The 57,671-nt window shown below is 38.1% G+C and carries 53 protein-coding genes and 2 pseudogenes (1 of these 55 running past the window's edge); 24 read left to right on the plus strand and 31 right to left on the minus strand.

The features are described 5' to 3' along the window. Window positions 1-231 precede the first annotated feature (231 nt). Window positions 232-543: an ankyrin repeat domain-containing protein gene (locus AC07WY_RS15145; protein ID WP_262087397.1), complete on the plus strand. Its 312-nt coding sequence runs from the start codon at window positions 232-234 to the stop codon at window positions 541-543. Window positions 544-808: 265 nt separating this feature from the next. Here the strand turns inward: AC07WY_RS15145 and AC07WY_RS15150 are convergent, their stop codons facing one another. From AC07WY_RS15150 to tssH, 6 genes are read right to left on the minus strand one after another with little or no spacing between them, the layout of a single operon-like run. Further along, entirely contained in the window at window positions 809-1,792 is a 984-nt protein-coding gene (locus AC07WY_RS15150) for a M15 family metallopeptidase (RefSeq protein WP_004723569.1), read from the minus strand. Next, entirely contained in the window at window positions 1,789-2,385 is a 597-nt protein-coding gene (locus AC07WY_RS15155) for a hypothetical protein (RefSeq protein WP_494736634.1), read from the minus strand. Before AC07WY_RS15155 ends, AC07WY_RS15150 begins: the two co-directional genes overlap by 4 nt. A gap of 11 nt (window positions 2,386-2,396) precedes the next feature. Continuing rightward, a complete protein-coding gene (icmH, locus tag AC07WY_RS15160) occupies window positions 2,397-3,197 on the minus strand; it encodes a type IVB secretion system protein IcmH/DotU (protein WP_004723567.1) in 801 nt (266 codons plus the stop codon). A 14-nt stretch (window positions 3,198-3,211) separates the two neighbouring features. After that, window positions 3,212-4,576: a type VI secretion system baseplate subunit TssK gene (gene tssK, locus AC07WY_RS15165; RefSeq protein WP_004823587.1), complete on the minus strand. Its 1,365-nt coding sequence runs from the start codon at window positions 4,574-4,576 to the stop codon at window positions 3,212-3,214. Between the two features lie 6 nt (window positions 4,577-4,582). Further along, window positions 4,583-5,686, minus strand: coding sequence for a type VI secretion system protein TssA (gene tssA, locus AC07WY_RS15170; RefSeq protein WP_494736635.1), 1,104 nt, complete (start codon window positions 5,684-5,686; stop codon window positions 4,583-4,585). Window positions 5,687-5,705: 19 nt separating this feature from the next. After that, a complete protein-coding gene (gene tssH / locus AC07WY_RS15175) occupies window positions 5,706-8,378 on the minus strand; it encodes a type VI secretion system ATPase TssH (RefSeq protein WP_494736636.1) in 2,673 nt (890 codons plus the stop codon). A 365-nt stretch (window positions 8,379-8,743) separates the two neighbouring features. Between tssH and AC07WY_RS15180 the strand changes: the two genes are divergently transcribed. The 13 genes and pseudogenes from AC07WY_RS15180 (at window position 8,744) to AC07WY_RS15240 (ending at window position 22,671) form a co-directional block, all read left to right on the plus strand. After that, window positions 8,744-9,388 carry a hypothetical protein gene (locus AC07WY_RS15180; RefSeq protein ID WP_494736637.1) on the plus strand — a complete coding sequence of 215 codons (645 nt, stop codon included), beginning with the start codon at window positions 8,744-8,746 and terminating at the stop codon, window positions 9,386-9,388. A gap of 29 nt (window positions 9,389-9,417) precedes the next feature. Continuing rightward, window positions 9,418-9,927, plus strand: coding sequence for a type VI secretion system contractile sheath small subunit (gene tssB / locus AC07WY_RS15185; protein WP_004723560.1), 510 nt, complete (start codon window positions 9,418-9,420; stop codon window positions 9,925-9,927). Continuing rightward, window positions 9,920-11,401: a type VI secretion system contractile sheath large subunit gene (tssC, locus tag AC07WY_RS15190; protein ID WP_004823591.1), complete on the plus strand. Its 1,482-nt coding sequence runs from the start codon at window positions 9,920-9,922 to the stop codon at window positions 11,399-11,401. The genes tssB and tssC overlap by 8 nt, the downstream gene beginning before the upstream one ends. A gap of 46 nt (window positions 11,402-11,447) precedes the next feature. Then, window positions 11,448-11,951 carry an Hcp family type VI secretion system effector gene (locus AC07WY_RS15195; RefSeq protein WP_004723558.1) on the plus strand — a complete coding sequence of 168 codons (504 nt, stop codon included), beginning with the start codon at window positions 11,448-11,450 and terminating at the stop codon, window positions 11,949-11,951. Window positions 11,952-12,014: 63 nt separating this feature from the next. Beyond that, the gene (tssE, locus tag AC07WY_RS15200; protein ID WP_004723556.1) at window positions 12,015-12,488 is read left to right on the plus strand and encodes a type VI secretion system baseplate subunit TssE; all 474 of its coding nucleotides are present in this window, start codon (window positions 12,015-12,017) and stop codon (window positions 12,486-12,488) included. 17 nt (window positions 12,489-12,505) lie between these two features. After that, a complete protein-coding gene (gene tssF, locus AC07WY_RS15205) occupies window positions 12,506-14,314 on the plus strand; it encodes a type VI secretion system baseplate subunit TssF (protein WP_004823592.1) in 1,809 nt (602 codons plus the stop codon). Continuing rightward, window positions 14,278-15,270 carry a type VI secretion system baseplate subunit TssG gene (tssG, locus tag AC07WY_RS15210; RefSeq protein ID WP_494736638.1) on the plus strand — a complete coding sequence of 331 codons (993 nt, stop codon included), beginning with the start codon at window positions 14,278-14,280 and terminating at the stop codon, window positions 15,268-15,270. Before tssF ends, tssG begins: the two co-directional genes overlap by 37 nt. Further along, on the plus strand, window positions 15,271-16,662 hold the full coding sequence (locus AC07WY_RS15215) for a hypothetical protein (protein ID WP_494736639.1): 1,392 nt from the start codon (window positions 15,271-15,273) through the stop codon (window positions 16,660-16,662). A 34-nt stretch (window positions 16,663-16,696) separates the two neighbouring features. Beyond that, window positions 16,697-20,602: a type VI secretion system membrane subunit TssM gene (gene tssM, locus AC07WY_RS15220; protein WP_494736640.1), complete on the plus strand. Its 3,906-nt coding sequence runs from the start codon at window positions 16,697-16,699 to the stop codon at window positions 20,600-20,602. Window positions 20,603-20,636: 34 nt separating this feature from the next. Further along, window positions 20,637-21,033: pseudogene (tagF, locus tag AC07WY_RS15225) on the plus strand (type VI secretion system-associated protein TagF); the annotation flags it as partial. Between the two features lie 71 nt (window positions 21,034-21,104). Continuing rightward, window positions 21,105-21,596, plus strand: a pseudogene (locus AC07WY_RS15230) (type VI secretion system-associated protein TagF); the annotation flags it as partial. A gap of 118 nt (window positions 21,597-21,714) precedes the next feature. Then, on the plus strand, window positions 21,715-22,365 hold the full coding sequence (locus AC07WY_RS15235; protein ID WP_434279581.1) for an OmpA family protein: 651 nt from the start codon (window positions 21,715-21,717) through the stop codon (window positions 22,363-22,365). 39 nt (window positions 22,366-22,404) lie between these two features. Next, the gene (locus tag AC07WY_RS15240; RefSeq protein ID WP_004723549.1) at window positions 22,405-22,671 is read left to right on the plus strand and encodes a PAAR domain-containing protein; all 267 of its coding nucleotides are present in this window, start codon (window positions 22,405-22,407) and stop codon (window positions 22,669-22,671) included. A gap of 226 nt (window positions 22,672-22,897) precedes the next feature. Here AC07WY_RS15240 and AC07WY_RS15245 read toward each other — a convergent pair whose 3' ends face one another. Beyond that, window positions 22,898-23,440: an NADPH-dependent FMN reductase gene (locus tag AC07WY_RS15245; protein ID WP_004723548.1), complete on the minus strand. Its 543-nt coding sequence runs from the start codon at window positions 23,438-23,440 to the stop codon at window positions 22,898-22,900. Window positions 23,441-23,599: 159 nt separating this feature from the next. Between AC07WY_RS15245 and AC07WY_RS15250 the strand changes: the two genes are divergently transcribed. After that, a complete protein-coding gene (locus AC07WY_RS15250) occupies window positions 23,600-24,166 on the plus strand; it encodes a 5'-methylthioadenosine/S-adenosylhomocysteine nucleosidase family protein (protein ID WP_494736641.1) in 567 nt (188 codons plus the stop codon). Window positions 24,167-24,269: 103 nt separating this feature from the next. Here the strand turns inward: AC07WY_RS15250 and AC07WY_RS15255 are convergent, their stop codons facing one another. The 14 genes from AC07WY_RS15255 to ubiG all read right to left on the minus strand — a co-directional run bounded on the left by AC07WY_RS15255 (window position 24,270) and on the right by ubiG (window position 37,439). Then, window positions 24,270-24,884, minus strand: a complete 615-nt coding sequence (locus tag AC07WY_RS15255) for a TetR/AcrR family transcriptional regulator (RefSeq protein WP_016539535.1) — start codon at window positions 24,882-24,884, stop codon at window positions 24,270-24,272. A gap of 859 nt (window positions 24,885-25,743) precedes the next feature. Then, window positions 25,744-26,541, minus strand: a complete 798-nt coding sequence (locus AC07WY_RS15260; RefSeq protein ID WP_262087387.1) for an ATP-binding cassette domain-containing protein — start codon at window positions 26,539-26,541, stop codon at window positions 25,744-25,746. Window positions 26,542-26,550: 9 nt separating this feature from the next. Beyond that, window positions 26,551-27,372 carry an aliphatic sulfonate ABC transporter permease SsuC gene (ssuC, locus tag AC07WY_RS15265; protein ID WP_494736642.1) on the minus strand — a complete coding sequence of 274 codons (822 nt, stop codon included), beginning with the start codon at window positions 27,370-27,372 and terminating at the stop codon, window positions 26,551-26,553. After that, complete coding sequence (gene ssuD / locus AC07WY_RS15270) at window positions 27,369-28,538, minus strand: FMNH2-dependent alkanesulfonate monooxygenase (protein ID WP_004723543.1); 1,170 nt, start codon at window positions 28,536-28,538, stop codon at window positions 27,369-27,371. The genes ssuC and ssuD overlap by 4 nt, the downstream gene beginning before the upstream one ends. Window positions 28,539-28,560: 22 nt before the next feature. After that, a complete protein-coding gene (locus tag AC07WY_RS15275) occupies window positions 28,561-29,493 on the minus strand; it encodes a sulfonate ABC transporter substrate-binding protein (RefSeq protein ID WP_085942780.1) in 933 nt (310 codons plus the stop codon). A gap of 94 nt (window positions 29,494-29,587) precedes the next feature. Further along, complete coding sequence (locus AC07WY_RS15280) at window positions 29,588-30,547, minus strand: sulfonate ABC transporter substrate-binding protein (protein ID WP_105714170.1); 960 nt, start codon at window positions 30,545-30,547, stop codon at window positions 29,588-29,590. A 335-nt stretch (window positions 30,548-30,882) separates the two neighbouring features. Then, complete coding sequence (argA, locus tag AC07WY_RS15285) at window positions 30,883-32,238, minus strand: amino-acid N-acetyltransferase (protein WP_056518239.1); 1,356 nt, start codon at window positions 32,236-32,238, stop codon at window positions 30,883-30,885. Window positions 32,239-32,922: 684 nt separating this feature from the next. Continuing rightward, window positions 32,923-33,285, minus strand: a complete 363-nt coding sequence (locus AC07WY_RS15290; RefSeq protein ID WP_419309819.1) for an RcnB family protein — start codon at window positions 33,283-33,285, stop codon at window positions 32,923-32,925. 193 nt (window positions 33,286-33,478) lie between these two features. Beyond that, a complete protein-coding gene (locus AC07WY_RS15295; RefSeq protein WP_494736643.1) occupies window positions 33,479-33,775 on the minus strand; it encodes an RcnB family protein in 297 nt (98 codons plus the stop codon). 206 nt (window positions 33,776-33,981) lie between these two features. Beyond that, window positions 33,982-34,383, minus strand: coding sequence for an RcnB family protein (locus AC07WY_RS15300; protein ID WP_004723537.1), 402 nt, complete (start codon window positions 34,381-34,383; stop codon window positions 33,982-33,984). Window positions 34,384-34,664: 281 nt separating this feature from the next. Further along, on the minus strand, window positions 34,665-34,820 hold the full coding sequence (locus AC07WY_RS15305; protein WP_262087380.1) for a hypothetical protein: 156 nt from the start codon (window positions 34,818-34,820) through the stop codon (window positions 34,665-34,667). 226 nt (window positions 34,821-35,046) lie between these two features. Further along, window positions 35,047-35,793: a YciK family oxidoreductase gene (locus AC07WY_RS15310; RefSeq protein ID WP_004723535.1), complete on the minus strand. Its 747-nt coding sequence runs from the start codon at window positions 35,791-35,793 to the stop codon at window positions 35,047-35,049. 261 nt (window positions 35,794-36,054) lie between these two features. Next, window positions 36,055-36,729 carry an HAD family hydrolase gene (locus AC07WY_RS15315; protein WP_262087379.1) on the minus strand — a complete coding sequence of 225 codons (675 nt, stop codon included), beginning with the start codon at window positions 36,727-36,729 and terminating at the stop codon, window positions 36,055-36,057. Next, window positions 36,726-37,439 carry a bifunctional 2-polyprenyl-6-hydroxyphenol methylase/3-demethylubiquinol 3-O-methyltransferase UbiG gene (gene ubiG / locus AC07WY_RS15320; RefSeq protein WP_004723533.1) on the minus strand — a complete coding sequence of 238 codons (714 nt, stop codon included), beginning with the start codon at window positions 37,437-37,439 and terminating at the stop codon, window positions 36,726-36,728. Before ubiG ends, AC07WY_RS15315 begins: the two co-directional genes overlap by 4 nt. Before the next feature lie 229 nt (window positions 37,440-37,668). Between ubiG and AC07WY_RS15325 the strand changes: the two genes are divergently transcribed. Next, window positions 37,669-38,286: a thiol:disulfide interchange protein DsbA/DsbL gene (locus AC07WY_RS15325; protein WP_004723532.1), complete on the plus strand. Its 618-nt coding sequence runs from the start codon at window positions 37,669-37,671 to the stop codon at window positions 38,284-38,286. 81 nt (window positions 38,287-38,367) lie between these two features. On the opposite strand, the gene AC07WY_RS15330 is transcribed toward AC07WY_RS15325, so the two are convergent. Continuing rightward, window positions 38,368-39,012: a TetR family transcriptional regulator gene (locus AC07WY_RS15330; RefSeq protein ID WP_209828850.1), complete on the minus strand. Its 645-nt coding sequence runs from the start codon at window positions 39,010-39,012 to the stop codon at window positions 38,368-38,370. A 174-nt stretch (window positions 39,013-39,186) separates the two neighbouring features. Between AC07WY_RS15330 and AC07WY_RS15335 the strand changes: the two genes are divergently transcribed. Both AC07WY_RS15335 and AC07WY_RS15340 read left to right on the plus strand, forming a co-directional pair. Then, window positions 39,187-40,209, plus strand: coding sequence for a ferredoxin reductase (locus AC07WY_RS15335; RefSeq protein ID WP_262087377.1), 1,023 nt, complete (start codon window positions 39,187-39,189; stop codon window positions 40,207-40,209). A gap of 119 nt (window positions 40,210-40,328) precedes the next feature. After that, on the plus strand, window positions 40,329-41,468 hold the full coding sequence (locus AC07WY_RS15340) for a fatty acid desaturase family protein (RefSeq protein ID WP_494736644.1): 1,140 nt from the start codon (window positions 40,329-40,331) through the stop codon (window positions 41,466-41,468). 330 nt (window positions 41,469-41,798) lie between these two features. Here the strand turns inward: AC07WY_RS15340 and AC07WY_RS15345 are convergent, their stop codons facing one another. Further along, complete coding sequence (locus AC07WY_RS15345; RefSeq protein ID WP_146113220.1) at window positions 41,799-42,359, minus strand: immunity 26/phosphotriesterase HocA family protein; 561 nt, start codon at window positions 42,357-42,359, stop codon at window positions 41,799-41,801. Between the two features lie 157 nt (window positions 42,360-42,516). Between AC07WY_RS15345 and rph the strand changes: the two genes are divergently transcribed. From rph to AC07WY_RS15365, 4 genes are all read left to right on the plus strand, one after another. Beyond that, complete coding sequence (rph, locus tag AC07WY_RS15350) at window positions 42,517-43,233, plus strand: ribonuclease PH (protein ID WP_004723527.1); 717 nt, start codon at window positions 42,517-42,519, stop codon at window positions 43,231-43,233. Window positions 43,234-43,452: 219 nt separating this feature from the next. After that, window positions 43,453-43,581, plus strand: a complete 129-nt coding sequence (locus AC07WY_RS15355) for a hypothetical protein (protein WP_262087376.1) — start codon at window positions 43,453-43,455, stop codon at window positions 43,579-43,581. A 20-nt stretch (window positions 43,582-43,601) separates the two neighbouring features. Next, window positions 43,602-45,782, plus strand: a complete 2,181-nt coding sequence (locus tag AC07WY_RS15360; protein WP_494736645.1) for a phosphocholine-specific phospholipase C — start codon at window positions 43,602-43,604, stop codon at window positions 45,780-45,782. Window positions 45,783-46,013: 231 nt separating this feature from the next. Beyond that, on the plus strand, window positions 46,014-46,178 hold the full coding sequence (locus AC07WY_RS15365; RefSeq protein ID WP_262087374.1) for an ABZJ_00068 family colistin stress protein: 165 nt from the start codon (window positions 46,014-46,016) through the stop codon (window positions 46,176-46,178). Between the two features lie 14 nt (window positions 46,179-46,192). On the opposite strand, the gene AC07WY_RS15370 is transcribed toward AC07WY_RS15365, so the two are convergent. The 3 genes from AC07WY_RS15370 to nadC all read right to left on the minus strand — a co-directional run bounded on the left by AC07WY_RS15370 (window position 46,193) and on the right by nadC (window position 50,402). After that, window positions 46,193-48,070, minus strand: a complete 1,878-nt coding sequence (locus AC07WY_RS15370) for an LTA synthase family protein (protein ID WP_494736646.1) — start codon at window positions 48,068-48,070, stop codon at window positions 46,193-46,195. Window positions 48,071-48,241: 171 nt separating this feature from the next. Continuing rightward, window positions 48,242-49,405, minus strand: a complete 1,164-nt coding sequence (locus tag AC07WY_RS15375; protein WP_494736647.1) for a DUF2135 domain-containing protein — start codon at window positions 49,403-49,405, stop codon at window positions 48,242-48,244. A 151-nt stretch (window positions 49,406-49,556) separates the two neighbouring features. Further along, window positions 49,557-50,402, minus strand: a complete 846-nt coding sequence (nadC, locus tag AC07WY_RS15380; protein WP_004823617.1) for a carboxylating nicotinate-nucleotide diphosphorylase — start codon at window positions 50,400-50,402, stop codon at window positions 49,557-49,559. Window positions 50,403-50,890: 488 nt separating this feature from the next. Between nadC and ampD the strand changes: the two genes are divergently transcribed. Together ampD and murJ are read left to right on the plus strand one after the other, a co-directional pair. Next, entirely contained in the window at window positions 50,891-51,478 is a 588-nt protein-coding gene (gene ampD, locus AC07WY_RS15385; RefSeq protein WP_034614773.1) for a 1,6-anhydro-N-acetylmuramyl-L-alanine amidase AmpD, read from the plus strand. Between the two features lie 74 nt (window positions 51,479-51,552). Further along, window positions 51,553-53,103, plus strand: a complete 1,551-nt coding sequence (murJ, locus tag AC07WY_RS15390; protein WP_262087367.1) for a murein biosynthesis integral membrane protein MurJ — start codon at window positions 51,553-51,555, stop codon at window positions 53,101-53,103. A gap of 262 nt (window positions 53,104-53,365) precedes the next feature. On the opposite strand, the gene bamJ (AC07WY_RS15395) is transcribed toward murJ, so the two are convergent. The 5 genes from bamJ (AC07WY_RS15395) to AC07WY_RS15415 form a co-directional block, all read right to left on the minus strand. Beyond that, window positions 53,366-54,055 (minus strand): BamJ family beta-barrel-assembly machinery protein, encoded by a 690-nt coding sequence (gene bamJ, locus AC07WY_RS15395; protein ID WP_494736648.1) that lies wholly within the window; start codon window positions 54,053-54,055, stop codon window positions 53,366-53,368. A 46-nt stretch (window positions 54,056-54,101) separates the two neighbouring features. Continuing rightward, window positions 54,102-54,809, minus strand: coding sequence for a BamJ family beta-barrel-assembly machinery protein (gene bamJ / locus AC07WY_RS15400; protein WP_419339067.1), 708 nt, complete (start codon window positions 54,807-54,809; stop codon window positions 54,102-54,104). A 191-nt stretch (window positions 54,810-55,000) separates the two neighbouring features. Beyond that, on the minus strand, window positions 55,001-57,196 hold the full coding sequence (locus AC07WY_RS15405) for a polysaccharide biosynthesis tyrosine autokinase (RefSeq protein ID WP_494736649.1): 2,196 nt from the start codon (window positions 57,194-57,196) through the stop codon (window positions 55,001-55,003). A 21-nt stretch (window positions 57,197-57,217) separates the two neighbouring features. Beyond that, complete coding sequence (locus tag AC07WY_RS15410) at window positions 57,218-57,646, minus strand: low molecular weight protein-tyrosine-phosphatase (protein ID WP_262782431.1); 429 nt, start codon at window positions 57,644-57,646, stop codon at window positions 57,218-57,220. After that, window positions 57,646-57,671 carry the final stretch of a polysaccharide biosynthesis/export family protein gene (locus AC07WY_RS15415; RefSeq protein WP_494736650.1) on the minus strand. The gene runs 1,084 nt beyond the window's last position, so only the last 26 of its 1,110 coding nucleotides appear in the window; its start codon lies beyond the right edge, outside the window — the gene reads right to left on this strand; it ends in the stop codon at window positions 57,646-57,648. The genes AC07WY_RS15410 and AC07WY_RS15415 overlap by 1 nt, the downstream gene beginning before the upstream one ends.

A 57,671-nucleotide genomic window follows, 5' to 3' on the forward strand; every position in this document is an offset into this window, starting at 1 on the left:
GCTGATGGTAGTGTGGGGTTACCCATGTGAGAGTAAGTCATCGCCAGCTTTTAAATCTAAAACACCCCGATCTCTAGAGAGCGGGGTGTTTTTTTATGCACGGTGTTTATAGCGAAATGAAACAGATCTCGTTATATTAAGCTAATTGATGACTGAATTCATTAAATAATGAACTGTTGACCTTTAAAATTTTTAGCTAAATAATAATTGAACAAAAAATTGGTATTTCTTATGAAACTTAACTCATTCTCACCGCTTCCTAATAATGATGAAGAATTACATCTTCCTGAACTAGTGTATGCTGCATCTTTAGGAGAGTTTGAACAGGTCGAACAACTATTATCACAAGGTGTTGATGTCAATCAAACTGATGATGAGGGCTATAGTGCGCTACAAGCTGCGGCGGAGAATGATCATTTAGATATTGTTAAATTATTGATTTCTAAAGGTGCAAACAAAGACTATAAAAGCCAATTTACCGCATTAGAGCTTGCAGAAATGGCTGAAAATCAACTGATTATTACGTATTTAAATAGCTTATAGGTTCTCAAACAATGTGATGTGAATCAGATATCCTATAGATATAAAAGAAAACCCCATCATCCTGATGGGGTTTTCTTCGTATTGGTGTGTTAGATCTGACTCCTGTCGAATCTCACGTTCCTGATGCTCAGACGCTTTATTGTTGTTTTATGTCTGGGAAACTTCCTGTTCCCTATAACTATAGAATATAAGACTAGGCTTTGATCGTATAGATGACAATCGCTGTGATTACTGTAAGCATTTTCTTACAAAGACAACATGGCAATTAATTTACATCAATATTATTTGCCATAAGTCCTTTGCCTTGTGCTTCAGCAATCAAGCGTTCAGCAGATTCACGGTTTTTACGCAGTCCTGGCATACGGAACTCAGTATGACCATAGTCGTGAATGCGTGTCCAACGTCCACCCCATGTTAAACCTACAGATTCAGCAACAACCCCATACAATTGATAACCTTTCCATGCCCAAGGATCTCGTTCAGAAATAACAACTTTACCATCTCGTTTAAAGGCAACATCGGCTGCTAAACCAAATTGATGATAACTTTGATAGGCTTTGGCTAAAGTCGTGGCTGTATTGCCAGATAAACGAGTTTGACGTTCTGGACTACGATAACCTTCTAAAAGCACCATTTCATAACCATGGCGCTCTTTCATAATTTTAAAGACCATGAGTAAACGCTGCTTATAACTTGGATGCATTTTGTCCCATTTGCGGTCAACCATTGCTGTATCGAAGCTGCTACGTTGATCTCCAACCCCTTCATTATCAATAGCTGATGGATTTACACTCGGGAATTGATGATTTGGAACAGGGTTGTCTCTTTCCAATATTTGTGCTTGAACAATCGCAGCATCAATTAAGCTTTCATCCACTGCTGGAGGAGGGGTTAAAACTTCACCATTTAATAGTGCATAAATTTGAGGGTCAGTTTTCCTTAAATATTCTGCTTCAACCTTTGTCGGATCAATTGGTCGTGTAAATGCAAAAACAAGAATGCTGGAAAGTAAAAAGAAACCCGCAATCAAAATCCACCATTGCTGTAAATGCCAATGGGTTTGGGTTTGATTGGCTGAGGCTGCTTGATTCATTTGTTCTGCAAAGTGCTTTGCAGAAGCCAGCTTTCTCTTACCTTGCGGTAAAAGTGCTTTAAGATAGTCTAAGGTTTTATGTCTAATTTCATAAGACATCAGAAAAGTTAGACCAAGCACCAAAAAGATAAAGCAAATGACAACAAACAAAATCATGGTTTGTTTTCTATGACTTTACGGTCTATCGTCACTTTCACTGTACCTTCAGGGGAAGCTTCTTGCGCTTCCTCTTTTTTAGGTGCGGCTTCTTTTTCAGTAGGTTTAGCCGCAGTTTCTGCTTTTGCTTCTACTTTCGCTTTTGGTACTGGTTTTGCGGTTATTGCAGCTTGTGGTCTGGTTGCAGCTGGCGGTGACACTGCTGGTTTCGCCTCTGGTTTTAGCATTTGTTCAAACGGAGAGGCATTCGGATTTGGATTTTTCTGAGCAGCAACCTTATTTTCATGTTTAAAAATCTGATTGAAATCTTTTTCATTGATATGCTGCTTATATGCACCAGCATTTTCATCGTGATGATTGGTTGCTGTTTCTTCAGCATGCACATCGCGTAGTTCAGGTTCTTGTGTTGCAACCGAATCCGTATTGGTACTGTTATTTTCTGTTGGGTTGATATTGATAAAAACAAAAAAGAAAATAGCAGAGATAACCATCCCAGCAATTAAACCAAGTAGAAAAACAGATGATTTCCCCAATGTTTTTTTAGCGGGTTTACTTTGTAATATACGAATAGATGTTTGTTTTTCTTGTGTCATAATTCAACCTGTCAAGGCAATTGAATAGTGATATGTGCTTGTTCAGCAGGTGCAGAAATCACATTATTAAATTTCGCAATAGAAGCATTTTCCGTCTTATTCAACATGAATTTTAGACCAGCGAAAGCCAGTACAGCAAATAACAACAGAAAAATTAAAATCCAAACAAAGGGTAATTCTTTATGAATAATATTTTTGATTTGATCTGGTAAAGCTGCAAAAGGAGAAAAGGCCGTCTTTTTGCCTTTTAAATAATCGATTTCATCACCGACTCGTGCCACAAGATGATTTAAACTTTCAATTGATTCAATACGATATTTACCTTGGAAACCAAGCAATAAGCAATAATGAAAAACTTCGAGTGAAGCCAATCTTTCTTTACCACGAGCACGAATCAGTTCGAGAAACTCAAAGAATCGATAACCTGCAAGTTGTGAACCAAATAAAGTTAATTGAAGTGGACTGATTAACCAATGATTTTGCAGGTTAAAGAATGATGGATCTTGTTGAGTAACAATGGTTTCATCAATTAAGGCACAATATGCATATTTTGCATCATGAATATCTTCAGGAGAAAACTGCAGTTTTTTTGCTTGATGTTCAAAACGATTCAACAAGTCTAAAATTTTGTCTTTAAAGCCGTTTGCATTTTCTGGAACATACTGATTTTTCAATAAGAAAACAATATAAAATCCGTCATGTAGAAGGTCGACTAAATTGGTTGCTTGTGTGATTTTGGATTGTTGAGGTAAAGAACCTCCACCGATTTGTCCATCATCAAACAGTGAGGGGGCAATATTATTCTGGCTCATGACATACTCCTCGCTTAACCATTCATCACTGCAATTAATTCAATACTGATATCTTGGAAACCTGCAGGGACATAAATACAGATGGTTTCAGAATCAAGCATACGTTGATACATTTCATGATGTGGTTCAATTTCAAAATAATTCACACCAGAACGCACCGGGATAGCAGTTGGAATTTGGACTAAATGATGAATTGGGATTGCAGGAAGTGCCGCAACAACACGTTGTTCAACATCGACAGTATTCCCGACTTTGAAACGCAGTGGGACAATTTGAATCAGTTCATGGGTTTGCATCATGCTACTTGAAACAGCGATATAAAGTCTTGATTCTTTAGTAATTTTGTCTGTTTCTAAGCTTCCCACCCAATAAGATGGGCGAATTTCTTTTAGCGCAATACTGATATAACGACTTGAAATAATTGTATCGAGCAATTCGCGTAAAATTTTATCAAGCTGGCTAAAGCTATCTTGCAAGTTATGATGTTGATATTGTGGTAAATGTTCAACTTCATATGCGGTCGAGAATGTCAGCAATGAACCCGTTAAACGCAGAAGTTCAAAAAATAATTTTTCAGGGTGAATCTGCGGATTTTGTAACAGATGATTCAAGGTCGCATGAGCAGTATTCAGTGCATTGACCAACCAGAATGAAACAATATCACCCGATCTAAACTCAATGAGCTTTTGTTCATTTTCACGGTTATTGGTTTGAATCATTTTAATTTTGGCACGAACAACGTTCAACGTTCGCTTCAAATTTGCCAATAAGGTTTCATTTGACTGAATATGTAAAATTGGTGGGATATATTTTGAATCAATCTCAAAATTCCCTGAACTATGACGTCGAATTTTTCCGATAGCAAGATATAAAAAACCATCTAAATCTTGATTTGGATCTGCTTGAACATCAAAAAGTTTAAATTCAGTTCGGCGTCGAAGAAATGTAATTTCAGCAGGGGATGCATCAGTAAAAAGATCGTGAGTTTCATTCAAATATGAATGGTAGCGAGCAGGTTGTTTATCCTGTTCATCAGAGATGTTCTTCTTATTTGGTTGTAAAATAGGCAATGCTAAGTAGATTAACATTTCCCCACGCAAGTTCAGTTCATCCAATAAAATCGGTTGTGGTAACAGATCTTTGGCCGGCGCTTGGTAAATTTCACCATCCTGCCAAATCATATCAATTTGCTCTAAAGCAAGCACATGTGTGCCCAGCTGTGTTTCGTCAAATCGAAGATTTTTAATTCCATAAGGATAAGGAATCGTTGAACGAATGGTGTGGTTAAGTCGTTGTTCTTGATACGTATCTTGTAATTGGAAGTGTTGTGGTCTTAAAAATAAACCTTCACCCCAAAGAACTTTTTCTGCTTTAAACATAGATGATTACCATTCAGAAGATTCATTATTTTGGTTTACGCCCAATAATTCTTGAATAGAATCAAGGGGATTATCATTTTTAATGACTTGAGTTAACCATTCATGTAAAGGCATTTGGCTCCATTTAATTGTTTTTTGCAGCATATAACTCACAGGACTATGCGGCTCATTGGTTTGAAAGTAATCGGCAATCTCTTGTAAAACCCGCATTGCCTGTTCACGGTTTTGTAAATGGCTTTGTGGTTGAGGCTGAAATGTTTGCGCTTGTGGAATTGGAGCTGAATGCGCTGTTTCTGTTACTGGCATTGTCATTTGAGCAGGGATATCTTCAACTGCAGCTGTATTGGTGTTGTTTCCAAATGAGTCCGCTTTATAGATTTTTTTCAGATTCATTTGAATATTTTCAAACTGTGAATCGATACTCGCAAAGCTCGGTGCTTCCAGCTCCATCAGCGCATCTAATGTTTGTTTGATAATATTCCAATGCTGCAAAATTTCTTGAAATTGCTGATAATTTTGATATTGAAAAGTCCGTGAGGTGTTGAATAGCGCCTGATTAAATTGATCTAATTCTAAGGACGCTTCTACGCTGTCAGAATCTTCAGCTTGCTTACGACGATTATTCTGTAAATGTAAGAATTTTTCGTATTGGGCAAGTGAATAAAACGGTTGAATGTTGATAAGCGGAACATTCTTTACCAAGCTCGGTAATTGGGTGGTAAAACCTTGTAGTAAGCCTAGGCGTTGATCTAAGTCGTCATCTTCAATTTCAGGATGAATCTTTAACCAGAACTGTTCTAAAACACGGTGACTTAGTTCCAGTCCTTTGATTAGCCCTTCAAAGCCATAGAGGTTTGTCCAAGCTTCAGTAAGCCAGGTTAATAAACGAATATCTTTGGTTTTTTGCGTGAGTAATTGGATTGATTTTTCTGCAACAAATGACCAGTCGGCTTGCTTTGGCTCAGAAATCCAATCACCTTGGTCTAATAAAGGATCATCATGGGTACGTGCTTTTTTAATTTCGTGAAACTCATTGGAAAAAGATAAATCTTCTCCACACGGATGAGCATCAGAAATAGGCTCTAATAAGACGTCTAAATTTATATCCATTTTCTATACTCGTATATATTTAAGCTTCCACAACTTTTGACTTTTTGCTCGACTTTTTCTTTGCTGGCTTCGCTTGTGGATCTAATAGGTAAATGATTTCATCATCTTTCGTATCAATATGAATGACTTTTGGTATTTTTTGTTCAGCCAAAGCCACCAATATTTCAGTGGCCAAAGCAGGTAACACTGAGGCATTTAAAATGTTATCAACATTACGAGCGCCACTATCAACTTCAGTACAACGACTTAGAATTAATTCGATTAAATCATCGCTATATGTCACTTTGGTTTCATACTGTTTTTCGAGTCGTGCTGTAATTTTTCCTAGTTTATGCTCAATAATTCTGACTAATAGATCATCATGTAATGGGAAGTAAGGGACAATTCGCATACGACCTAAGAATGCCGGTTTAAATTGTTTGTATAAGCTTGGTTTGAGTTGCTCAGTCAGCTCTTCAGCACTTGGCCATTCTTCGACAGGTTGATTTAGGCATGCCTGCATGATGGCATTTGACCCCGTATTTGAAGTCAGTAATATCGTGGTGTTTTTAAAATCAATCACACGACCTTCACCATCTTCGAGTGTACCTTTGTCAAAAACTTGATAGAACAGTTCTTGGACATCGCTGTGTGCTTTTTCAATCTCGTCTAATAAAACAACGCTATACGGATTACGTCGAACGGCTTCAGTCAAAACACCGCCTTGACCATACCCGACATATCCTGGAGGGGCGCCTTTAAGTGAAGAAACCGTATGCGCCTCTTGGTATTCAGACATATTGATGGTGATTAAATGTGACTCACCACCATAAAGTTCATTGGCAAGCGCTAAGGCAGTTTCTGTTTTACCTACACCACTTGGACCAACAAGCATGAAAACACCCTGTGGTTTATTTGGGTCTTCTAAACGTGCTTTCGATGTTTTAATACCTTGAACCAACTGATGTAGGGCATAATCCTGTCCCATCACACGTTTTTCAAGTTTTTCTTCCAGACTGAGAATTTGCTTAATTTCATCATTGACCATTTTGCCAACAGGAATACCCGTCCAGTCTGAAATAATTTCATTAATAATTTGAGCATTTACACGTTCAAAGACCAGTGGTTGCTGACCTTGTAGCTCAGAGAGCTGCGTACGTGTACTGAGAATCTCATCTTTGTTGGAATCAACCTGCTCAGCAGTTTCTAATGCTTGGATTTTTTGAATCAGTGCCAATTCAGCTTGCCATTGTTGTTCTGTTTGCTGAATTTCTTGATCAAGCAATTCCAATGATGATGTTAACTGAGCTAAACGTTCTTCATGAATTGGCTGGTGGCGGTGTTCATTTTCAATAATATTGAATTCGAGATTTAAATTATGTTGTTGTGCTTTAAGTTGATCGAGTTTGACTGGTTGAGCATTTTGGGTTAGCGCAACACGAGCCGCAGCGGTGTCAAGCACACTAATGGCTTTATCCGGGAGTTGGCGGCCACTAATATAACGATGTGAAGAATGAACAGCGGTGATAATCGCTTCATCATCAATGCGTAAATTAAAGTGACTGGCCATCACTGGAATCATGGCGCGTAGCATATCGATCGCGACTTCTTCAGTTGGTTCTTCTACTTTGACCACTTGGAAACGACGACTTAAAGCAGCATCTTTTTCAAAATACTGTTTATATTCAGCCCAAGTTGTTGCTGCAATTGTGCGTAATTCACCGCGCGCAAGTGCAGGTTTTAATAAGTTCGCAGCATCATTTTGCCCAGCTTGGCCGCCAGCACCAATCATGGTGTGAGCTTCATCAATAAACAAAATAATTGGATGAGAAGACTGTTGTACTTCTTGAATCACTTGTTTTAAGCGATTTTCAAACTCACCTTTAACACTTGCACCCGCTTGTAACAGGCCCATATCCAAAGAGTGCAATTGGACATTTTTTAAGGCATCGGGCACTTGGTTTTGTGAAATTTTTAATGCCAGACCTTCCACAACTGCGGTTTTACCCACACCAGGCTCACCCGTTAAAATAGGGTTGTTTTGACGACGACGCATCAAGATATCAAGCATTAAACGGATCTCATATTCACGACCAATGACTGGATCAATCCCACCTTTTTGGGCTTTTTCCGTCAAATTAATGGTGAACTGATCTAATGCAGGTGTCTTTTTGCTTGAAGCAGAATGGTCTGTTGGCTGATTCTTAAGTTCAGCTTGTTGTTCTTGAGCGTTTGTTGGAATATTTTCGGCGCTGTTTACACAAATTTCCAAAAATTTATGCTTCATCGTATCGATTGGAAACAGATCAAATAAACTCGATGCTCGAATGGCAATTTGATAAAGATCAGAAGCTGTTAAAAGCGCAATCAATAAATGACCGCTTCGGATCACTGGGTCTGGTTCAGCCGAAGCAAGTAACCAGGCTTGCTCAAGAAGTCTAACAATTGATTTGGAAAAAATAGGTGTACGGGTATTTCCTTTAGGAAGTTGAGAAATACACTCTAATAAATCCGTTAAAAGTGCATCTTTTGAAATTTTGTATTTATTAAGTAGAAGTTCAAGATCATTGGATTGTTGTTCTAATAATTTGACAAAAAAATGTTCGATTTCGATTTCAAAATTTTGATGGTTTACACATAAGTTGGCGGATTGTTCTAAAGATGTACGTGAAGATGCTGATAACTTTTTAATCAAAACTTTTAGATCTGTCATTTTCTGTCTCTCTCAAAAAACTTTATTTCTAGGCAAATAAATTCTAAATTTTCTAGCCTATAAATTTGGCATTAAAATTAGTATATTGAAATCAAATATTTAATAATTTTTTAAAAATCACTGGAAATATTTTACATAAAAAAAAACTTTTGTGAAGATAGGATATTATGTATATTATACAACCAATTAAAAAAGTCATTTTTATCAAATGGTTAAAATATTGATACGAAATTTAACTTGACGAGAGCACGTTTTTTTAGTCTTATTTTTAAGTCTTTAACGAAATTGCTTAATTATACATATTTATAAAACATCAAAAGTAAATCTATTGAATAACTGAATCAAGTAAATATTGAGGTTGGATTTTGAAGAATTTTATTCCATATATTTTAGTTCTTGGAGCATCATTGGCGACTACATTGGTCTACGCGGATGATGAAATCAAACTAAAAAGATCCTGTATAAAAGATTACCCAATGGTCGAGGGAGAAACCAATCCTGAGTTGTTGGCGGTCTATTCACAATTGTGTGATAAGAAAAATAAAGACAATAAAAACAAACTGTTGGTCTCAGCGGCAGAAAAGTTTCAGCAAATTGGAAAAAATGATAAAGCTATCCAAATTGTCAATTATTTAGAAACGCAAAACATACAAAGCAATGAATTAACGGATGTCAAATTCCTTGCAGGAATTGGCTTAGCTTCTGACGCATTGAATAAAATGCGTACGCGTGAAATGAGATATTTGACTGAGGATAAAACCTATCCTGTTGCGAAAAGTTTTACTGACGCAGTTAGACACGCAATGCCAGCAGCAGTTTTGGTTGAAAAAAATCAGGAAAGTGCCCCAGTTGTAGAGCGTGCTCGTCCTCAGAAGGTAAGTCGTCCTCAGAAGAGCCGTACTACACCAACACGCTCAACGCCTGCTGCAAAACCAGCGACAAAGCCTACTGCGACGCCAGCGAAACCGAAGTCTACGTCATCAGCACCAAGACCGAACTTCCCAACATAATTTATTGCCCAAATTAATGGATAACAAAAATGTCAAAACGTGAAAGTGTACAGAAGAAATTACAGCGAATCCGACCACCACGTGTTCAACTGACTTATGATGTTGAAGTCGGTGATGGTAAAGAAATTAAAGAGTTACCTTTTGTTGTAGGTGTTTTAGGTGACTTTTCTGCTGCTTCTGAGTTAGAAAAAACCAAATTAAAAGATAAAAAATTCATCAATGTCGATTTGGAAAATATTGATGAAGTGATGGAGTCGTTGTCTCCACGTGCCGCATATCAAGTTGAAAATACGCTGACTGAAGAGGGTGGGCGTATGTCGGTCGACTTAACCTTTAAATCGATGGAAGATTTCAGACCAGAACAAGTGGTACAACAAGTAGAACCATTGAGAAAATTAGTTGAAGCTCGTGAACGTTTAACGGATTTGAGAAACAAGATTTCAAATAGTGAGCGTTTAGAAGATTTACTTGATGAAGTCTTACAAAATACTGATCAGATTCGTAAATTAAGCGCTGAGGCGGGTCCTGAAAATGAGTAATTTACAAACCAATACTGTGCAAGATGCAGCCGTAGAAGAAGTAAGTTTACTTGATTCTATCGTGGAGCGTAGCCGCATTGCACGTAATGACGAAGAGCATGACCGTGCGAAAAGCTTGATTGGTGAATTAGCCAAAGAAGTGATGGCAGGAACAATCACTGTTTCAGAAAATATGTCTTTATCGATTGATAAGCGTATTGCTGAAATAGATGCGCTGATTTCAAAGCAGCTCAGTAAAATCATGCACAATGAGCAGTTTCAGAAAATTGAATCGACTTGGCGTGGTTTGTATTACTTCTGCCAGGAGTCACCTTCAAACCCATTGATCAAAATTCGTATGTTAAATACAACGAAAAAAGAATTGGTTAAAGATTTCCAAGGCGCGACAGATTTCGATCAAAGTACCTTGTTTAAAAAAGTTTATGAAGAAGAATACGGCTCATTCGGTGGCGCACCTTATGCGACATTGATCGGTGACTTCGAGTTTGACCGTACCCCTTCAGACATGTATCTGTTAGAACAGATTTCACATGTTGCAGCAGCGGCACATGCTCCGTTTATTTCAGCAGCAAGCAGTAATATGTTAGGCCTTGAATCATTTACAGATATTGATCGTCCTCGTGACGTTTCAAAAGTATTTGAAACAGCAGAATATGTACAGTGGCGTTCTTTCCGTGAAAGTGATGACGCGCGTTATGTTGCGTTGACAATGCCACGCGTTTTAGGCCGTTTGCCTTATGATCCAAAAGAAGGTTGGGCGACTGAAGGCTTTAACTTTGTGGAAGAAGTTTCAGGGCAAAACCATGATGAATATTTGTGGATGAATGCTGCGTATGCGTTCGGTACTCGTTTGACCAATGCATTTGACCTCCATGGTTGGTGTGCTGCGATTCGTGGTGTTGAAGGTGGTGGTATGGTCGAAGGCTTACCAGTACACACTTTCAAAACCAATGACGGTGAAGTTGTATTTAAGTGTCCAACTGAAATTGCGATCACTGACCGTCGTGAGAAAGAGTTGAGTGACTTAGGTTTTATTCCACTTGTTCATTGTAAAAATACAGATTACGCAGCATTTTTTGGCGCACAGTCTACGCAAAAACCGAAGAAGTATGACAGTGATACCGCAAATGCGAACTCGTCATTATCTAGCCAGATCCAATACATCATGGCTGTTTCTCGAATTGCACATTACTTAAAAGCAATGATGCGAGATAAAGTCGGAAGCTTTGCTTCAGCAGGTAATGTAGAAGCATTTTTAAATGAATGGCTATCACAATATGTATTGCTTGATGATGGTGCTTCACAAGAAGCAAAAGCGCAGTATCCATTGCGTGAAGCTTCTGTAAAAGTTGTAGAGAATCCTGCAGAGCCAGGGCACTACAAGTCTGTGGTCTTCTTAAGACCGCATTTCCAGCTAGATGAGTTGTCGGTTTCTTTGCGACTTGTCACTGAGTTACCTCAGTCCTCGAATTAAAATAGAGCGTGGCTAAATAATAACTTTAAAAAATAAGGGTAATCCAATGAAAGATATATACGTTCAATTCCAAGGTAAGTACAAGGTTGATGGCGAGTCACGTGATTCTGAGCACAAAAATTGGCTAGAAGTTAATTCTTGGTCTCATAATATTCGTCAGCCGAAATCTGCGACTTCTTCAAGCGTTGGTGGTCATACTGCTGAACGTGTAGAACACTCAGATATGCTTTTTGTTAAAGATTTGGATGCAACTAGTCCAAAACTTTGGGAAGCTTGTTCTGCGGGTTATACATTTGATGAAGTTCAAATTGACTTCTATCGTGCAAATGGTGACAAACGTATTAAGTACCTTCAAATCAAACTTAAGCATGTACTTGTTTCAAGTGTAACGCCTACGGTAAATGAAGAAGGTGTTCCAACTGAAGCATTTGGTCTTAAATATGCTGCGGTTGAGTGGACTTATAATCAACAAGATATTAACGGTTCTGCTAAAGGTGCCGTTACTAAGAAATGGTCTCTTTCTAACAATACTGCATCTTACGCTGCTTAATTGTTTGTTGGAGCAGATAGGGACTCGGGTCCCTATCTGTTTCATATTATTAGAATATACATTATGAATTTAGATCAACTATACCCATATGGATTTCGATCTACACTATTTGATCGTTTAATTGTTGAAGATGATTATATCAAAGGGCTTTCGATTCATGAGCTAAGAGAGTCTGTTGCTCATGATTTAGAAGACTTATTAAATACACGCATTGCCAAGCTAGATTTGGAAATCGATGATTTCCCTTTAGTAAAAAAGTCTATCGTACAATTTGGCATTATTGATTTTGTTGGGCTTTCAACAGCGAATCCAACCGATCGAGATACCATCTGCCAGTCCATAGAACAATCGATTGCTGCACATGAACCACGCTTAAAACAAATTAAAGTAGAAATGCAGTTAGATGACCAAAATGTTGGTTCGTTATGCCTAAGCATTCAAGCTTATTTAAATATCCACCCACTTTATGAACCTGTAATTTTTGATGCCTTACTTAAGCCAACAACACAGCAATATGTGATTTCTGCCAGATCTTAAAATAAAGTAGGTATGTCGTGATAGAAGAACTTTTACCGTATTATGAAAAGCAATTACAAGAATTTGGACAACAGTCGCGTGCCTTTGCAGATAAATACCCAAAAATTGCACAACGATTATCTTTAAATCAAGAACAAATTGATGATCCACATATTGAACGCCTGATACAGGCCTTTTCTTTAATTGCCGCACGTATTGATAAAAAGTTAGCGGATAGTTACGACATTTTTACACGTTCTTTATTTGAGGTGATGTTTCCTCAATATTTACGCCATTTTCCGGCGTGTTCAGTTGTGAGTTTTGAAGACTTAAACAAGCAAAAACAGTTGACAGATGTTCATATTATTCCCAAAGGCACCACTTTAAAATCGAGAAGTTTCAAAGGTGTTCAATGTGAGTTTAATACCAGTGCTGAAGTTAAATTACTGCCGATTCAACTGGAAAGCCTGAGTTTCCAAACCAATCCTAGTGCACATATTCATTTAAACCAAAATGCGACATTAAATTTAAAATTTGAGTTATTAAACCCTGCTAAAAATTGGTTGAAAAATGAAAAGCTGCCCATTTATTTGGATGCGATTTCAAACTTTCCTTTGCAAGTTCTAGATCATATCTTTCATAAAGAGACCAGTTTTAGTCTTCGTATCAATCATAAAGTTGTGGCGATAAAAAATCCGTTTGAAGTGATGGGTTTTGATGAAAATGAAAGTTTATTGCCAGTTGATCAACATACCCATCATGCTTACCGACTATTAATCGAATATTTCTGTTTTCCTGAAAAGTTTAGTTATTTAAATTTGAATTTAGATTTTTTAAAATTATTAAAAGAAGAGAATCTAAGCTTTGAAGTGCAGATCCATTTAAAACTGAATTTAAATGACCAAGCCATTATTCGCAATTATTCAGAATTGAATGTGGCAAATTTTAAGTTATTTACCAGCCCTGTCGTCAATTTGTTTGAGAAACAAGCTGAGCCACAAAAAATCAATCATAAAAACTTAGAATATCCTTTGATGACGGATGCACATCATCCTGAGTTTTATCAAGTGTATTCAATCGTTGAAATGAATTTGATCCGTGAAAAAAGCAACCAAGATCAAGTGGTTTATCCTATTTTACCTTTCTTTGCCATGAGTCATTATCACGGTGATGATATTCAGTTTTTTTATGCATTAAATCCAACCGTTTTACAAAATCAATATGTCGAAACGGGCTATTCGATTATTTCTAAACAATTAGAACCGCACAGTATTAAGTCTGATTTTGTCAGTTGTAAATTGTTATGTTCCAATCGTGAATTACCACACGAAGCTTTGGGTCAGTCAAACAATGTCTTGAATTTGAATGACAGTACCGTTGCTCGTCGTGCATTGGTGTTAAAAAGACCTACTGCGCCGTTCCAATTTGAAAAAAATAAGAATGAACAATGGCGTATTATTTCGCATCTTTCATTAAATACTTTAGCGTTAATGAAGGGTGATGCTGTCAGCCATATTAAAGAATTATTAGAGCTTTATAACTTACCAAAATCTAAAGAAAATCATTTAATTATTGATGCAATAAAAAAAATTGAGTTTGAAATCACCAATAAACTGGTTGAAGCCAAACCCTTTCCAATGTTTGTCCGTGGGGTCAAGGTTTTAATGGATGTGGATGTCCAAGTCTTTAGAGGGCATAGCTTATATATTTTCAGCGAATTGATCAGTCATATCTTTAACTTAAAAGTACAGATGAACAGTTTTGTTGACGTTTTTGTTCGAGATTTAAATACAAAACAGGAGTTATACCAATGCGTACAGAACGTTGGTGGCAAGAAGCTTCTGTAATTGATGAGCTTTTTAAAACCCCTACAGCTTTTGAATTTATCCAAACCACACGATTATTTAGACATGCGCCGAATACTGCTGTTTTAAAGAATTGGTCTGACGATTTTCTTTTTGAAAGTTCATTAAATTTGAACTTCCCAAAACATGAAATTGAATTACTCGAACAACAAGATGAAAAAATTCATCTTACCAATTTGATTGTCGGTTTAACCGGTATGCAAGGCGCAATGCCGTATACCTATACCAATAAAGTGAAACAAGCACCGCGTAAACAGCGTGTTGAAGTTCAAAAGTTTTTAGGCTTATTTAATCATAAGCTTACAGCTCAATTTGTTGAAGCCAGTTTAAGTTATAACCTGCCTGTACGTTATGAAGTTGAAAAAGAAAATAATTACTTAGAAATCCTGCATGCATTAAATGGTTATATTCGGACACAACATCAACAGAGTGATTTAGACGATTATTTTGCTGAATTTTCTGGGCTGATGCAGGGGCAAAACAATACCGCCCATGCACTCAAGACAATGCTGACCTGCGTATTCAATCAACACGTTGAAGTCAAAGAATATATTACCGAAAAGTTTAAACTCGACGATGACCAGAAAACCACTTTGGGAGGCAAGCAACCCTTTTTGTTAGGTGTAAATACTTTTTGTGGAGAAACGATTCGACAAATTGATGGAAAAATTGAGATTCAAATTGGACCATTGAGCCATGCACAGTATTTAGAATTTTTACCCAAGAAAAAATTGAGTAAGAAGTTAAAGAAAATTCTGCAAAGTTGGTGTAGTCCCACCTTACTTGTCGATCTACGTTTAGTCTTGGCAAAAGAGGAAGTCCAGCCTTTACAACTGAGCTCAACAACACAAATCGGTTTGGCACAAGGTGCTTTTGTGATGCCAAAAACTCAAAGTGACAATGATGAAACCTGTTATGCACTGATTGGAGTGTCATAAGTGATCAAAATAATTTTAGGAACTTTAGTCAGCACAATATTACTGGTTTCGGTAATCGTGGTGTTTTATTGGCGTGATATTAAATATGACCCAAATGGGCAAGATTTTCTGATTTTCTTTGGGGTGATTCCAGTAGCGATTACTTTGTTAATCCTAAGCCCGATGTTGATCAAAAAGATTTATCAAAGCCGCCAAGAGAAGAAAGAACAACAAAGAATTGAGGCAGAACAACGTTCAGAACAACAACAAACCACTGAAGCTAAAGTTGAAGAAAAAATTGAATGGGTAGACTTGAAAGTTTATTCAGCGACAAGTTTAAGTGCCTTAGGCGAAAATGAAGCACAGCTTGATCAGCTTCAAGACGTGGCAAGTCCTGAGCTTGATGCGCAATTGGTCAATGGTTATGGCTTACCGATTCTTTCATTTCGTGTTCAAGAGATTGAAGAACCGTTAGAGGATGAGGCATCTAGTCTTTCCAGTCGTCAAAAGCGTATAAGTGCATTAATTCAGCAGCAATTAGAACAGAATACTGAAACGTTATATCAAATTGCAGAGCATCTAAAAAACTCAGCGCTCTTTTATGATGCCAAACTTGCACATGAATATCGTATGCATCCTGCTTGGATTGATCCTCATCGTGACTATGAGGATGAGCCGATAGAACAACAGGTCGCAGAAGCAGTACCGCGACTTAATCGTTTGAATATCCATATTATTTTGCCAGAAAACTTATTCCATAGCTGGGATGAAAGTTCAGCTTCAGAGTTGGTTCATCACTATCTTACTGAGCTGGGCATTCTCGATCAGCAATTTGGCACTGAATATCATTATTGGGGTGAGACAACCGCATATAAAGATTGGATTAAGTTGCTGAAAAGAACCCAACTTCTGGATTCTGAGGCATCACTGTTTATTGCAGTAGATTCAGAAATTGATCAAGAAACCATAGATGATCGGACGTGGATGACTGAAAAATATATTCCATCTGAGTATATCAGTACCTGTTGTATGACAAATACCCAGGTCGAATTGCAAAATTTACAAGCAATAAAGTATATTCGAATTGCTTTAAATTCTGATCAGGCATCTAAAACATTAAAAGAGTTGAATTTAGACCAAGCAGAACAGTTTGATCAAGAACAGCCCTTTGTCTTGGTCTTAGACGACCCAGCAGAGATCAAGCTGTTAAAGAAACTTGAACAAAACTTTGCCGAAACAGCGATTGAAGCGCATCATTATCTTTACAGTAAAAATAGCCTAGGCCATACCCAACCCTTAGCCAAAGTTTTTGGTTTTATGTTGAGTTTGCACTTTAAAGATGAGTTGTACGGTTATGTTTATAGTGCTGAACATCAGCAAACCCAAGTGCTTGTTGGGACTGAGTTTGCATAGAACTTACAGATAAATTTAGAAAGAAATAGAGAAAATGATACAAACAATTTTAAGCTATGCATGGCAGTACATCACAAATCCGAAACTGGTGATTGCGCTTTCGATTCTGGTTGCGCTCGTTTCTTCATATAGTGTAGTGCCGCGTCAGTACTTCTTTATGATGGTTGCAGCTTACATTCTTGGATTGGTGATTTACGGCATCTACTGGTTGATCCAGCGCCGTAAACATGCAGAACAAGGTGAAGCATTGGCTGAAGCGATTCAACAAGACACCACTGCTGAATATGGAAAACAAAAAGATAAAGAAGAATTAAATCTGATCAATCAGCAGATGAAAGATTCGATCCAATTGATTCGTAAGTCTAAATTGGGTGATAAAAGTGGTAACGCAGCACTCTATGAATTGCCTTGGTATATGGTGATTGGTAACCCTGCTGCGGGAAAAAGCTCGGCAATTTACCATTCTGGACTAAAATTTCCCTTTGAAGAGACCCATCAAAAAGTGGTGTCTTCAGGACTTAGTGGTACCCGAAACTGCGATTGGTTTTTCTCAACAGAAGGGGTCTTGCTGGATACAGCTGGTCGATACTCTGTATATTCTGAAGACCATTCAGAATGGTTAGGCTTTTTAAATATTCTGAAAAAGAACCGTTCTAAAGCACCGATCAATGGCTTAATTGTGATTGTTAGTGTGGCTGAGTTGGTTAGTCAAAGCCCTGAAAAATCAATCAAATTGGCGAAAAGTTTAAGAGCACGTATTCAAGATTTAACTGAACGTTTAGAAATTTTTGCACCAGTTTATTTGGTCTTTTCTAAAATGGATTTGATTGCAGGATTCACTGAATTTTTTGAATGTTATGAATCTGCTGAGTTTGATCAAGTGTGGGGCGCGACCTTACCCTATGACTCTGAATCATCACAGAATGCCGTAGAACATTTCGAGAAGCACTACAATATTTTATATGATGGATTAAAAGGGGTCAGTACCACCCATTTAAGTCGCCGTCATGCGCAAAATATTTCGCCAAGTGTGATGACTTTCCCTCTTGAATTTAAGACCTTAAAACCTGTATTAAAAACGTTTATTGGTACTTTATTTGAAGAAAATCCGTATCAATTTAAACCGGTCTTCCGTGGCTTTTACTTTACCAGTGCTTTACAAGAGGGCGTGATAGAAAGCCCAATGACTGAACAGATTGTTGATGATTTTCAGCTGACGAAAATCCCCAATAGTGAACATGGTATTCCACAAAATTCAATTTCTCAGAATCATGGCTATTTCTTAAAAGGGCTATTCTCAGAAGTCATTCTCAAAGATAAAAACTTAGTTAAACAACATATTAACCCGACCACAAAACGTAAACGTTATTTGGCGTTTATTGCATCATTATTGGGTGTTTCCATCATTTTAGGTCTATGGGTATGGTCTTATCGTAATAACCAACAATTGATTGCAGATGTTCAGGCCGATTTAAATAAAGTTGTGCAAATGGAACAAACTTCGGGTCAAGAGCTTTCAACTCAGATCGATGCTTTACTGATTTTGCAACAACGTTTAGAGCAATTGGATGATTTTGATCAGCATCGCCCATTGAAGTTTTCGTTTGGTCTATATCAAGGCAATGACTTAAAAGAAAAATTAAAAGCTGAATATTTAAAAGGTGTGAAACAGATTGTTTTAGCGCCGAGTCAGCAAAACATTGCGCAATATTTACAACGTGTAAAAGGCAATGAGCAGACGCTTAAGCAAAATCATGTCAATGTAGAAATTAAACAAGCGTCTTCGACACAGATTGCATCAGAACCTTCTGATACCAATCCACAAGATGCCTACAATGCGTTAAAAGCCTATTTGATGATGAGCAATCCACAATATATGGATGCGAGTCATTTAAGTGACCAAGTCACTCGCTTCTGGCGTTCGTGGTTAGACACCAATCGTGGGCAAATGCCACGTGGCGAAATGATTCAAAAAGCTGAAAAAATATTGAGCTACTCAATGACTTTAGCCAATGACAAGAAGTTTCCAGTGTTAGAGTCTGATGCACAATTGGTCGATCAAACTCGTCAAGTGTTGCTCTCTGTTGTACGTGGAATGCCTGCTCGAGATCGCGTTTATAATGAAATTAAAATGCGTGCGGCTGTTCGATTCCCTGCGGTGACGGTAGCGCAAATTATCGGTGAAACCAATCGTAATGTTATGCTCGGTGGTTATGCATTGCCTGGTATATTTACCCAAAAAGCATGGGATGAATATGTCGATAAAGCGATTGAAGAAGCTGCGAATAAGCCAACAGATACCAAAGATTGGGTGCTGAATAGTACCCAGTCAGATGATTTAACTTTTAGTGGTAGTCCTGACCAAATTCGTAAACAGTTGACCCAGTTGTATAAGCAAGAATATATTGCTGAATGGAAGAAGTTTATTAATGCTACCCACTATGCAAAAGGCGCTGATTTTGTTCAGCAAGCCAAGGTCATGGATGTGTTGGGTGAGCCACAAAACTCTCCAATCCGTACCTATATTGACCGTGTTGCAAAAGAAACCAGTTGGGATAATCCAGTCGTTCAAGCTGAACTTGCTGCACCACAAACTGGCTTTATTGCTTGGTTTAAGCGTAAAGTTTTAGGTCAAGGTAAAACGGATGATATCCAACGTGCATCTAATCAAGCACAAGGGCAGATTTCTCAACAATTCCAAGTATTCTACCAATTGGTCCGTAAACGTGATGATTTACAGGACAAATCACTGCTGGATGATTATTTACAGAATATGGCGCAAGTCAGAAGTAAGCTGAATGATCTACGCAGTGCAGGTGACTTTGGTCCAAGTGCTTTGGCCTTAGCGAAACTGACCATTAATGATCAAAGTTCAGTTTTCAACACCACTCAAAAAGTCGTCGATGAAAAATTGACAGTTGGTTTGGGTGAGTTAGATCAGCAAATGGTTCAAAAATTGTTGGTGAGTCCATTAACGCAATCTTTCGACAGTTTGTTGACCCCAGCACAGGACGAAATTAATAAACTTTGGACCTTGCAGGCTTTCCAACCATTTAGCCAAACACTTTCGCAAAAAGTTCCATTTAACTCTTCTGGAACGATTCAAGCGACCAGTAGTGAAATTAGCCAAATTTTTGGTGATAACGGCAGCATTTCTAAATTTGTAAAAGAAACCCTTGATCCATTTGTTATTCGTCGTGGTTATACATTGTCCTCGAAGACTTGGAAAAACATGGGTATAGGTTTAAATCCTGAATTCGTGATGAATTTTGAGCAGTATACTACCCCAATTAATGGTGCTTCTGCGGGAGCAACAGGTGGTGCTCCAGTTGCAGCCAATCAGTCAAATTTCCAATTCTATCCAATCCCTAACAATAAATTATTGTCCTATACCATTGATATTGATGGGCAGCGTTTGGTTTATGAAAATGGCATCCAACAATGGGTTAACTTCATGTGGCCAAATCCTGGTGCAATACCGGGAGCACGCATTACTGCAATCGATTTAGATGGTCAAACCCATACTATATTTGATGAGCCGGGTGAATATGGGATCAATAAATTAATTGATAGTGCACAACGCAAGTCATTAAATGGAAGCTTTGAAATGACATGGGCAAGCAAACAAAACAGTGATTTGTTTGTGAAACTTCAATTCCGTTTAATTAGTGGTAATGCTTCAAATCCAATTGGTTCTAATCGTGGCTATGTTGGATTAAAACTGGTTGATCGAGTTACAAGTCCTAAAGCACCATTGGTTGTTGCAGCACAGGCAGCACCTGTTACCGTAAGTGCAAACTCACCAGCGGCTTCACCATTTGGCGGTACGACTGCACCAACAGCAGCTGCACCTAAGCCTCAGACAACCGCACCAGCAAGCCCAACAGCGGCACCTGCTGGCAATGCGGCAAATGCTGCTGGAAAAGGAGTGGCTCAATGATTCAAGGGAACGATTTGACGCGAGGGATTAAAGTATGCAAACGATAAAGTCTACACCGTTGTATTATGGAAAATGTCCCGCACGTGGTGATTTTCTGAAAACAAAAGGGCAATATTCATTGATTCAAGTGATTGATCAATGGATTACGGAAGCTTTAGAGCTTGCAATGCGAGAAGAAAATTTTAATCAAGCTTATGAATCATTAGCACCTTTAGACTTCTTTATCGCAAACCCTAAGGAAAGAATGTTTCTTGCGGCAAATATGGTGACCAGTGAAGACAGTTCTGGTCGTCAATTTCCAATGGTTTTAAGCCAGTTATTAGAAGTTGACCACCCTTTTCAAAACTTACTCTATGCGCCGTTTAAATATAAACCGGTATTGATTGATTTATTTCAAAAAAATAGAAGCATCCGAACCATTCGTGATCCTGAAGTATTGATCAATAAGCTGGGTGAAATTGATCATGAAATACAGGTCTTGCCTGAATTAAAAACGCAGGATTTTTTTGAAAATCATACCATGCATTCATTTGCACAAATGATGAAGATCACACCTTATGAATTGGCGCAGAGTATGCTGGGTTTGGGCTTATTGTTACAGCCTGTGCTTAAACACGGTACCAGTAAGTTATCTAAGGTGCTTATTTTACCGATTAATAATCATAATTATTGCTATGAAATTGCCGCATTCTGGGTCAACTTAATCGGACGCTTTTTAGAAAAAAGTAATACAGAGATCTTGATTGGTATTCTTCACCAAGAGTCTCCAATTTTATTATTTGGATTCCAAGGGGCAGATATCACGGCTTTAAGTAATATTTTCACTCAAAATATGCAAAATGATCATTGGGTATCTTTGGTCAAACCATTATGGATTGATGCCTATTTGGAACAGAATGCAGGTCTAGCAGCACTTGAACAGTCTTTATGCGAACGTCAATTGAGTCTGGTTCAAGGCATGAAAATTTTTAGACAAACATTTATAGATGAATAATGATATGAAAAATAAACAAGTCAAAATATTGAAAAAATTTGCGCTTATTTCTAGCTTATTTTGTTCATTCAATGTGTTTGCTGCACCGATTGTGGTTGAAGGTGCTGTGCCGAATGACATGACCAAACAAGCAATCTTGGCGAAATTAAAAGCGGTTTATGGTGATGATCAAGTTGTTGATAAAATCCAAATTCGAGCCGTATCCGCACCAAATGGCTGGAGTGATTCGGTTACACGTGTGATTACCCCAGATTTAAAGAAGATTAGCCAAGGTAAGCTTTCTGTACGAGGTACGCAAGTTGAGTTGGTTGGGAAAATGGGTGTGCAAACTGATATTCAGCCAACCACCAGTTTATTCCAATCCTTAGTTCAGCCACCTTATCGATTTAATTCTCAAATTTCAGTGAATGCTGCTGAGCAATCTGTGATTGATAATGCCCTAAAAAATCGAATTATTGAGTTTGAATCTGGCAAAGCTGTACTTACCCCAACAGGTACACAAATCTTAGACGAGATGGTGGTTGCATTAAATAAAGTCCAAGGTAAAAATGTTAAAATTGTGGGGCATACTGACAGCCAAGGTAATCCACAAAAGAATCAGGATTTGAGTTTGCAACGTGCTGAAGCGGTGAAGCAGTATTTAACGACGAAAGGCATTGCACCGACTCGTTTAAGCACAGCTGGTCTAGGTTCAACCAAACCGGTTGCTGATAATGCAACTGAAGATGGGCGTAAAAAGAACCGCCGTATTGAGTTCGATGTTTTATAAATTTTTTATTCCATAACAAAACAATAAAAGGTAGGCACTATGGCACTTCCATATATCACGTTAGGGTCACCCACGACAGGTGGTGGAAAAATTATTTCTGCACAGTCTTCTTTTCTGATTGATGGTAAAGCGATTGCGTGTGTAGGCGATAAGGCGACTTGTCCCAAGCATAAATGTGTCGCCAGCATTGTTGCAGGTGATAATCATATGTTGGTGATGGGAAAGCCTGCTGCTCAGCATAATTCACCTTTATCTTGCGGATGCAAATGTATTGGTGATCAGTCATTAACCGTCGGGCAAAATTAAATAGTTCAGCGTATAAAAAAAGCCCCATCATCCTGACGGGGCTTTTTCGTATTGGTTCGCTAGGTAAACTCCTGTTCTACCTCACTTCCTGATGTACAGACCGATTATTATTGTTTTATGTCTGGGAAACTTCCTGTTCCCTATGGCTATAGAATAGGGGATTTGCTTCAACTTCCCTAGCCGTCAATGCATGCAAGTGATGTAAGCTAAAGCGTACAATGTGATTTTAGACATTGGCATATTGGATGAGTTTGTTTACCACAGACTTGACTGCTTTATTATCAAACTCATTTCCCTCAAAGGTTTCACTCTTACCACGTTGCCCAATATCTCGCAGTTCAATGACTGCATTAGAGTCAATCATGCCAATAAAAGCACAGACTTGTTTGATTTGATCAATTGAACGTGAACCGTTGGTACCGCCATAACTGACAAAAGCCGAAGGTTTGCTTTGCCATTCTTTATAAACGAAGTCGATGGCATTTTTCAGTACAGGACTATAGCCGTGATTGTATTCTGGGGTAATGAAAATAAACGCATCTCCAGAAGCAACTTTTTTCGCCCATTCTTGCTGTTTGGGCTGATCATAGATTCCTGAGGCGGGTGAATTTTTCCCGGCAAAGAAAGGCAAATCCCATTCTTTTAAATCTACAATTTCAACATTGAGGGTACTAAAGTCGAGTTTTTGGATTTCTTTAAGCAACCATTCTGCGACTTTAATGGCAACACGACCTTCTCGAATACTGCCCACGATGATTTGGATATTCATTTATTTTCATCTCTATTTTTTCTATTAAAACATTATGCGCAATCAAGGTCATAGGTACAGTAGTGATTTGTATATGATTTTAAAATTTTGAGTTAACAATAAGATTGATCAGGATTTGAATTTCCATTCTAATAAGTAAAATTTTAATTCTGAATCGATATGAAAGACGACATTGCACTGATTATGGCTTTACCCAATGAATCTAAAGGGTTATTTGAACAAGCAGGTATCACTGTCCACTATAGCGGGATTGGCAAGATTAATGCAGCCTATACGGCATTCGATGTTATTCAAAAAACCGGCTGTAAAACCATACTGAATTTAGGTAGTGCAGGAAGTTCTTTCTTTGATGCCCATGAGTTGATTGAGGTAAAAACCTTTGTGCAACGTGATATGGATGTTTCCCCACTCGGTTTTGATGTGGGCGTTACGCCAATGGATGAGCATTTTCCAGGCGAAATTCATTTAGAATCGTATTTTCCACATTTAGCGCAGGGTATTTGTGGTACAGGGGATAGTTTTGAAACAGGACAACCCAAAGTGAGCTGTAACTTGGTCGATATGGAAGGCTATGCACTGGCTAAAGTCTGTAAAAAATTAGATGTGCGTTTAGTTTCGATTAAATACATTACAGATGGTGCAAATGACACCGCACATTTAGATTGGGAAGATAATTTATTATTGGGTGCACAAAAGTTGTTAAAACTATATCAGTCTATTTATTAAAGACTTAGTTTGTTTGAGTATTATATAAAGTTTAAAATTGAGTCTTGGCGACCATAGAACTCTATGGCCGTTTGCCAAAATAACCAATAAGTATATTGGATGATTAATTGCGCGGTAACACACCATATAAAGTCATATGGATTGTATGTTCAATTGCGCGTTGACACATACTTTTATTACGCAAAGTTTTACCAGTCACCATTTCGATTTGAGTACTAAAGTCTGCATAATTTTGAGTCAATGCCCAAATATTAATAATCAGCAATTCAGCATCGATTTGATCTGATATTTTACCTTGCGCCTGCCAGTTTAAAATCACTTTGGCTTTGCGTTTAAAGAGCTTTTTAAGCGGGCCTTTGAGGATCGGTAAAATATGTGGTGCGCCTTGAATCACTTCTAACGCGAAAAGTTTTGAAGCTTTAGGCTGAGTTCTAGAGATTTCAATTTTGGTCATGATGTAATGTGACAAAGCCTCTGTCGGTTCCAATTCTGACTCAAGCGACTGCAACGGTGCTAACCATTTCTGCATAACTGTTGTTAGCACTTCAACATATAAGGCTTCTTTATTTTCATAGTAGTAGAAAATATTGGATTTATGCATATCTGCTAATTGAGCGATTTCATCTAGACTTGCGCCGTTGAAACCATAGACAGAAAATACGTCAAGTGCAGCATTGAGCAGCTGCTGGCGTTTTTGAGCACTCTTTTTTTGTTCCATCGCATCTTTAATCGAAAAACTGATTATTAAATTGTACGGTAAAATGTTTGATTTGTGCACAGAAAGCAGCATTATTTTGGTATATTTCTGATAAATAATGATGAAGTTTTATTATTAAGTCGATCGTAGATCCCTATTATCTAATTTTGCACTAAACTGGAGCAAATCTTATTTTAAAATTCTGTCAGTTATGACTTAATATTTAAATTTTGTGACATTTTTTAGTATAAGGTTAATTTTTGAGTTAATTTAAAAATTAGATAATCTTAAATAACATGATTTAATTTTCATTTAAGAAAACTGACTTGCTTTAAAATACCCAGCTCATTTTTAATCAATAGAAACAGTTGAAAACTTAAACATATTTGTGACAGCGAACATTTTCTATCCGATCAAAACGACAAAATATTCGATTTAATTATTCAAGATCAGCAACATGGTTCCGCAAGGTTGGGGTTTGTTGGCATTTCATAAATGGTTTGCGTTGTAGGTTAAAATTGAGCATGAGACGTATACGTCGTAAAGCATGAATGAGAATAGCGAGACTATTTTCGAGTTTCATAACGAAGACTGAGATAATTTTAGCCACAACCCTGAGCAAGAACAAAGCACTGCTTTGTTTGCAGCGCAAGGCGCAGCGGGGGACTTGTGTGTTTTTTGCCGCTACTTCGTTACCTTGCGAAACGATGTTTCTCATCATTTAGAATGACTAAATTTCGTATTTCGCGCCTAGTATCGACTAAAAAATACACGTAGTCGCAAACATAGACGAATTGTCAGCAAACCCTAATATGTAAAGACAAAAATATTCTGCCCGACAATACCTTGCGTTGCCAACAAAAGGGTCTTTTGTTGCTGTTTATGTCGCAAGCACAGCACTGAGTACCTGTTGTTCAAGTTCTGCAAATGCCACACCTTTTTGACGTGGACGTGGTAAATCGACTTGAAACTGTTGCGCAATATGTCCTTTATCCAAAAGAATAATACGATCTGCGAGTTGAACCGCTTCACTAACATCATGGGTAACCAGAATGGTGGTAAAGCCTTGTTCTAACCATAACTTTTCAATTAAATTCTGCATTTCTAGTCGCGTCAATGCATCTAAAGCACCTAAAGGTTCATCCAGTAATAAGACTCGTGGTGTATGTGACAAAGCACGAGCAAGCGCCGTTCGTTGACGTTGTCCACCAGAAAGCTGTGATGGCCAAAGTCCAGATTTCTCCTTTAATCCGACCTTTTCTAATAATTGCTCAGCTTTAGAAAATTGGTTTTTGGCTAGACCCAATTGCACATTTTTTAGAATACTTTTCCATGGCAATAAGCGTGGATCTTGGAACATCACCCGAATATCATCTGCAATGATCCCTTCACGGAAATTTAATAAAGATTTAAATTTGATTTCACCATAACTGGGTTGTTCTAAATCGGCAATTAAACGCAGTAGGGTACTTTTACCACAACCACTACGTCCCACAATTGCAACGAATTCACCTGCTTCAATGTTTAAATCTAAGTCCTCAAGAACTTTAACTTCGCCATAATATTTATGCAGTTGTTCGATCGAAATTTCGGCACCAATTTTTGCTTGTTGTTCTTCAATAATCTCGGCTGGTGCCACCAAGTCATTGGCATATTGGCTAATGCTTAAATCGGTCATATCAGACTCCTATTTTTGATAACCTGCGTGCCAACGCAATAGGTATTTTTCTAAAAATTGTGCAAAAACATCGGCAAGTTTGCCTAAAAGGGCATACAACAAGATACCCACTAGCACGATATCTGTTTGTAAAAACTCACGCGCATTCATGGTCATATAACCAATTCCAGATTGTGCGGAAATTGTCTCTGCCACAATCAGCAGTACCCAGACCAACCCCAGTGAAAAGCGTAAACCCACTAAAATTGAAGGCATTGCGCCCGGTAAAATAATGTCTTTATACAATTGCCATCTGCTTAACCCATAGCTTTTTCCCATTTCAATCAATTGAGGATCAACTGAACGAATCCCATGATAGGTATTGATATAGATCGGGAAAAACACACCAACAGCCACTAAAAAGAGTTTTGCAGATTCATCAATTCCAAACCATAAAATAACCAATGGAATCAGCGCCAACGCTGGAATATTTCGGATCATTTGTAAGGTGGTATCCAATAAGTTGGATGCAACTTTTGATGAACCATTGAGCAGTCCCAAAAATAGACCGAGCCCACCACCAACTAAGAGGCCAAGTAGCGCACGTCCAGCACTGACTTTGACGTGCTGCCAAAGCTCACCGCTGACTAAAAGTGTCCAAAACGCAGAGACTACCGCTGTCGGTGCAGGCAAAACGCGGTTTTCAAGCAATCCTGTTTTAGACGCAATTTGCCAAATGACAATTAGTAAAATCGGCACAATCCAAGGCAGCAAACGCTGCCCAATTTGTTTCGTTCCACGTGAAACGGCAGTGCTTTTGGCTGGAGCAGCATTGTTAATTAAGGCATTCATGCAGGCTCCTGTAATGGTTTTTTATTTTCTTCAGGGGTGTAGTTATTGGCAACGATTTCGCCAAATGGTCCCGTCAAATTAGGTTGCGTGAGTTTCTTGCGTGTTTCCAACGGCAGTAATGGGAATACTAGTTCAGCAAAGCGAATGGATTCTTCTAAATGCGGGTAACCTGAGAAAATAAAGGTATTGATACCTAAATCAGCATATTCTTGGATACGATCTGCAACAGTTTGTGGATCACCGACCAAAGCCGTACCTGCACCACCACGAACGAGTCCAACTCCTGCCCAAAGATTTGGCGATACTTCAAGCTTACTACGATCACCATTATGTAGTTCAGCCATACGGCGCTGACCGACGGAATCCATTTGTTTAAATTTTTTCTGTGCAGCTGCGATCGTCGCATCATCTACATATTGGATCAGTTCATTGGCGGCTTGCCATGCTTGTTCATTGGTTTCGCGAACAATGACATGTAAACGAATACCATAATTAAGTTGACGACCTTTGGCATCGGCTTTTGCTTTCACTACTGCAATTTTTTCTTTGACCGCAGCAGGTGGTTCACCCCACGTCAAATAGGTATCAACTTGCTCAGCAGCCAATTCAATCGCATCTTCAGAAGAGCCCCCAAACCAGAGTGGTGGGTAAGGTGCTTGAATCGGTGGATAAAGCAACTTGGCATCATCTACACTTAAACGTTCGCCATGGAAGGTAAATGATTCACCGGTATGTGAACGTTTTAAAATTTCACGCCAAATCGTGGTGTATTCAGCTGCTGTTTTATAACGTGAAGCGTGGTCTTCGTATACCCCATCACCTTTCAATTCTTGCTCATCACCACCTGTAACGAGGTTGAGTAAAACCCGCCCATTGGATAGACGATCAAAAGTTGCAGCCATACGTGCTGCAAGCGCTGGTGTTGTTACGCCTGGACGTAACGCAACCAAGAATTTTAAATTTTTAGTCGCATCAATCAGGCTCGCAGCAGTAATCCATGGATCTTCACATGAACGTCCCGTGGGAATGAGTACACCTTCATAGCCCAAATTATCCACAGCTACAGCAATTTGTTTCATATAAGCATGGTCCACTTGGCGAGCACCTTTGCTTGTACCTAAATAACGACTGTCACCGTGAGTAGGAATAAACCAGAAGATTTTCATTTCATTCATCCTTAGAAAAATATTATTTCGCTGTCCAAACGGCTTGTTTGATATCAATGCTATTTGGAATAATTTTGAGTTCGCTAAAACGATTGGCCAGCTGTTGCTGATCTGCAATTACTTTTGCTGAAAGCGGTGCTGCACCCGAAGGTCTTGGGCGTCGCTCAATAAAAGTTTGACTAACTTTCGGTTTTAAACCAGTGCTTTGCCCGATGGCTTGAGCTGTTGCGACACGATTGGCTTGTACCCATTTATCAGCAGTATTAATTTGCTGGATAATGCCTTTAACTGCTTGAGGATATTTCTTTACAAAATCTGGCGATGCCAAATAGAAGGTATAATTCGGACTTAAACCCTGCCCAGAGGCGAGGATACGCGCCTGATCTTCGACTTGGGCAGAAGCAAAGAATGGGTCCCAAATTGCCCAAGCATCGACAGCACCTTTTTGAAATGCTGCACGAGCATCAGCAGGGGTTAACCAAATCGGTTGAATGTCTGACCATTGCAAACCAGCTTTACGGACAGCTTGTACCAATAAATAATGTGCACTTGAGCCTTTCTGTAACGCAATACGTTTACCTTTCAATTCATTCAGTTTGGTGATTTTTGAATCTTTAGGCACTAAAATTGCCGAAGCCAACGGCTTGGCTGCTTCATAGGCAATGTAGTACAGCGGTTTATTCGCAGCTTGAGCATATACTGGCGGGGTATCGCCAGTGACACCAACATCCAACGAACCTACAGCAAGGGCTTCTAAAATTTGAGGGCCCGCAGGGAATTCATTCCAAGTGATTTTGGCATTTGGGAATTCTTTCTCATACAGCTTTTGTTGTTTGGCGATTGCAAAATTAATAGAACTTTTTTGAAAGCCAATACGTAATTCTTTTACCGTTGGATCGATTGCCCACACAGAGGCTGAACCCAGCATTGCGCTACAGATCAACATCGTGGTCATGGCATGAGTCGTTGCATTGAACCATGAGGCTGTGTTTTGTTGTGCGATTTGCTGGGTCATATTGATGTCCTCTTTAACGGCGTTGTTGGCGAAATTAATTCGCTAAAACAGCTGCTTGAATGTTGATTTTATTGGGAATGAGTTTTTGTTGATAAAAAGCATCTGCGACAGCTTGCTGTTTCTTTACCACATCGTTAGAAATTGGAGTCACACCAAAACCCATACGAGAAATTGAGGTATTCAAAATATCAAGCGGTAAGCCTGTCGGTTTTTCTAAGAGTTTTGCCGCATCGGTTTGATGTTGAGACACCCACTGCGTTGTCGTATTCAGTTCATTGACCACAATTTTTAAAACATCGGGATGTTGTTCAGCAAACTTACGATCAGCCAAATAGAATTGGTGGTTATTGACCAAGTTTTGACCTGTCGCAATGACTTTGGCATTGAGTTGTTTTTCAGCAGCAGCAAAGAACGGATCCCAAATGACCCAAGCATCTACAGCACCTTTTTCAAAGGCAGCACGTGCATCAGCTGGTGGTAGGTAGACCACTTGAATATCATCAAGTTTTAAATGATTTGCTTCTAAAACTTTGAGTAAAAGATAATGTACATTTGAACCTTTATTCAAAACTACACGCTTACCTTTTAAATCTTGGACTGATTGAATGGCTGAATCTTTTGGCACAATTAAGGCTTCAGCCAAAGGTGCAGCAGGTTGATTGGCAACATAGACCAGATTTGAGTTTGCAGCTTGGGCGAAAATAGGCGGTGCTTCCCCAGATTCACCAAAGGCGACACTACCGACATTTAAACCTTCTAGCAGTTGAGGACCAGCAGGGAATTCAACCCATTTCACATTTACCCCTTTTTCCTTCAAGGCTTTATCTAAGTCGCCACGTGCTTTGATAATGGGCAAGACCCCATATTTTTGAAAACCGATATTTAAGGTTGTGGTTTCTTGTGGTTTTGAGCATCCAGTAAGCATCATGATGGTGGCAAGGCTAGCACTTATAAGGGTGATTTTTTTCCACGAAGGTTGAAATAAGCTCGCCATGAGTCACGATGCTCCTATAAAGTCAGAAAAAGGCATGAGCATCAGCTTAAAAGGCTTTGTATTTTCAAAAAAATAAGTTTTTAGTGATTGCTAATGAAAAAAACAGATAAATAATTAATTGCTAAGCTTAGCTATAAATGAGAAATATAAAGAGGATATTCTATAAAAATATAATTTTATAAGAATTTGAAAATTATGATGTTATTTGTATTATTCAATTGCCATATATAGATTCCACCCTCAAGAATAAGAAAATATCCTGCTTGATGGAATCTATAGCGATAAGCTTAGCAGCAAATGTGATAATTGATTGAGAATAAAAAAATTCATCAATTTTAAGCAATTGATTTTTTAAACACCATCGAATTACGTTGATAGTTATACAGCGCTTGTCGGGCTTCGGGTAAATCATCAACATTGGCCAGTTCAAATCCATGCTCTAAGAACCAGTGTGCGGTTCGCGTGGTTAATACAAACAGTTGTTGAATACCCAATTGACGTGCATTTTCTTCTAGGAAATGCAAAATCTGGCTACCACGATTAGATTTGCGATAGCTTGGGTGTACGGCTACACAAGCAATTTCGGCCGATTGCACTTCATTGTCTGTTGATGGAATCGGGTAGAGCGCTGCACAGGCGAGAATTGTTCCATCTCGCTCAATGACGGCAAACTTTTCGATTTCATTTTCTAAACGTTCGCGTGAGCGATAGACTAAAATACCTTCATCTTCCAGAGGACGTAATAGATTAATTAAACCGCCAACATCACCAATATTTGCCATACGAACTTCTTCATAATGGGCATCGGTGATCATGGTGCCATGTCCATCACGGGTGAAGAGCTCTTTAATCAATGCACCATCATCGCTATAGGAAAGCAGATGAACGCGATTTACGCCTTTTAATGAGGCTTCTTTTGCATTGTGTAAATGCAATGCAATTTCAAAATTTGAATCTTGGTATTTTTCAATATGTTTATCAAGTTGCTGTGGGGTAATTTCACGTCTCAATTGCCCATATTCATCCATCAAGCCTTGTTGATTGCCTAAAAAAATTAATTTATCGGCTTTGATATGAATGGCCGTTTTTGTCGCAACTTCTTCTGCAAGTAAGTTAAATACTTCACCCGTGGTGGAATACCCAGTAGGACCAAGTAATACAATATTTTGATTGCCTAAATGGCGTTGAATGGCTTCAGTATCAATCGTGCGAACTTCGCCAGTGAGTTGGAAATCGACACCATCACGAATGCCATACGGCTTTGCTGTGACAAAATTACCTGAGACCACATCAATACGTGCGCCAAACATGGGTGAATTGGCTAGCCCCATAGACAATAATGCTTCGATTTGTAGACGAATCGAACCAACGGCACTCATAACACAAGGCAGCGATTCACGTGTGGTGACACGACGGTTGATATGGATTGGGCTTTGAATTTTATTGTGAAGCAAGTTGGCCGTAATTTGCGGGCGGGCGCCGTGGACTAAAATGAGTCGTATGCCCAATGAATGCAGTAGCGCAATATCATGAATAATATGCTGAAAATTTTCATGTTCAACAGCTTCGCCACCAAACATCAATACAAAAGTTTTACCACGATGGGCATTGATATAGGGAGCAGAGTGACGAAACCAATGCACGTATTCTTGCGTTGTGCTTTGTATTGTTTCTAAACTGTCAGTTTGCATGCCTATCTCAGTATTGATGATTGCGATACAGCGATTCTAAACAAAAATAGTGCAAGAATAATAGGGTCTGCTGACAATTCGTCTATGTTTGCGACTACGCGGTTTTTTAGGTGATACGAGGCACGAAATACGAAATTTAGTCATTCTAAATGAGTAGATCGTAACGAAGTAGCGGCAAAAAACACGCTAGTCCTGAAAGGTTGTAGCTAAAATTATCTCAGTCTGCGTTATGAAACTCGAAAATAGTCTCGCTATTCCCTTCGTTTCCTGCCTTGCCTGCTCAATTTTATTCTACAACGCAAGCCATTTATGAAATGTCAACAGACCCTAATCAATAAAAAAAGCACTCGAACGTGGGAGGACGAGTGCAAAAGGGTCATATGAGTGTTGCGATTCAGATTGGATTATTGAGTTAAAAACCAAATATTTTAAGGATTACTGTTCATTGAAATGACATAATCTAATCTTTTCATTTTGAACAATTTACTGAGGATATTTGCCTTTTTAGCTAATTCAATAATTAACCAGTTCAGATTAAATCTAATCGTAAAATATAGAGAAACTATGGAGATATAAATGAAAGTATGTAGTTTATTTATTTGCCCAATCAATTAGATTTTAATCATATTCTCAAAATGTGAAAAAACCCAAGCTGAGTTGGGTTTAAAAGTTAAAATATAGACATTAACCAATCACACGAATAATACGATTATTTCGCTCATTTACCAGCACATAATCACCATTTACTTTATACCATTGCTGATATCTTCCAGGTTTAGGTAACTGGCGGTAGTTTTTATAATTGACATGATAACGCGAAGAATTGAATTGAGTCGGGAAGTATTGCCCAGAGCGCCAGCGCTTACTCGAATTTACTCGGTTGTCATAATGGTTGTTGTTATTCCAACGATTGTCATATTTATGATCCCAATGGTTTTGTTGATAGCGATTGTGATCATTTCGATGATAATCATGTGGCGCAGCCATCGCAGACGTTGCAATCAGCGCACTCATTGATAAAGCCAGTGTCGTTAAGATATTTTTCATTTGATTCACCTGAATTGAACTTTTGTCCTTTGATCTAATCAAATTACTCAATAATTTGAGATAAACGGTGAGCAAGATTTAGGTGAATTGTGAAATGTATGAAGACTTGATGAAGAGACCCATTGGGTTTTTTCTTTTCATAAATAAAAAAGCCCAAAAAAGAATTTGGGCTGTAAATATTGTAGTTTGGATATTATCGAATCACACGGATAATATGGTGATTGCGCTCATTAACCAGTACATAACGACCATCTACTTTATACCAGCGTTCAAATTTAGCTGGTTGATGTAGGTTTTTGTATGCACGATAATCATTTACGTAATAGCGATTGTCATGATAACGATCAGGTAAAATGACACCTTCTCGCCATTCAAATTTTTCATGTGATGCAACAGGGCGATGATTTTGACCATGATCCCAGTCAGCCATTGCTGAACTAGCAACTAAGGCACTGAGTGATAGTGTGATTGCGCTTAGAACTTTTCTCATTTGAATCGACCTTTTCAGACGGATGCTTTATCCGATTATTCAAATTACACTTTAAGTTAAGATAAAAAATGGAGAAATATCATCTAATTGTCAATTTTATGGAGATTTCTGGAGCTTTTTAAAAGCAGATTGTAATGATGAAATTTAGACAAAAAAAAGCTCAAACAAAAAGGTGTTTGAGCCTATGAAACCAAAATATTTAAAAACTACATCCCTCGGATATTCACAATATTATTATTGTCTGAGTCGACCAAGATATAGTCATTGTTAATCTTATACCATTGTTGATTACGTGAAGGCTTTGGAAGATTTTCGTCTTTATAATCAACTTTGTAACTATTACCACGATAATGTTGTGGCATTACATAACCCATTTGCCATTTGTGCTGTTGCAAACGTTTTACACCACGTTCTTCACGTTCACGACGTTGTTCTTGAATGTTATCATCATCATTACCACGATCACGATGATTGCGTCCACGATCTCCACGCTCACTTTTGCCACGATCAAAACCATTGTCATTGTCAAAATGAGGACCTGCACTGCTGATCTGAGCCGTCAACAGCGTTGATAAAGAGATGGCGATGATCGCTAAAATCTTTTTCATAATCGTCCTCGCTTATTCAATATGTTTATTTTGACCTCACTACTGTACTGCTAAATTGCAGAGAAACTGTGAAGAAAGTTCAGTTTTTCATTTAAAATGACAGACATAATAAAAACATATTTATGTAAAAGTGAAAAGGGTTATTGCAAAGCTTTGAGCTGTAATGCATCGCAGCAAATTTTTTTAAGCGGAATAGGTGACTAAAAAATGTAAATATTTATGAAAATAAACTTGCATGCAGGCTTAGAGAGATGACCCCGCTATAAATTGAGCCTGAATGATTAATACCACTGCTGATTCATCTGCTTTAAACAATTGATTGCTTTAATCATCTCTTTAGCTTGATGGGCATCATCTAAGGCCTCAATAAACTGATTTGGAAGTTGTAATTGTTCGATAGAACGAATCATCTCTACTTTATGTTTTAAATCTTTCATTAAAAACGCCTCAAATTGATCTGCTTAACTTGAGTAACACTATAGAGGAATCGTTTTTATTTAAGAAACTGAATAAAATTATCATTTTTATTGGATAAAACGATTTTAATATGAGATTTTATTAAATTTTAATTTTGACTCTATGACCAATATTTTAAATGACAGAATCCCTTATGATTTTCTCCACACTTCGAAAAGCGTGGAGAAAGAGAGATGTCAACAGACCCTAATCTTGTGCGTCGATACTCTCACCATTCAATGCAAGGCTATCATCTCCCATCAGGTAGAGATAAGCAGGCATGATGGCTTCAGGTGATGGTAAAACCTTTGGATCCTCATCAGGATAAGCTTTGGCACGCATAGCGGTACGGGTCCCACCTGGGTTGATACAGTTATAACGGATATTTGGATAAGTATTTTCTTTGGCAAATATTTTACTAACCGCTTCAATCGCAATTTTTGAAACCGAGTAAGCGCCCCATTGCGCACGTGCTTCGCGTCCTACACCAGAGCTGGCAAAAACGACTGATGCATTTTCAGATTTTTCCAGTAAGGGGAGTAATTCTTGGGTGAGCACAAAAGGTGCACGTAAATTCACCGCCATGACATCATCCCAGACTTCTTCTGGATAATGTGCTAACTCAACACGCTCGCCTAAGATTCCGGCATTATGCAAAATACCATCTAAGCGGCCAAATTGTTGCTCTAGAGTATCGACGAGCAGTTCATAGTCACGTGAAGAGGCAGTAGAAAGCTGCAAAGGAAGAATGGCAGGTTGCGGGGCACCAAGTGATTCAATTTCATCATAAATGACTTCAAGTTTATTGAGCGTGCGACCATGTAACACGACTGTTGCGCCGTGTAAGGCGTAGCTGAGCGCAGCTGCACGTCCAATACCGTCTCCCGCACCCGTAATGAGGATAATTTTATCCTTCAATAAATCTGGGCGAGGTTGATATTCTGAATACTTCATGGGAGACCTCCTATAGTTGTTATGATGTCATTTAGGCTTTGAACGCAATGTCGTTACCCGATTAAACAATGTTTCTCATCATTTAGAATGATTAAATTTTATATGTCTTACTTTGCACTGTTGGAAAAGAACTGCTTCTCGTAAAATAAGTCGAAGTGCCAACAGCGCTATCTTCTATATAAAAACATTGAAACATCATATTCAAGATGTTTCAGTGTTATTTATCATGTTGTTGGGTAAATTGAATGATTTTCTTGGACTTTAACTATTCACAAGTTTTCGAATAACTTGATGTAATTCATCGACATTCTCTACGATACAGTCAGCTTGCCAAGCATTTAAATCATCTTTGTACTGTAATGGTAAATAACCATATGCTGCGAGGATTGTATACATTTGCGCATTACGTCCTGCATCAATATCTCGCGGATGATCACCCACATAGATACATTGTTCAGGTGCAATATCAATTTGCTTTGCCGCCAAATACATCGGCTCAGGATCAGGTTTTGTCTGAGCGACATCTTCAGGGCAGACCAGAACAGCGCAACGTTGTGTGAGGTTCAATGCGTTCAATAGTGATTCACTTAACCAACGTGGTTTATTGGTCACAATACCCCAAGGGATCTGTTGGCTTTCTAACTCTGCCAAAAGTGGATACATACCAGCAAACAGATCTGTGTCTACAGCAATGTCATCACCATACTGATCTAAAAAGCGTTGGCGATGCGCTAAAAAGACTGGATCATCCACTTCAAGTTCAGGATAAACCAGTTTTACCATTGCACGTGCGCCCTCAGACACCTGAGTACGGATCAAATCCGCATCAACCACAGCGCGCCCTTCTTCTCGACACATATTCTGAATAATACGGATAAAGTCTGCAGCCGTATCAATCAGTGTCCCATCTAAATCAAAAAGAACAGCTTGCATCAAACACCTTCATTCACAGTATAAACCATGTAATTCACATCAACATTGGGCGCAAGCCAGTAATGCTTTGTGAGTGGGTTATAGTGTAAGCCTGTCATATCTTTAAGTTTTAAGCCTGAATTACGAATGTCATCTGCAAGTTCAGACGGTTTAATAAATTTATGATAATCATGGGTACCTTTTTTCAATAAACGTAATACATATTCCGCACCAATAATTGCGAATAAATAAGACTTAGGATTACGGTTAATTGTTGAGAAAAACACATGGCCATTTGGTTTAACTAGCTTTTGACACGCTTGGATGATAGACGCTGGATCAGGAACGTGTTCCAACATTTCCATGCATGTAACAATATCGTATTGTCCTGCTTGTTCTTCTGCGAGTTGTTCCACAGGAACTTGGCGATATTCAATATTTTGAACATTTTCTTGTTCAGCGTGTAAGCGAGCCACATTCAATGGTGCTGCACCCATGTCGATACCTAAAACATCAGCACCACGACGTGCCATACTTTCAGCCAAAATACCGCCACCACAGCCCACATCAAGAATTTTTTTGCCTGTAAGACCGTTGGCATGTTCATCAACCCAGTTTAAACGCAGTGGATTGATTTGATGTAAAGGTCTGAACTCAGAGTGTTGATCCCACCATAAGGCAGCAAGTGCTTCAAATTTAGCAATTTCCTGTGGATCAACATTAAGTTGCGACATGCCGGGCACCTCTAAGTAAATTGTTTTAATCAAAAATTAAGTTCAGTTATGCTAGTGTTTGTTAACACTTCGTCTATTTATGAAATATCAACAGACTCTAGTGTAACCATAAATCCAGAAAAAGCGATGAATCGTGTAAAAAACTTCACAGAAGGAAAACGATTTTCCCATATTTGTTTTATAGTGAATGCATAAGCTATACGAGATGACTACGAGGACAATAAAGTCAATGAAAAAATTTATTTTAGGTGGCATGACTGCCATGGTGATGGCGTTTTCTGTAAATGCCATGGCTGCCGATTTTGTTGCAGGTAAAGATTATACCGTGGTGCAAAACCCAGGAAAAGTTTCAGTTCCGGGTAAAATTGAAGTACGTGAGTTTTTTTGGTATGGATGCCCTCACTGCTTTACATTAGAACCGCATATGCAAGCGTGGTTAAAGAAGATCCCTAAAGATGTTAACTTTATCCGTACACCTGCAGCAATGAATCCATTATGGGAACAAGGTGCTCGTGCATATTATGTGAGTGAAGCATTGGGTGTACGTAAACGTACGCATTTGCCTTTATTCCATACCAATCATGCAGGTAATCAGCAAGTTCTACAAAAAGATGCTTTTGCTAAATTCTTTACTCAGTACGGTGTGCCTGAGGCGAAATTTAACAGTATGTATAGTTCTTTTGCGATCACTGCAAAAATTGCTGAATCAAATCAATTGGCACAACAGTACCAGCTTTCAGGGGTGCCTGCTGTTGTGGTAAATGGTAAATATGTGGTTCAAGGTGAAGATGGTAAAGTGACGCAAGTTGTTGACTATCTGATCAATAAAGAACGTAAAGCCAAATAAGCTTTGCTGTTTTTAAAACCCGCAATTGAATTGCGGGTTTTTTATTGCTAGTGATATAAGGGGAGGAGTTTGTGAGATAAATTAAGCTTTATCTCGATCCCAATTTTCGATGCCTTTAAAAATTAAGCGGATTTGCGTCACCGATTGTTTTTTAAGCACCATTTTTTGTAACTCAAGTTCGATGCCTGAGTATTGTCGAGATAAGTTGATCCATGACATTGCCCAAGTAAAAGATAAATTAATCAAAATATTGGTGATCACTTTTAAATCATTTTCATCATGAAAATTTGCGATAACTTCAAACTTTTTTAACGCGTTGGCAAGATCATCATTTAGGAAGTCAATTTCGCGGGCGATGGCTTTACGTACTACCTCTGAACCACCCCAACGTTCTGCGATCATAAAAATCCATTGTTGCGGACTGCTGTCTACAGCCTCAAAAAACAGCGCCATGCTGGTTTTGGTTTTCGCTTCAGGATGCGCTAGGCCTTTGCCTAATTGATGTAGGACATTCTTTAAATACAGCGCAACTTGATCCACCAGCTCTTTACCCAATTCATCCATATCTTGGAAATGGCGATAAAACGCTGTTGGAACCAAACCGACTTCACGGGCAACTTCTCGCAAACTGATACTCGAAAATGAACGACCCGATGTGCTTAAAGTTAAAGCAGCATCAAGTAAAGCCTGACGGCTTTGTTGTTTTCGTTCATCGCGTATCGACATTCTGGTATCCAAAGATTTTTGTTGTGATGAGTCTATCAAAAATAAAAACAAATTAAACGACGAATGTCAGTGTACAGGTGTTGACTGAATTTAAAAAATGATTATAGTGTACATATGTTCACTAAAAGAACGTTTGTTCACTCAATAAATAGCAAGCACAAAGAGGAACGTCACATGAGTAGCTATATGCATTATCAGCCAGAATGGGTTCGTGAGGATTTTGTCGATTTTATCGCTGAAAAAATCAATCCTGTTTGGGCTTGGAAAAAGGTAAAAGCCACGATTATTAAAACTCGTGCATTAAGCCCTGATTTTTATCAAATTCAATTACGTCCAAATCGTAATTTTAAGCATCAACAGTTTAAAGCAGGACAATCTGTTCTTGTAACTGTTGAAATTGCGGGTGTGCGTCAACAACGTAGTTACTCTGTGGTTAAATTTTTGAATAATGGCGATCTGATCATTGCTGTAAAACAGCAGGGTAAAGTCTCCAATGCACTGAGCCAAATGGCTTTTGGTAGCATTGTTGAGTTGTCACAAGCTCAAGGTGATTTTGTTTTAGCTCAAGATGCATCGCCATTGTTATTGATTGCGTCAGGCAGTGGAATTACCGCAATCCATTCTTTATTGCTTGAAGCACTTAAAGATTCAAATCGTCCAATTGATTTAATTTATTTTAGTCGTGATGAGGCTTTTCATACAGATCTAGAACAGCTTTATCAGCAATATGCATTGTTGAATTATCACTATATTCACACAGCTCAGCAAAAGCAGCATTTAACTGTCGAGTTATTGGAAAGTTTGGTTCCTGATTTCAAGCAGCGTCAAAGCTATGCGTGTGGTGCACGTGCAATGATGCAAAGCATCAATCAAATTTTTCAAGATTTGAATATCACAGATCGTTTGAAACAAGAGTATTTCCAGATTGCGGTAGATGAAAGCCTAGAAGCACAACCGATTGTTTTTTTACGCTCACAACAAGAGTTTGCTGCGAAATCAAACCTACTTGAAAGTGCTGAACAAGCGGGATTAAAGCCAACTCATGGTTGTCGTATGGGGATTTGTAATACCTGTACTTGTACCAAAGTGAGTGGTTCGACCAAAAATATGCTGACAGGTGAAATTGACCATGCTTCAAATACACAGATCAAATTGTGTATCAGCCAAGCGATAAGCCCTGTGGTCATTAATCTGTAAATTAAAACAATCATTTCAATAAATTTAAACAACTTCTCGGTCTGTTGAACCTAGGCGTAGGAAGTTGTACCCAAAATTCAGCTAAGGCTTCTAAAAATGAAGTGCTGAGGAGCAAGACAATGAATATGTCAGTTACTTTTCCAAACAGTAAATCGAAACATTTAAACCCAGAACAAACCGCAGAGTTTGGTCGCCGTGTTGATGAAATCCGTCGTGAAATCATGGACAGTTTAGGTGAACAAGATGCCAAGTATATTTATAAAATCCGTAATTTTGTCCGTTATAGTGAAATTGCTTCACGTGCTATGTTGATGTTTGGCGGATGGATTCCACCTGTTTGGGTGGTGGGTACGGGATTGCTGGGAATTTCCAAAATCGTAGAAAATATGGAGCTGGGTCATAATGTTATGCATGGTCAATTCGATTGGTTAAATGATCCAAGTTTGAATGGTGCAAATTACGACTGGGATACCATGGCAACAGGTGATGATTGGAAATACACACATAATTATGTGCATCACACCTATACCAATATTGTCGGTAAAGATCATGATGTGGGTTATGGTTTACTCCGTGTTAGTGAATCACAAAAATGGGAACCGCGCTTTTTGTTTAATATCCCTTTAGCGATTCAATTGATGGTGTTTTTTGAATGGTATGTTGGCTTACAAAATCTACATTTGGAAGATGCACTGATCTATAAAACAAAAACCTGGAAGCAGGTCTGGGCAGATGCGGCAAAATTTCGTAAAAAAGCCCGTCGTCAAATTCTAAAAGATTATGTGTTTTTTCCTGTGATTGCAGGACCAAATGCTTTACCTGTTTTAGCTGGGAATGCCATTGCCAATGTGATCCGCAGTGTGTGGTCTTCAGCGGTGATTTTTAATGGTCATTTCACTGAAGATGCAGAGACTTTTGAAGCCGATAATGTGGAAAATGAAACTCGTGCTGAATGGTATTTACGTCAGATTCGTGGTTCAAGTAACTTTACTGGAACAGACTGGTTGCATATTTTGAGTGGGAATTTAAGTCATCAGATTGAACATCATTTGTTCCCTGATATGCCAGCTAATCGTTATTCAGAAGCTGCTCCAAAAATTAGAGCTTTATGTGCAGAATATGGCATCAACTATAATGAAGCAGATTTCCTGAAACAGTTTGGCAGTGTATGGGTACGTTTAGCCAAATGCTCTTTGCCAAATAGTTTAACAACCACCATTACTCAGTCTTTACAAAAGTTGAAGGGTATTTTTGCTTAAACAAAGTTTTTGCGATGTGTAAGCATTGGTGTTGCTGAGGTACTTATTTTACTTCATTCAACTTGTGCAATAGCTGTTTAAAATAGATCATCAATTGTTGTTAGAAGAACCTTATTGAGTTAGATAAGGTTCTTCTATTGCTTTTAAAGTGATGTTTAAATTCAGTGATTTTTAATTTTTTGTATAAGCTAAGTTATGTAAGTTTGAGAATATTTTTAAGGTATTTAATAAACATATTTCCTTATACGAAATTTAAGCATCAACAAGTCATTGTCTTTCAAACATCGTTTTATTATACCTTTTCTTTTGCAGAGTTATGCTTAAAATCTATTAGGAAACAATAGGTTTAAGTCGTAATTGCTCGACCCATACATTAGGAACACCATTAAAGTAGTCTCGTAATCTATCCTCTACATGTTCAGGATCCCATACTGCTGCACGTTCGAAATCTTTCACCTCTTCATATGTTGCGGGGAATTCAAAGCAATCTTTATCTTTTTCAAAATACACGGAAATACTTTTATCAAAGGGATCTTGCTTAAAAAAATAAACTTGCTCCTTTAATTCATCACTAACAGCGTAATTATCAATGAAATTCCATTTCTTTGACTTAAATGCATACTTCATTACACAAACTTTAAATAAGATTTTTTGAGAAACAATACGGTTTAGATCTTGTTCTAAGTTTTTTGTTTTTAGTTCATAGAATCCCATCAGTATCGAGTTTAAAACTACACCATAGCCATACAAAGAATCATCTAATTCAATTCCAAATACATCACCTTCTTTTATACGTCTACGCCTTTTTTGATTTACCATCAATATATAGTTCCAAATAGCTAAATAATTTTTGAATGTATTAAATTTATCATCGTTTATTACTTGGTCCAAAAGTAAAGTTCTTTTAGTCGTCGATTTATATTCGAATGATCCCAAAGTTGATAGTTAAATCACCCAATTTCAAAAACCACCATCTTGTAACAAAACCATCGCTCTGTGATCTGTTATAATAAGTCGCAATATTTTTTGAATCCCATAAGGACAAGCTATGCGTATCGACCAACGTGCATTAGATCAATTACGTGAAGTTAAAATTACCCGTAACTACACCCGTTATGCGGAAGGTTCAGTATTGGTTGAATTTGGTCATACAAAAGTGCTGTGTACTGCAAGTATTGACAATTCAGTGCCACGTTTCCTAAAAGGTCAGGGCCAAGGCTGGGTGACTGCGGAATACGGTATGTTGCCACGTTCTACTCATACACGTAGCGACCGTGAAGCTGCTCGCGGTAAGCAATCTGGTCGTACTCAAGAAATTCAACGTTTGATTGGTCGTAGCTTACGTGCAATGGTGGATTTGAAAAAATTGGGTGAAAACACCATTACCATCGACTGCGATGTGATTCAGGCAGATGGTGGTACACGTACTGCTGCAATTACGGGTGCTGCGGTTGCATTAATTGATGCCATGAATGTACTTCTTGAGAAAAAGAAAATTAAGCACGATCCATTAAAAGGCCTTGTTGCTGCAATTTCTGTCGGCATGTATCAAGATGAAGTATTGCTTGATCTTTGTTATGAAGAAGATTCTAACTGTCAAACTGACTTGAATGTGGTGATGACTCAAGCAGGTGAGTTTATTGAAATTCAAGGGACTGCGGAAGAAAAACCATTTACCCGCGCTCAATCCAATGCAATGCTTGAAATGGCTGAAAAAGGTATTCAGGAATTGGTAAAAAAACAACAAGAAGCGCTTGGTTGGTAATTCGAAAATATTGATATATTTTTATAAACAAAACGCATCTTCGGATGCGTTTTTTATTGCATAAAATTTTTTTAAGCTAAGTTGCTTATTTTTAAATTAAAACAAATATTTGATATTCATCATTTTTTAAAAAATATTCATCAAACTGCCATAAAAACTTCACTCTAGCGTCATACCAGTTGTATTGACTATCCCTACCTTTATTTCATGGATAGGACAATGCGAAATTTTTTGCTGATTTTAGTGACCAGTCTGAGTGTCTTACTCAGTGCTTGTAATGATGATAATGAAAGCTCAACGACGAATCCACAGCCACCCGCTGCTTGTAAAGTACATTGTGCACCATAATAAAAAATAAGGAAATAGAGATGAACCGTCGTGATTTTTTAGTCAATTCAACAAAAACAATATTTGGTACAGCCGCTTTAGCCAGCTTTCCAGCCAGCATCCAAAAAGCCTTAGCCATTGACGCCAAAGTCGAAACAGGTACGATTAAAGATGTAAAACATGTCATCATTTTGACGCAAGAAAATCGCTCGTTTGATAATTATTTTGGAACGTTAAAAGGAGTTCGTGGCTTTGGTGATCGTTTTACCATTCCGCTATCTGACAACCGTAAGATTTGGGAACAATATGATAAAGATAAGAACAAAATCTTTCCCTATCATTTAGACAGCACTCGCGGTAATGCACAACGTGTTAGCGGTACGCCACACTCATGGACAGATGGGCAATTTGCTTGGAACCATGGCCGTATGGGCAATTGGGTACAATATAAACAACCCCAATCTATGGGATATTACAAACAAAAAGAAGTTGAATTTCAGTTCTCACTTGCCAACGCCTTTACCCTGTGTGATGCATATCATTGTGCAATGCATACTGGAACCAATTCGAATCGTATGTTCTTATGGACAGGTTCAAATGGTCCTAAAGCTGCCGGTGTTGCCAGTGTCGTCAATGACTTGGACAGTATTGATGCATCAAGCACAGGCTATGATTGGACAACCTATCCTGAGCGCCTACAACAAGCGGGTGTGACGTGGAAAGTTTATCAAAATATGCCAGATAACTTTACCGACAATCCTTTGGCTGGCTTTAAGCAGTATCGCCGTGCCAATGAGTTATCCGGTAAACCTGTAAACAATGACAGCACGTGTCCTGCTTATGATCCTGCCATTGATGCAACACAACCATTGTATAAAGGGATTGCCAATACGATGCCTGATGGTGGATTTCTTGCTTCATTTAAAGATGATATTGCCAAAGGTCAATTACCTCAAGTCAGTTGGATGGTTGCACCTGCGGCCTATAGTGAGCATCCAGGACCATCAAGCCCTGTACAAGGTGCTTGGTATATTCAGGAAGTTTTAAACGCTTTAACGGAAAACCCTGCGATTTGGAGTCAAACGGTTTTATTGGTCAACTTTGATGAAAATGATGGCTTTTTTGACCACGTTCCATCACCAAGTGCACCTTCAAAAGACGCTTCAGGTGTGATGCAAGGTAAAACCACCTTGAGTGATGAACAAATCTCATATGAATACGCTACGCATCCTAAAGCTTCAGCCGGGCAACCTAACTTTACTGATCCTAAAGTCAGTAATGGTGTAGGAGTCTATGGTCCAGGAATACGCGTACCCATGTATGTGATTTCTCCGTGGAGCCGTGGTGGTTGGGTAAATTCACAGGTTTTTGATCATTCGTCTGTTATTCGTTTCTTAGAGCAACGTTTTGGCGTGCAAGAACCGAATATTAGTCCATATCGCCGTGCTGTATGTGGTGATTTAACCACAGCTTTTGACTTTAAAAATCCAAATACCACGGCTATTTCGGACTTGATGGGTAAAAAAACCAAGAATGATGCAGATGCGATTCGTAATGCGCAAGCGCTATTGCCACCAGTTTCCCGTCCTTTAAGTCAGGTCTATCCTGTTCAAGAGTTAGGAACACGATTGTCTCGGGCATTGCCTTATATTTTACATAGTAGTGCGAAAGTTGATGTGGCAACAAAAACAGTAAAGTTAATGTTCTCCAATACAGGAACACATGCCGCAGTTTTCCATGTTTATGACAAATTGAATTTAGACGCAATTCCTCGTCGTTATATGGTTGAAGCAGGCAAGCAATTGGACGATGTATGGAACGCTTCAAATGGACTATATGATTTATGGGTGTTGGGTCCAAATGGCTTCCATCGTGGCTTTGCAGGAGATTTAGTCAAGTCTGCACAAATAGATGCATTGCCAGAAGTGCGTGTATGTGTTGAAGAGTGTGATCCTAAACTCTATTTAAAAGTTCGTAATGACGCTGCGAAAACAGCAAAATTGACAGTGAAAGCCAATGCTTATCTACCCAATAAGACATGGAATATCGAAACGGCTTCTACAGAAAAGGAGTTGAATTGGAATATGTCTGATTTCGGTGGTTGGTATGATTTTACTGTAACAATAGAGGGTGATAGCACCTTTAAACGTCGTTTTGCTGGGCGTATTGAAACGGGTAAAGACTCATTTTCTGACCCTTATATGGGCTTCGTAGAATCTTAATTTTAAATAGCTGAATTTTTATGATTTAAATAAGGTGCGCTTTGCACCTTATTTTTGAGTTGATAAAAGAGCACATAATTTGCGCAAACTTACATGATTAAGATTCCAATCATCTATTTACGTCAATAGATACATAAATCAGCTGAAATCCCTTGTTTCGTATACAGACTCTACAAATCTTTTCATCGACCGATATTTAGAATATTTCAAACTTTAGCAAATGGCAGGCTTATGAAAATACTCATTGTTCTATTCGCCGTGATCACCTTTGTATTGATGGCTGGAGATCCACGCCGTGAAGATTTCGAAAGTAAAGAATTTGACGCAAAAAATAATGAACCGCAACAACAGGCTGAACAACAGCATGATCAAGAAGACTCTGGAGAACCTTCTTAATCATTTGGACAGGACTAGCTTTCAGCTTTAGATTTTAACATCTGATAAGTGAAATTCTTACCATTTAACACATCCATATTCATGTCTTTATACTGTTGTAGAATCTCTGTTTGATCAAATTCACAAGATTTTTGCGTTTGCGTGCCTGTCTGATGCACGGTCGTATAACAAGCGCTCACTTTATTCACAAAAGCATAGTAAGGTGAAAGGGGAATATGCGCAGCTTCTAATACTTTGGGTACTAAGAAATGTGCTGCCACAAAAGGCCCTTTAAATTGCTTTTGATCAATCGGGAAGTTTGCCCAAACTGCAAGCGGTGTTTCAAAGAAGCGCACATCTTTTTTCTCAGCTTTTTCTTGCGCTGATTTAAAGAAGCCATACTCATCGTAAACGCTTTGTAAGTTGGGTAAATGGTCACCAAAGAAAATCACAATTGTTGGGCGATCAAGCTGTTTGACATGCTCAATCAGGGTTTTAAATTTATCGTCAGCACGTTGCATACCCGTTAAATAAGTATTCAGCGCACGTTTACTGTTCTCACTCACACCATCTTTGGTGATTTTAAAATGATCTTTACCAAATCGATCATCACTGTACATTGGATGATTTTCAACACTGATCGCATAGATAAATTGAGGTTTATCCGTATTTTTAAGCTGATTTTCAATGCTGTTATAAATTAAATCATCAGTAGCCCAACCCGCAGCATTAATATATTTAGCACGGTCAGCCATGTTGATCATATTTTCAATTGAAGTAAAACGGTTAAAACCTAGATTTTGATAAACTGCGCTGCGGTTATAAAAGTATTTACCATTATTATGCATTGCTGTTGTTTCATAACCCAATGTATTTAAATACATCGGTAATGAATAAGTTGGACGTTTTAATTTTGAGACATAAGCCAGTTCATTATGATTTAAATAGGTATTTAGACTGGTTAATACTTCAAACTCAACGTTAGCAGTTCCTCCACCAAAGCTTGGAGACAATAAGCTAGAGACCTGATTTTTACTAATCGTTGGGGTGATGTTAGGTGGAATGCTTTTGTCTAATTTTCTGGCATCCCAATGCGACTCGCTCATCACAAAAACGATATTTGGCAATTGTTTTTGTTGTGACGGATCATCTGATGCTAGATTCGATGTAGGTTCTTCATCATGTTCAACCGCCATCGGTTGATAAAAAGCGGCAACTTTTTCTTCAGGGATGACTTGTGTTTGGAAAATTTTATTATTTAAGCCATCAACCGTTTTGGAAAAAAAGAAGGTCGAAAAACCTAAATATTTAATGGTTAAATGATCACCGATCCAATCACCACGGGTATTGGGTAGATATTTTGCATATTGGCAAATTGAATTTTTTGCTGCATTGGCACAAGCTTCACTAAAATTATTTTTAAAATTCGCAGTGATAAAGAAACCAAGGATGGCAAAAGATAAAATGCTGTTTGTCAGGAGAAGAGGCTTCGTCCCTAATTTCTCTTTTTTATACAGAAATACAAATAGTCCAATAAACACCGCAATTGCTGCAAAGACTGCAATTTTGAGCATGATTGGAGAGGCGACAAAGGTTTCTTTAAATAATAAAAAATCACTAGGAACCAAACTTGCAGAAAGATATTGCTCTTTCTTGATATTGATAAAGCTCAGTAAAAAAATAATAAATTGACTGAGTAAAATGGTCGCAAAGGTTTTTCTTAAAATTAAATAAAATAAACTAATAAAGGCGTAGTTTAAGAGAATTGAAAAGCCATATTTATACAGACGTGGTTTTAGATAGATGTCACGTAATTGAAAGAAACGCGTGATATCTTCTTGGTATAAGAAAAAAGCAAATACAGATAAAAAAGCGACAAGTAAAAACAAAACTTGTTGTTTCAAAGTCTTCATTGGCCTAATTACAGGAATGTATTGGAAGCCAAAGATTATAGGCTTATTCAGACGGCTTTTCTATGTAAAAACTGCTTGTTTTGTAAGCAAAATTAAAACATATCAATAAAAAATAGCAAACTAAAGCATCAAAGCTGCCCAAAGAATGTAGATATCCTTTGGGCAATTTTTTTACTGGCTTACACGTTGTATCGCTTCATCATAAGTCGCGCTTGGTTTGTATTGATTGGCCAATTGGTAATGTTGTTTAGCTTGGGCATAATCTTGATTATTTTCATAGATTTTACCCATATTATAGTGAGAATAAGCTTTGGTATTGTTATTGGTCGCTAAAGCAATGGCTTTTTGATTTGCCCATAAAGCTTCTGAGGAACGATTGAGCTTTTGATAAGCAACAGCAAGATTACTATAGGTCTGGCCAACATTTGGATTGTAGTCGATAGACTGTTGATAGAGCATTGCAGCTTGTTCAATCTGGTTGTTTTGATAGGCTTTATCTGCACTTAAATTAAGTGTCTTGGCTCGTTTTTGCGCATCAGCTGAGACAGGAACAATATTTACCCGAGTGGTGTGATTTTGATAATTTGATACTGTTGAACCCACTTGGCTTGCGTTAACCGTGGTTCCTGAAATACGATTGATATCTTGAATTTCACCTTCAGGGCTAATGCGGAATACCGTCCATAAATTACCCGCTTGACCAGTTGGAATATAATAAGAGCGGATCAGTGATTCACCTGCATAGACCATGACTTTGGCTTGGCTATTGGATAAATTGGTCGTAGTTGGTTGAGTCCGATCAGAAAAGTCATGTACTGAATACACATAATATTGACCTTCTAAACGTTTATCAATCGTGACGGTTTCAGGGCCATAAGAGTCGGTGTCATCCACATCCAGATTTGCTGCCAAGCCTTGTTTACTGTCCCAATATACATGCTGATTTTTATAACTTAAGTGTGAATCGAGATCTAAAGGGTTTTGCCCCCAATTCAGTACAATTCGCATACTGTTGAGATCTTTGAGTACAGGACTTAAGGCGTAGGTCATACCATCACATGGACATTTTGCAACCAGTGTTGAATAACCTGATTTTTTGATAATCAGTAAATTATCTGAACTGTCTATAGTATTACTATTGACTGCGGCTCGGCCGCTTGTATTGGTAGAACTTGAGGCAGAGCGCTCACCATTTTTTTGCAAAATTACTTCCGCATTGGCAATATTTTGATCTTTGACTGTTGCACTTAACACATGCACATTAACTGTGTCTGCATGGCTCAGGATCGGAATAGATAATGCGAATAGTGATGAATATAAAATATGTTTTTTCATTGTTTATCTCTTTTGTTGGTGCACGTAATTTGATTGTTATTTAGAAGATCTTTTGCATAAAATTAGCTGATTATTTATTGACTCATCGTTATATTTTGTAATAAAAAAAGCAGTATATAGATACTGCTTTATGGCTCATATGATTGAGTGATTAGGCATTAAAACGCATAGATAAATCAATCGCTTTAACATCTTTGGTCAATACACCCATCGAAATATAGTCAACACCTGTTTGTGCAACTTGACTTAAATTCTCAAGGGTTATATTCCCAGAAGCTTCTAATTTACAGCGTCCTGCTACATGTTTAACCGCATCAATCATTTGTTGTTGGCTAAAATTATCTAGCATGACGATATCTGCTTTGGCTTCAAGCGCTTGATTCAGTTCATCCCATGTTTCAACTTCAACTTCGACAGGCTTACCTGGTGCGATTTGATGCGCTTTGGCAATTGCCTGAGCAATACCACCAGCAGCCATGATGTGATTCTCTTTAATTAAGAACGCATCGAATAAACCAAGGCGGTGGTTTTGACCGCCGCCTACAGCAACTGCGTATTTTTGTGCAATCCTTAAACCCGGCAAAGTTTTACGCGTATCTAATAATTTGGTTGGCGTACCTTCTAGATATTTTACATATTCAGCCGTTTTGGTTGCGACTGCAGATAAAGTTTGCACAAAGTTTAATGCAGGACGCTCAACAGTTAGCAAACTACGCGCAGAACCTGCCAATTTATAAATGGTTTCATTGGCTTTGACCCAGTCACCATCATTTTTAAGCCAAGTAATCTGTACGCTTGGATCATACGCTTTGATCAGCGCATCGACCCAAGGTTGTCCCGCCAAGACCATATCTTCACGCGAAATGATCGTGGCTGTCGCTTGCTCATCTTCTGGTGTGAGTAGGGCAGTAATATCAGCATCGCCAATATCTTCTTGGAGTGCTTGTTGAATATTAATTTGAATAGATTGTTCAAGCAAAGATTCAGGTATGCTCATGGATATCCCTATTTTAGTCACCCTTAAAAACTGAGCGATATATTAGCACTGTCGTTGCAAGTTTGAAGAAGTTTTTATTTTATACAGATAAGGATCTGTTAACATTTCATAAATAGTTTGCGTTGTCGGTCCAAATTAAGCACGAGACGTATACATCGTAAAACATGAATGAGAATAGTGAGACTATTTTTAAGTTTCATAACGCAAACTGAAATGATTTTAGTCGTAACTTGAACAAGAACAAAGCATTACTTTATTCGCAGTGAAAGTCAAAGCTGAGGACTAGAGTATTTTTTGCCGCTACATGTTACCTTGCGAAACGATGTTTCTCATCATTTAGAATGACTAAATTTCGTATTTCGTGCCTTGTATCGCCTAAAAAATACTCGTCGTCGCAAACATAGACGAATTGTCAACAGACCCGAGAGTACACTAAAATATTGAGAATCAGCTTTATTGAAAATAGAAAAATTCTGTAGGAATAAGATATGCAATCTGCACCACAGTTTCAGGTCGTGAATGGTCAATTGATTGGCGCAAGACAGGTCCCATCTCCTAACTATAATCAACGTCCTGAAAATACAGAGATTCAGCTGATTGTGATTCACAATATTAGTTTGCCACCGTCACAATTTGGTGGTGGTTATATTGAACAGTTTTTTCAAAATCAACTGGATTGGTCAGTCCATCCTTATTTCCAAACCATCGAGGGTATGCAGGTTTCTGCACATTTATTGATTCTACGAACTGGTGAAATTATACAATTTGTTAATTTTAATGATCGGGCTTGGCATGCAGGACGTTCAGCTTATCTGGGTAAAGTTGAGTGTAATGACTATTCAATTGGGATTGAACTTGAAGGAAGTGATGATCGCGATTTTGAAGCGATCCAATATCAACAACTGGTTGATGTGGTTGCCGCTTTGCAACGCGCTTATCCAAAAACTGATCATCATTTAACAGGGCATTCTGATATTGCCTCAGGACGAAAAACTGATCCTGGACCACATTTTCAATGGCAGCAGTTTAGAGAAAGTTTGAATCAGAAAAAATTAAGAGTAGAACAACCGAAGTAAATAAGTGTCTGTTTATGATTTAACAACGCAATTTTAAGAATATTTAATTACAATAGCGACTTTATTTTAACTAGGTGAATACGATGGCGCTGTGGCGATCCACCTTTATTGTCAGTGCAATGACCATGTTGTCACGAGTCTTGGGTTTAGTCCGAGATATGGTTTTGCTCAATGTGTTTGGGGCAGGTAAGGATTTTGACACCTTTGTGGTTGCTTTTCGTATTCCCAATTTTTTCAGGCGTTTATTCGCAGAAGGGGCTTTTTCGCAAGCCTTTATTCCCGTACTCACCGAATATAAAACTACAAAACTGCATGCAGAAGTACAGATTCTTATTAGTCGTGTGTTTGGCTGTTTGTTAATGGTGATGTCGCTGTTAACCTTGATCAGTATGATCATTGCACCTGTGATCTTGTATGTCTATGCACCCGGTTTTCATAACGATCCTGCAAAATTTGATCTGGCTGTAGATATGTTTCGTTTAACGATTCCATATCTGATGTTTATGTCATTGACTGCATTTGCCAGCAGTATTTTGAATAGTTATGGTTCTTTTGCTTCGCCAGCGTTTTCGCCTGTATTACTCAACGTGGCAATGATTGCTGGTGCTTGGTGGTTAGCCCCGCATATGGCTCAACCGATCATGGCTTTAGGATGGGCTGTGGTTGCAGCAGGGGTTTTGCAACTTGCGATTCAAATCCCTGAATTATGGAATAAAAAATTACTGATTCCACCTAAAGTTGATTTTAAACATGAGGGTGTAGACCGAATTCTAAAACTGATGTTGCCCGCTTTATTTGGTGTATCAGTCACTCAGATTAATTTATTACTAAATACAATTTGGGCGTCATTCATGCAAGATGGTTCAGTGTCATGGTTATATAGTGCCGAACGCATGACTGAGTTACCACTTGGATTGATTGGTGTTGCAATCGGTACAGTGATTCTTCCGTCTCTTTCCGTGAGTAAAGCAGAGCAAGATCAGGCCAAGTTCCGTAGAATGTTGGATTGGGCTGCTCGCGTGATTGTCTTGGTGGGGGTGCCAGCCAGTATTGCTTTGTTCATGTTATCTACACCAATCATTCAAGCACTTTTCCAGCATGGGGCTTTTGATGCACGTGATACGCAAATGACCGCTATGGCGTTGCAATGTATGAGTGGTGGTGTACTGGCATTTATGTTGATTAAAGTCTTTGCACCAGGTTTTTATGCCATTCAGGACACCAAAACCCCTGTACGTGTCGGCTTAATGGCAGTTGCAGCCAATGCGATTTTAAACATTATCTTTATTGGTATTTTTAAATTGATTGATTGGCAAGCCGAGCATATGGCCTTAGCCATTGCTTCTTCAGGCTCAGCCTTGGTCAATGCTGGGATGTTATATTTTTATTTACATAAGAAAAATATTTTCCGTTTTGGTGCGCATTGGAAAAAATTATTTGTTCAATTTGCCATTGCCAATATTGTGATGATTGGCGCGCTATGGTTTGCTTTAACTTGGTATGATGGCACAGCCTCACAATGGCTTCGAATTCTTGAAGTTATAGGATTATGTTTGGTCGGTATTGTGGCTTATGGTATTGCACTGCTTGCTGCAGGATTTAGACCAAGACATTTAAAGCACTAAAATTAAGACCAATCAATAGAATATAAATGAGATAGCTTTTACTTTGAGCATCATTCAATCATAAGTGATGTATCTAGTGCGTGGTGACAAGGATGTCACCATAGCGTTTGGGGAATTTAAATTCTAAATATAGATGCAGTACTGTAAGTTTGACCAAGGGATGAATTTGCATCTATGAAATACGATAAAATTTTTTATTAGAGCATAAAAAACATCGCAATTGAGCGATGCTTTTTATTTTTAAAACTATTTCGCATTGAAACTAAGGTAAAACTTTTAATAGTTCTACATCAAAAATTAAGGTGCTGTTTGGGCCAATCGCATCACCCGCACCAATCTCGCCGTAGGCAAGTTTTGCTGGAATAAAGAAACGATATTTCGCGCCTTCTTTCATCAGTTGCAAACCTTCAGTCCAACCTTGAATCACTTGGCTAACTTGAAATTCTACCGCTTCATTTCGTGCAAAAGAACTGTCAAATATGGTGCCATCCAATAAACGACCTTCATAGTTTACAGAGACTTTAGACTTGGCTGATGGTGATTTTCCAGTACCTTGTTGTAAAACACTATACTGCAAACCACTTGGGCGAGTAATTACGCCTGTTTTCTTCGCATTTTCTACAAGAAAAGCTTCACCTTGTTTGGCATTTACATCTGCAGCTTGTTTAAACTCTAGCATTTGTTTTGCTTCAGTTTGCTGTTTATATTGTGCAAGAGCTTTTGCCATTTCTTCATCAGTTAAGCTTGCTTTCTGACCTGTAGAACCTTCTTTGATCCCTTGGATAAAGGCATTTAAATTAATTTGTTTTAAGGTGTCGGCATTGGTACGTCCCATGACATAACCATAGCTATAACCCAGTTGATCTTGTTGGGAGCTTTTATTGTTAATCGGTGCTGAGAAAGCTGCACTACTCAGCAGACTAAGACTAAGCACAATAAGTGTTTTTTTCATAATTAAAATCCAAAAAAGGAGAGTAAATCTCTCCTTTTCTTAAATGTTATTTAACTTTAACAAGTTCAACATCAAAAATTAAAGTGCTGTTTGGAGGAATCGTACCAGGAACACCTTGTTCACCATAAGCCAATTTTGCAGGGATATATAAGGTGGCTTTACCGCCTTCCTTCATGAGTTGTAAACCTTCAGTCCAACCTGGAATCACTTGATTTAAAGGAAACTCAACTGGTTGACCACGATCATATGAACTGTCGAATACTTTGCCATCTAACAACTGACCTTTGTAATGTACCGTGACTTGTGAAGTCGCAGCAGGCTGTTTACCTGTACCTTCTTTGGTGATTTTATATTGCAATCCTGAAGCTGTTGTTTTAACACCTTCTTTTTTCGCATTTTCAGCTAAGAATGAGTCATTTGATGAAGTTGTTTCTTTGCTTTGTTGTAATTGCTTTTGTTGCATTTCTTTTTGGAAGTCAACATATGCAGCTTGTAATTCTTCATCTGTATAGGCACGTTGTTTTTTAGCATGACCGTCACGAATACCGCTGATAAATGTATTCACATCGACTTCAGGTGGCGTTTGGCTCGCAACTTCATAACCAAGTGCATAACTAATTTTTTCTACAGGTTTAGCATTTTTTGACATTGAATGACTGTTTACATCAGCAGGATGTTGAGATGCATAATAAACAGGTACAAGTGCAGCACCACCTAAGATTACAGCAATTGCGATGGGTAAGGCTTTACTCATAAAAATTTCCAAATTTTAATCTTTTAAGAGGCTAATTTGATCATTAGCATAATCTGCTCAAGCATATAACTTCTTCATCATAAACGATATAGTTATCTGATGATGACAACTAAAAATATACAGTTATATTGATCAAAAAATTGGCACAAAAAAGCCAGATTCAATCTGGCTTTTTTGTTACTCATTCGATATCAATCATCTTTAGCTGCTGTGTAGGCATATGCATAATTATAGCCATAATTACCCCCTACAGTTGCTCGAACATCATTGAGAATAATACCATTTACTTTGCTTCCTGCCTGTTCAAAGCGATTAATGGTTAATTCGAGTTCTTTCATTTGTGTTTTTGCATAACGTGCAACCACAAGATTTACACCCGCAAATTGAGAAATGATGATGCCATCAGTGACAGCCAAGATAGGCGGTGTATCAATAATAATATGATCATATTGCTGCGAAAGCTGTTCTAATAATTCTCTAAAACGATCTGAACTCAGCATTTCAGAGGAATGACTATGATTCTTACCACGAGGAAGAAAATCTAACTGAGTTACAGTGTTCGAATGAACTATACATTGTTCAAGCGTGTTCTGACCTGCCAAATATTCAGTTAAACCTGGTGACGTGTCATGACTAAAATATTTATGTAAATAGCCTCTGCGGATATCTGCATCAATGAGTAGAACTTTCTTATTCCCTTGTGCAAAAATTGCGGCAAGGTTGGTTGAGATAAAGGATTTACCAATTTCTGGAGCAGGACCAGAAACAGCAATAATATTATTTTTAGCTGTGTTTAAAGCAAAGTGAATTGTGGTACGAATGCTACGTAAGCTTTCAATGGCAATATCCTCACTATTTTTAGCAGCAAGAATTGGAATTGATTTCTTTTTTCTCAGCATTTGTACACGACTTTCTTGAATCGGAGAGCGTGGCACAGTGGCATATACAGGGAGATCAAGTTCGTTTTCAATGCGAGTTGAGTCTTTGATTCCTGATGAAAGTAGATTGCGCATTAATGCAATCATAACACCAATAAATCCACCAACAAAAATTGAAAGAAGCAACACAATCAATTTTTTAGGTTTGATAGGATGCACTGGTTCTACAGCATTATCAATAATACGGACATTGCCGATTTCGCCAGCTTTGACAATTTTTAATTGTTGGTAACTATTTAGTAGAGAAGTGTACAGCTCTGTATTGACTTTAACATCACGATATAGTTGTAAATACAAGCGTTGAGTTTCAGGTAAACGTCTAATCGCTTGATTCAGCTCGGTTGATTTTTTATCAATTGCAGCAAGTTGTGCATTGATTTCCGCCATCAATGGGTGATCAGCGGTATATTTTGCAGAATATTCAGCTTGTTTTTGCTTTAACTCGATCCGCATTTTTTCTAATTCAATATTCTGTTTTAACATCAACTCTGATTCTTGAGTGACATCCACGGTATTGTATTGTTCACGGAATTTATTAAATTTAATTTCTGATTCTTCAAGCTGCTGTTTAAGTTCTGGCAGTTGTTGATCCAGAAAATTTAATGTTTGTTTGGATTCTAAGGTTTTACGCTCAATGTTCTGTTCATGATAAACATTTAAAATATTATTGAGAACTTGAGTAATATGCTCTTTATCTGTTCCATTATAATTTAAACCTATGACACCCGTCATTTTACCTTTTTCAGCAACAGTATATTTGTCTTGAAGGACTTTCATTGCTGAAGGAAGAGCAAGTTTAGTAATTGTAAAGTCTTGTTGAAAAGGGTTTAGGCTATCAATTTGAACCGACCACAATCCCTTATTATCTTGAGATTGGTTGAGTTGATTGAGTGTACCTCGAAATACAACTTGGTCTTTATAAGTTAAACTAAACTGCTTTTTATTTATAAATTGTAACGTAAGATTTTTATCATAATAATATTCAGGGACATCTAGTTTTAATATAGAAAAGCTAGATTGATCTTTTTGAAAACTGACTGCTTTGGTAGTATATTTAAGTTGAGATTTTTCTTTGGACACTAATTTATGCAAAAAAGTATCAGCATTATCTTGAATTTGAATGTTTAAATTCAAATTATTGATGACTTTGCCAAGCACGAGCCGCGAATTTAAAATTTCGATTTCAGCATCAGTTGGTGATTTCTGACCAAGCCCACCAGCAACATCTTTGAGTTCACCCATGAGAGCAGCTGAAGCTGCACTTTTACCATCTTCAACCTGAACTATTGCATCAGTAGAGTAGACGGGTGATGTTACACGTAAATAAAGTAAGGCACAGATTAAAGTTAAAATGACACAAAGCGCAATCACTTTCCATTGAGCAATTAAAGAGAAAAACAACTCTTTTAAATCAATCGTATCATCATTAGTTTTTGAATTTTGGTTCATAGGTAAACAACTAATTAAAATTTAGAGATGTGATTGCCAGTCATTGGCATAAACTTGGATATTTTTACATGTTTCATCAAAAAAAGCTTGATCATGTTTGTATGGGTCAGGCACATTTTGGCCTTGCCAGTGTCCTAAACGAAATACCTTTCCTTTGGAAAATGGCCATTTCTGCTCAATATGTTGTGATTGATTTTTGCTCATCACTAGAACAAGATCGGCCTTTTTGATCAACTCCGCATTTATTTGTCGTGCAACATGGGAGCGCATATCAATATTTAAAGCATCCATACAAGCTATGGCTTTATCGTCTGCGGAATGACCAGTCATCGCAGAAAGACCCGCAGACTCTATATTTAAATTTGGATGGTTTTGCTTTAAAAAAAATTCTGCCATTGGGCTACGACAGATATTTCCTACGCACACAACCAATATGTTTTGGAATTGCATTATTGTCCTAAGCGATCAATGTTAT

The organism is Acinetobacter sp. GW821-FHT01C12, from assembly GCF_059422625.1.

What these genes read in the sequence shown, in the direction of transcription:
- AC07WY_RS15145 (WP_262087397.1), top strand. Translation starts at nt 232, where the DNA reads ATGAAACTTAACTCATTCTCACCGCTTCCTAATAATGATGAAGAATTA.
- AC07WY_RS15150 (WP_004723569.1), bottom strand. Translation starts at nt 1,792, where the DNA reads ATGATTTTGTTTGTTGTCATTTGCTTTATCTTTTTGGTGCTTGGTCTA.
- AC07WY_RS15155 (WP_494736634.1), bottom strand. Translation starts at nt 2,385, where the DNA reads ATGACACAAGAAAAACAAACATCTATTCGTATATTACAAAGTAAACCC.
- icmH (WP_004723567.1), bottom strand. Translation starts at nt 3,197, where the DNA reads ATGAGCCAGAATAATATTGCCCCCTCACTGTTTGATGATGGACAAATC.
- tssK (WP_004823587.1), bottom strand. Translation starts at nt 4,576, where the DNA reads ATGTTTAAAGCAGAAAAAGTTCTTTGGGGTGAAGGTTTATTTTTAAGA.
- tssA (WP_494736635.1), bottom strand. Translation starts at nt 5,686, where the DNA reads ATGGATATAAATTTAGACGTCTTATTAGAGCCTATTTCTGATGCTCAT.
- tssH (WP_494736636.1), bottom strand. Translation starts at nt 8,378, where the DNA reads ATGACAGATCTAAAAGTTTTGATTAAAAAGTTATCAGCATCTTCACGT.
- tssB (WP_004723560.1), top strand. Translation starts at nt 9,418, where the DNA reads ATGTCAAAACGTGAAAGTGTACAGAAGAAATTACAGCGAATCCGACCA.
- tssC (WP_004823591.1), top strand. Translation starts at nt 9,920, where the DNA reads ATGAGTAATTTACAAACCAATACTGTGCAAGATGCAGCCGTAGAAGAA.
- AC07WY_RS15195 (WP_004723558.1), top strand. Translation starts at nt 11,448, where the DNA reads ATGAAAGATATATACGTTCAATTCCAAGGTAAGTACAAGGTTGATGGC.
- tssE (WP_004723556.1), top strand. Translation starts at nt 12,015, where the DNA reads ATGAATTTAGATCAACTATACCCATATGGATTTCGATCTACACTATTT.
- tssG (WP_494736638.1), top strand. Translation starts at nt 14,278, where the DNA reads ATGCGTACAGAACGTTGGTGGCAAGAAGCTTCTGTAATTGATGAGCTT.
- tssM (WP_494736640.1), top strand. Translation starts at nt 16,697, where the DNA reads ATGATACAAACAATTTTAAGCTATGCATGGCAGTACATCACAAATCCG.
- AC07WY_RS15235 (WP_434279581.1), top strand. Translation starts at nt 21,715, where the DNA reads ATGACCAAACAAGCAATCTTGGCGAAATTAAAAGCGGTTTATGGTGAT.
- AC07WY_RS15240 (WP_004723549.1), top strand. Translation starts at nt 22,405, where the DNA reads ATGGCACTTCCATATATCACGTTAGGGTCACCCACGACAGGTGGTGGA.
- AC07WY_RS15245 (WP_004723548.1), bottom strand. Translation starts at nt 23,440, where the DNA reads ATGAATATCCAAATCATCGTGGGCAGTATTCGAGAAGGTCGTGTTGCC.
- AC07WY_RS15250 (WP_494736641.1), top strand. Translation starts at nt 23,600, where the DNA reads ATGAAAGACGACATTGCACTGATTATGGCTTTACCCAATGAATCTAAA.
- AC07WY_RS15255 (WP_016539535.1), bottom strand. Translation starts at nt 24,884, where the DNA reads ATGGAACAAAAAAAGAGTGCTCAAAAACGCCAGCAGCTGCTCAATGCT.
- AC07WY_RS15260 (WP_262087387.1), bottom strand. Translation starts at nt 26,541, where the DNA reads ATGACCGATTTAAGCATTAGCCAATATGCCAATGACTTGGTGGCACCA.
- ssuC (WP_494736642.1), bottom strand. Translation starts at nt 27,372, where the DNA reads ATGAATGCCTTAATTAACAATGCTGCTCCAGCCAAAAGCACTGCCGTT.
- ssuD (WP_004723543.1), bottom strand. Translation starts at nt 28,538, where the DNA reads ATGAAAATCTTCTGGTTTATTCCTACTCACGGTGACAGTCGTTATTTA.
- AC07WY_RS15275 (WP_085942780.1), bottom strand. Translation starts at nt 29,493, where the DNA reads ATGACCACGATGTTGATCTGTAGCGCAATGCTGGGTTCAGCCTCTGTG.
- AC07WY_RS15280 (WP_105714170.1), bottom strand. Translation starts at nt 30,547, where the DNA reads ATGGCGAGCTTATTTCAACCTTCGTGGAAAAAAATCACCCTTATAAGT.
- argA (WP_056518239.1), bottom strand. Translation starts at nt 32,238, where the DNA reads ATGCAAACTGACAGTTTAGAAACAATACAAAGCACAACGCAAGAATAC.
- AC07WY_RS15290 (WP_419309819.1), bottom strand. Translation starts at nt 33,285, where the DNA reads ATGAAAAATATCTTAACGACACTGGCTTTATCAATGAGTGCGCTGATT.
- AC07WY_RS15295 (WP_494736643.1), bottom strand. Translation starts at nt 33,775, where the DNA reads ATGAGAAAAGTTCTAAGCGCAATCACACTATCACTCAGTGCCTTAGTT.
- AC07WY_RS15300 (WP_004723537.1), bottom strand. Translation starts at nt 34,383, where the DNA reads ATGAAAAAGATTTTAGCGATCATCGCCATCTCTTTATCAACGCTGTTG.
- AC07WY_RS15305 (WP_262087380.1), bottom strand. Translation starts at nt 34,820, where the DNA reads ATGAAAGATTTAAAACATAAAGTAGAGATGATTCGTTCTATCGAACAA.
- AC07WY_RS15310 (WP_004723535.1), bottom strand. Translation starts at nt 35,793, where the DNA reads ATGAAGTATTCAGAATATCAACCTCGCCCAGATTTATTGAAGGATAAA.
- ubiG (WP_004723533.1), bottom strand. Translation starts at nt 37,439, where the DNA reads ATGTCGCAACTTAATGTTGATCCACAGGAAATTGCTAAATTTGAAGCA.
- AC07WY_RS15325 (WP_004723532.1), top strand. Translation starts at nt 37,669, where the DNA reads ATGAAAAAATTTATTTTAGGTGGCATGACTGCCATGGTGATGGCGTTT.
- AC07WY_RS15330 (WP_209828850.1), bottom strand. Translation starts at nt 39,012, where the DNA reads ATGTCGATACGCGATGAACGAAAACAACAAAGCCGTCAGGCTTTACTT.
- AC07WY_RS15335 (WP_262087377.1), top strand. Translation starts at nt 39,187, where the DNA reads ATGAGTAGCTATATGCATTATCAGCCAGAATGGGTTCGTGAGGATTTT.
- AC07WY_RS15340 (WP_494736644.1), top strand. Translation starts at nt 40,329, where the DNA reads ATGAATATGTCAGTTACTTTTCCAAACAGTAAATCGAAACATTTAAAC.
- rph (WP_004723527.1), top strand. Translation starts at nt 42,517, where the DNA reads ATGCGTATCGACCAACGTGCATTAGATCAATTACGTGAAGTTAAAATT.
- AC07WY_RS15355 (WP_262087376.1), top strand. Translation starts at nt 43,453, where the DNA reads ATGCGAAATTTTTTGCTGATTTTAGTGACCAGTCTGAGTGTCTTACTC.
- AC07WY_RS15360 (WP_494736645.1), top strand. Translation starts at nt 43,602, where the DNA reads ATGAACCGTCGTGATTTTTTAGTCAATTCAACAAAAACAATATTTGGT.
- AC07WY_RS15365 (WP_262087374.1), top strand. Translation starts at nt 46,014, where the DNA reads ATGAAAATACTCATTGTTCTATTCGCCGTGATCACCTTTGTATTGATG.
- AC07WY_RS15370 (WP_494736646.1), bottom strand. Translation starts at nt 48,070, where the DNA reads ATGAAGACTTTGAAACAACAAGTTTTGTTTTTACTTGTCGCTTTTTTA.
- AC07WY_RS15375 (WP_494736647.1), bottom strand. Translation starts at nt 49,405, where the DNA reads ATGAAAAAACATATTTTATATTCATCACTATTCGCATTATCTATTCCG.
- nadC (WP_004823617.1), bottom strand. Translation starts at nt 50,402, where the DNA reads ATGAGCATACCTGAATCTTTGCTTGAACAATCTATTCAAATTAATATT.
- ampD (WP_034614773.1), top strand. Translation starts at nt 50,891, where the DNA reads ATGCAATCTGCACCACAGTTTCAGGTCGTGAATGGTCAATTGATTGGC.
- bamJ (WP_494736648.1), bottom strand. Translation starts at nt 54,055, where the DNA reads ATGAAAAAAACACTTATTGTGCTTAGTCTTAGTCTGCTGAGTAGTGCA.
- bamJ (WP_419339067.1), bottom strand. Translation starts at nt 54,809, where the DNA reads ATGAGTAAAGCCTTACCCATCGCAATTGCTGTAATCTTAGGTGGTGCT.
- AC07WY_RS15405 (WP_494736649.1), bottom strand. Translation starts at nt 57,196, where the DNA reads ATGAACCAAAATTCAAAAACTAATGATGATACGATTGATTTAAAAGAG.
- AC07WY_RS15410 (WP_262782431.1), bottom strand. Translation starts at nt 57,646, where the DNA reads ATGCAATTCCAAAACATATTGGTTGTGTGCGTAGGAAATATCTGTCGT.